The organism is Burkholderia sp. NFPP32 (genome assembly GCF_900119325.1).
GTDB classification, from domain to species: domain Bacteria; phylum Pseudomonadota; class Gammaproteobacteria; order Burkholderiales; family Burkholderiaceae; genus Burkholderia; species Burkholderia pyrrocinia_C.
This window is the reverse complement of sequence record NZ_FPJP01000012.1, coordinates 1-56,501: the sequence shown is the minus strand read 5'-3', so window position 1 is coordinate 56,501 and position 56,501 is coordinate 1. Positions and strand designations below refer to the sequence as shown.

Here is a 56,501-nt window from a genome sequence, read left to right as displayed (position 1 = left end):
CGGCCGGGCCGAGCACGAAGCTCCAGGTCGTCACGCACGCGAACAGCGCGACCGTCACGGCCGCGCTGCCCAGGTCCTTCGCGCGCTTGGAGAGTTCGTGGCGTTCGAGCGAAATGCGGTCGATCGCGGCCTCGACGCTCGAGTTCAGCAGTTCGACGATCAGCACCAGCAGCACCGAGGCGATCAGCAGCGCGCGCGATGCGGCCGGCACCGGCGCGAACGCGCCGATCGGGAGCATCAGCGCGGCGAGCGTGAGCTCCTGGCGAAACGCGCTCTCCTCGCGGATCGCGACACGAAAGCCGTTCAGCGAATGCTTGAGTGCGTACCATGCGCGCGTGATGCCGCGGTGGCGCTTGTACGGATTCGGCGGCAGCGGCGTCAGTTGATCGTCGGGGCCGAGCGGCTCGGACGCGTGCGCGTCCGTGTCGCCATGCGGCTCCTCCTCGTCGAACGGGCGGTGCCGTTGCTGCGTTGCGGCGGGGGGCGGGGTCTTGTCGTTCAGGTCTCGTTTCAAACGGCGGCACCTTCGGCTGGCGAGTACGCGGTTTTCGGCAGCGGCTTCAGATGCGATGCGAACTGCTCGGACGCCGCGCGCCACGAGAAGCGTTCCGCCCACGCGCGCGCGGTCGTGCGTTCGATCTTCAGCGCTTCGAGGCAGGCTTCCTGCAGGTCCTCGTGCATCGCGCCGGCGTCGCCGCCGCTGAGCACGTCGATCGGGCCCGTGACGGGATACGCGGCAACCGGCGTGCCGCACGCGAGCGCCTCGAGCAGCACGAGGCCGAACGTGTCGGTGCGACTCGGGAACACGAACACGTCGGCCGCAGCATACACCTTCGCGAGTTCGGCCTGTGACAGCACGCCGAGATAGTTCGCCTCCGGATAGCGCGACTTCAGTTCCGCGAGCGCGGGGCCTTCGCCCGCGACCCACTTCGAGCCGGGCAGGTCGAGACGCAGGAACGCCTCGACGTTCTTTTCGATCGCGACACGGCCCACGTACAGGAAGATCGGCCGCGCGGTGTTGAGCACCTTCGACTCCATCGGGCGGAAGATGTCGAGATCAACGCCGCGGGTCCACAGCACGACGTTCGTGAAGCCGAACTTCTCGAGGTCTTCCTTGACGACCGGCGTCGGCGCCATCACCGCGAGCGACGGGCCGTGGAACCAGTGCAGGAAGCGGTAGGTCGCGGCCAGCGGAATGCCGAAGCGCGCCTGCACGTATTCCGGAAAGCGCGTGTGATACGCGGTCGTGTACGGCAGTTTGCGCGAACGCGCATAGCGTCGCGCGGCGAGGCCGAGCGGGCCTTCGGTCGCGATGTGCAGCGCGTCGGGCGCGAACGCGTCGATCCGTGCGCGCAGCTTGCGGTACGGCAGGATCGACAGGCGGATCTCGGGGTAGGTCGGGCAGGGTACCGTGCGGAATTCCAGCGGCGTCAGCAGTTCGACGCGGTGGCCGAGCGCAGTGAGTTCGCGCGAGGTGCTCTTCAGCGTGCGCACGACGCCGTTGACCTGCGGTTCCCACGCGTCGGTGACGATCATGATCTTCATCGCGGCATTGTCCTGTAAGTAGGGTTGTGTCAGGCAGTGGCCTTGGCCTTGCGCGACGTGGTCTCCGACGGTGCGGTGCGCATCACCGTCCAGTAGACGATCTTCAGTTCGCCTTCCATCGTTTCGACGAGCGCGGACAGGCTTTCGACCCAGTCGCCGTCGTTGCAGTACAGCACGCCGTCGATGTCGCGGATCTCCGCCTTGTGGATGTGACCGCACACGACGCCGTCGCAGCCGCGGCGGCGCGCCTCGTCGGTCATCACGGTCTCGAATTGCGAGATGAAGTTGACCGCGTTCTTGACCTGGTGCTTCAGATACTGCGACAGCGACCAGTACTGGAATCCGAGCCGGCTGCGGATCCGGTTGAACCAGCGGTTCAGCACGAGGATCAGCGTGTAGAGCGTGTCGCCGAGATACGCGAGCCATTTCGCGTGCTGGATCACGCCGTCGAACAGGTCGCCGTGCACGATCCACAAACGTTTGCCCGCGAGCGTCGTGTGGAACGCCTCGCCGCGCACCTGGATATCGCCGAACGCGAGGTCGCAGAACTGCCGCGCGCCTTCGTCGTGGTTGCCGGGGATGTAGACGACCTGCGTGCCCTTGCGCGCCTTGCGCAGGATCTTCTGCACGACGTCGTTGTGCGCCTGCGGCCAGTACCAGCCTTTCTTCAACTGCCAGCCGTCGATGATGTCGCCGACGAGGTACAGGTATTCCGAATCGTTGTGACGCAGGAAGTCGAGCAGGTACGGCGCCTGGCACCCGCTCGAGCCGAGGTGGATGTCGGACAGCCAGATGGTGCGGTAGCGATGCGCGGACGGGTCGGGGTCGTCGTGCCGCGTGGCGTGTACGGCAGGTGGTTCTTGCGACGCCAGGCCATCGGTTGCGCCCGAGCCGGACAGGAAAGCGGTGGCGGCGCGAGCGCCGAGCGGGTGACGGAACAGGGAGGTCGCGGACGGTTTCTGGCCCATGCATGACTCGCGCCGGTTGACATTACCGGCATTCCGCCATGCGGGCGTGACTGTGCCGTGACAGTCACGAGACGTTCTTATTACGACCTATGCAGCGTGTTTAGCAGTGAATGAAAGCCGTTGTGTAATCTGCCGCACCGAACGATCGGTGGTTGTCCGGCAGGCGCGTCGGGCGACGCGGGAAAGGCTTGGGCGAACTGATTTCGTCTGGCGAATGCGGCGCGTCAGCGCGGCGTGGCGACGACGCGCGTGCGCGCGATCCGGTCGTGCGGAAACTGGCGGCCGGCATGCAGCCGGGCGGCGCCGGCCCACGCGACGATCCACGCGGCGGTGAGCGCCAGCGTGACCGGCACCGACAGGCCGAGGAGCGGATGCAGCGCGAGCGGCGGCAGGAACCACAGCCAGCCGAGCGCATAGCGCACGAGCGCATGGCCGGCACTCAGCGGCCGGCCGCTCGACGATACGAGCCGCAGCCGCCAGGTCTTCATCGGCAGCGTCTGGCCGCCGTGGGTCCAGAACCAGACGAAGTACGCGCCGACGACGAGCGCGATCCACGCGGCGAGCAGGTTGTGATGGACGAGGCCGTTGCGCTGCTGCGTCGCGAGACTGAACGCGAGCCCCGCGAAGAACACGACGCCGAACAGCAGCACGCCTTCGTAGAGCAGCGCGGCGAGGCGCCGCCGCACCGACGGCGCGGCGGCCGGAGTCTCGGGTGCGCGGGCGTTCGCCACGGCCGCTCAGGAGCCCCTGAACAGCGAAGGCGCGTCGGCGGGCGACACCGGTGCCGCCGCAGCGGGCACCGACGCGGCGCCGGCCGTCGACGACGCGGGCACCGGCGGCACGGAGGCGCTGGCCGAGGCGGGCGCCGGTGCGGGGGCTGCACCGCTTGCCGGGTGCTCGTGCGAATTGACGAGGCGGCGAACGTCACGGTCGGCGACGGTCGGCGGCGCGCTGACGACGCTCGGCCGGCGGCGGCGCTCGGCGGCCGCGAGACGTTCCTTCTGTTCCTCGGGGAGTTGCTGGTAGGCCTTCCACGCGCGCTCGCGCGCCTGCGCGGAAAGCTCCTTCGCGCTCTGGTAGTTCTCGCGCGCGACGCGGCGCTGCTCGGGCGTCATCCGCGCCCATTCGGACATCCGGTCCTGCAGGCGTTTTTGGTCATCCGGCGTCAATTTCGCGAAACGCGACGCGATCTTCAGCCATTTTCGCTTGCGGGCGTCGCTGAAGCCGTCCCACTGGTCGGCGAACGGTGCGAGTGCCGCGTGCTGCGCCGGCGTGAGGCGCGCCCACGACAGCGGACCGGTGGCGGCCGGCAGCGGCAGTGGCAGCGGCGGGAGGTCGGCGGTCAGCCCGGTCGCGGCCGATGCGGGCGCTGCAGGGCTGGTAGCCGCGACGGTAGTCGTCGCGGGGGGCGGGTGGAATCGCGAATACGTGGCGACGTAGGAAACGGCGATCGCGATCACGCATCCGAAAAATACGGCCAGGCCGCGCTTCTGACTCACCCGTGCGATCCCCTCGTTATTGTCTGTTAGCGAGCGTGCGAAAGATACGCGTTGAACCCGTGATCGAGATACGCGTTGAGCGGCAGGTCGTCGCTGAGCATCGCCGCGTCGATGTCGGCGAGTTCGGCGGTGCGCTGCATGTCTTCCCAGTAGGCGATGCCGATGAGCCCCGCGAGCAGCAGTGCGAGCGGCCACGCGCGCAGCAGGCGGCGCGCGAACGACGCGTACGGGCGGCCGGCCTGCGGGCGGCTCGTGGGCGCCGGGCCGTAGGCACCGGCCGCGCCGGCGAAGGCCGGCACGAACACCGGCGCGGTCGCGGGCTCGGGCTTCTTGCGCGCGAGCGCAGCCCGGCGGGCGACGGCCAGCCGATCGGTGGTCGCGGCAGGCAGTGCGGCCGCGCGCTCGTCCAGCGCGCGGCGCACCTTCAGCGCGAATTCGTGTTCTCGGTTTGCGGGAGCGGAGCTCATAGCGTGATTCCTTTGGCCTTGAGCGCTTGCGCCAGGGTGTGGGTGGCTCGTGAGCAGTGCGTCTTGACGCTGCCTTCGGAGCACCCCATTGCGGCGGCAGTCTCGGCGACATCCATATCTTCCCAATAACGCATCAGGAACGCTTCCCGTTGACGCGCCGGAAGTTTCTGGATTTCTTCGTCGATCAGGGCCAGAACCTGCTCTCTTTCGAGGCGGTGCTCGCTGCTCTCGACGCCCGCGTTGTCGTTCGCGGATTCGAGCGTTTCGAGGGGGTCGAAGTCTTCGTCGTCGGTGTTGTTCAGCGACGAGAAGAGCGTGACCCAGGTGTTGCGGACCTTCTGCCGGCGGAACCAGTCGTGGATCGCGTTCTGCAGGATCCGCTGAAAAAGCAGCGGCAGCTCGGCCGCCGGCCGGTCGCCGTATTTTTCGGTCAGCTTGATCATCGCGTCCTGCACGATGTCGAGCGACGCATCGTCGTCACGCACCGCGTACGCAGCCTGCTTGAACGCGCGCCTTTCGACGCCCGCCAGAAAGTCGGCGAGTTCCTTGTCTGATGCCATTCCGTGAAGGTATGCGCTGCGGGCCGCTGCGTGGTGTAAAAGGTCGAAAAATTTCGTAAAACCCGCGGATGCTAACAAATTTTCGCTCTGGTTGGCACCGGGTTGGGCGCCGCGCGTTGCGCGCGAGCCGCGGCGGTGGGGTGCCGGGCGGCGCGCATGATGCGGTGCGGGATATTTTGCTTGACGACCTAATCACGACCCGCTATCGTCAGCGATTCGCAACATGAAGTGATGGTCTCATTTGAGGCTGGCCCAAGAAGCCCGCCCTTCAAACTGGACGCGCCGCTTGAACCCGAGCCACAAGCCCGGCAGAGAGCACCCGATCAATTTTTTGCCGAAAATTCGAAAGGTCAAAATGAACATGCCCAGCGCGGAATTCTCCACGTCGGAACCCCTTTCCCCTCCCGATAGCGACTCCATCGGCGCCACCGTGCTCATGAAGGCACTGGCCGACGAGAACGTCGAATTCATCTGGGGCTACCCCGGCGGCTCGGTTCTCTATATCTACGACGAGCTTTACAAGCAGGACAAGATTCAGCACGTGCTGGTGCGCCATGAACAGGCGGCCGTGCACGCAGCCGATGCGTATGCGCGTTCCACCGGCAATGTCGGCGTCTGCCTCGTGACGTCGGGCCCGGGCGTCACCAACGCGGTGACCGGCATCGCGACGGCTTACATGGATTCGATCCCGATGGTCGTGATCAGCGGTCAGGTGCCGACTGCCGCGATCGGCCAGGACGCATTCCAGGAGTGCGACACGGTCGGCATCACGCGTCCGTGCGTGAAGCACAACTTCCTCGTGAAGGACGTGCGCGACCTCGCGGAAACCGTCAAGAAGGCGTTCTATATCGCCCGCACCGGCCGTCCGGGCCCGGTGCTGATCGACATTCCGAAGGACATCTCGAAGACGCCGTGCCAGTACGAGCCGGTCAAGAGCGTGTCGCTGCGTTCGTACAACCCCGTCACGAAAGGCCATTCGGGCCAGATCCGCAAGGCCGTGTCGCTGCTGCTGACGGCGAAGCGTCCCTATATCTACACGGGCGGCGGCATCATCCTCGCCGACGCGTCGCGCGAACTGAACCAGTTCGCGGACCTGCTCGGCTACCCGGTCACGAACACGCTGATGGGCCTCGGCGGCTATCGCGCGTCGGACAAGAAATTCCTCGGCATGCTCGGCATGCACGGCACCTACGAAGCGAACATGGCGATGCAGCACTGCGACGTGCTGATCGCGATCGGTGCCCGCTTCGACGACCGCGTGATCGGCGACCCGGCGCACTTCGCGTCGCGTCCGCGCAAGATCATCCACATCGACATCGACCCGTCGTCGATCTCGAAGCGCGTGAAGGTCGACATCCCGATCGTCGGCGACGTGAAGGAAGTGCTGAAGGAGCTGATCGAGCAACTGCAGACGGCCGAGCATGGCCCCGACACCGAGGCGCTCGCGCAATGGTGGAAGGACATCGAGGGCTGGCGCGCGAAGGACTGCCTGAAGTTCGACCGCGAAAGCGAGATCATCAAGCCGCAGTACGTGGTCGAGAAGGCGTGGGAGCTGACGGACGGCAATGCGTTCGTGTGCTCGGACGTCGGCCAGCACCAGATGTGGGCCGCGCAGTTCTACCGCTTCAACAAGCCGCGTCGCTGGATCAACTCCGGCGGCCTCGGCACGATGGGCTTCGGCCTGCCGGCAGCGATGGGCGTCAAGATGGCGCACCCGGACGACGACGTGCTGTGCATCACGGGCGAAGGCTCGATCCAGATGTGCATCCAGGAACTGTCGACCTGCCTGCAGTACGACACGCCCGTGAAGATCATTTCGCTGAACAACCGCTACCTCGGCATGGTTCGCCAGTGGCAGCAGATCGAATACAGCAAGCGCTATTCGCATTCGTACATGGATGCGCTGCCCGATTTCGTGAAGCTCGCCGAAGCGTACGGCCATGTCGGCATGCGGATCGAAAAGACCTCGGATGTGGAGCCGGCGCTGAAGGAAGCGCTGCGCCTGAAGGATCGCACCGTGTTTCTCGACTTCCAGACCGATCCGACCGAAAACGTCTGGCCGATGGTACAGGCCGGCAAGGGCATCACCGAGATGCTGCTCGGATCGGAAGATCTGTAACGGCGCGACGCGCGCTTGAGCCCGATGCGGCCGCCTTCACGAAGGGCGGTGCGGCACGCGGCGGCGCGCGGCGCGAGTGAATCGACACGGACACATTCTGGAAGAAGCGAACATGAGACACATCATTTCCGTCCTGCTGGAGAACGAACCGGGCGCGCTGTCGCGCGTGGTCGGTCTGTTTTCCGCACGCGGCTACAACATCGAAACCTTGACGGTGGCGCCGACCGAAGACCAATCGCTGTCGCGGCTCACCATCGTTTCCATTGGCTCCGACGACGTGATCGAACAGATCACGAAGCATCTGAACCGCCTGATCGAGGTGGTGAAAGTGGTGGACCTGACCGACGGTGCACACATCGAACGCGAGCTGATGCTGATCAAGGTACGTGCAGTGGGCAAGGAGCGCGAAGAAATGAAGCGGATGTCGGACATTTTCCGCGGCCGCATCATCGACGTGACCGAAAAGACCTACACGATCGAATTGACGGGCGCGAGCGACAAGCTCGACGCATTCATCCAGGGGCTGGACGCGAGCGCGATCCTCGAGACCGTGCGTACCGGCAGCTCCGGCATCGGACGCGGCGAGCGCATCCTGAAGGTTTGATGCCGAAAATGCCGAAGAGGCACGCCGGGTGCGCCGTCATGTCCCGGCTCGCAGTACTCCATCCGAACGAATTGTTGAATTTTTGAATTAGCGAAGGAACCATCATGAACGTTTTCTACGACAAAGACGCCGACCTCTCCCTCATCAAGGGCAAGCAAGTCACGATCATCGGCTACGGCTCGCAAGGCCATGCACACGCGCTGAACCTGAAGGAAAGCGGCGTGAACGTGACGGTCGGCCTGCGCAAGGGCGGCGCGTCGTGGAGCAAGGCCGAAAACGCCGGCCTGTCGGTCAAGGAAGTCGCGGAAGCGGTGAAGGGCGCGGACGTCGTCATGATGCTGCTGCCGGACGAGCAGATCGCCGACGTGTACGCGAAGGAAGTGCACGCGAACATCAAGCAGGGCGCGGCGCTCGCGTTCGCGCACGGTTTCAACGTCCACTACGGCCAGGTGATCCCGCGCGCCGACCTCGACGTGATCATGATCGCGCCGAAGGCACCGGGCCACACCGTGCGCGGCACGTACTCGCAAGGTGGCGGCGTGCCGCACCTGATCGCGGTTGCGCAGAACAAGTCGGGCGCGGCACGCGACATCGCGCTGTCGTACGCGGCGGCGAACGGCGGCGGCCGTGCAGGCATCATCGAGACGAACTTCCGTGAAGAAACCGAAACCGACCTGTTCGGCGAGCAGGCCGTGCTGTGCGGCGGTACCGTCGAGCTGATCAAGGCAGGGTTCGAGACGCTGGTCGAAGCAGGCTACGCGCCGGAAATGGCGTACTTCGAGTGCCTGCACGAACTGAAGCTGATCGTCGACCTGATCTACGAAGGCGGCATCGCGAACATGAACTACTCGATCTCGAACAACGCCGAGTACGGCGAGTACGTGACGGGCCCGCGCGTCGTCACGGAAGAGACGAAGAAGGCGATGAAGCAGTGCCTGACCGACATCCAGACGGGCGAGTACGCGAAGAGCTTCATTCTCGAGAACAAGGCAGGCGCTCCGACGCTGCAATCGCGCCGCCGCCTGACGGCCGAGCACCAGATCGAGCAGGTCGGCGCGAAGCTGCGCGCGATGATGCCGTGGATCGCGAAGAACAAGCTCGTCGACCAGACGAAGAACTAAGCACCGCGTGCTGTTCCGGCCCTTCGAGTGGAGGGTCGGCATCAAAAAGCCGTCCGAAGGCAGCAGTGCCCCGGGCGGCTTTTGTTATGCTACGGGCTTTGGTGCGACACGCACGCTCGTGTCCGGGCAGTCCCAACGTAAGGGACATCGACTAGCGGTGCTGAGTGGGGGGCGTCAGTAGGAGCCTTACCAGCCGCGAAAAGTGCAATGTGGGCCTCACGAAGCCCGGCAGTCTTTGCACTTCTTGTAACGAAACGAACCCGGTATGGGTATGCCAGGTATCGCCATAGGCGATGTCCGGTGTGCTGAACTACACCGGTCGTCGTATTGCATTGACCTGATTACCGTCAGGTTCCGCCCAGTCAGCGGCTTCACCTCCGCTGACCAAGCGGATTGGAGTATGTAAATCCCGCGCCCTCGGGCTACGGATTCGTTACGCGATACGAGCGATAGCTCGGTGTGTCATTGTTCGGTCTCACCAGCGGTAAGGGTGAGTAAAGGGAACCTGCTGTACGACCAGCAGTAGCCTAGGAAGACATGCGTCACTGGTAACGGTGGGGTGTGAAGCTCTTCTGACAACGTAGCCCCCGGATTTTCGGGCATGCACGTGCCGTGAGGTGCGGGCATGGAGACTCCTAGCAGCGATGGGGTCAAGGAGCCAGGCTGATCGACATGGTTAACGCAAGTGAACTGCTGATAAACCTCGTAAGTAGCGAAGTGCCTAAGCTGCTGTTAGGCATGAACCAAAAGGTGTGCGGTCGGATAACCCGTTCAAAGCTCGGGTTACGTCGTCGCTGGACCGCCGGGGAAGAGGCAGAACCTAAATCGGTCGTGTGACATGCCGGGAACGTGGTAAGCCCGTATTGCTGCCGACGCGTGAGCGTTGGCAGGCGAACCGTGAGGAACGCTGTTGGCAGTGCGGGTATGGGAGGACGGAGAAAGCGAACGCCGGGTTGTAATGGTCCGGATAGAGGTTGAGACATCACCTCACGCGAAAGTGGGCAGACTTCCGTCTGGTCTACCGTCGCAAGATGGCTGACTAACCCTCAAGCTGAAATAGTGATTGCTGGTGGCTTCTTAGCCATCAGTGTTGTTCTTTTCCCTTGTGGGAGCAAAACGCTCCCGCAAGGGGCGTGTTGCTTTCCGCAAAGGGATTCACTTCTTTGAGCAGGAGAGCAGCATGAAAGTATCTACCCGTAAGGGTGGGTCTGCGCTTTCCCATGCGCCGGACCACTGGCACGACGTCGATTGGCGTCGCGTGGAACGGAACGTGAGAGGGATGCAGATTCGAATTGCGAAGGCGACGCGGGAAGGTGACTGGCGCAGGATGAAAGCCCTGCAACGGATGCTGACCCGCACGTTGTCCGCAAAGTTGTACGCGGTACGACGTGTTACGCAAAACCAAGGTGCGCGAACGGCTGGAGTCGATCGCGAACTGTGGGACACGCCTGAGAGCCGATGGGAAGCTATCGGCAAGTTGAAGCGGCGCGGATACAAGCCTCTGCCATTACGGAGGGTCTTTATCCCCAAGGCCAATGGAAAGTTGCGCCCTCTGGGCATACCGACCATGCGGGACAGGGCGATGCAAGCCCTGTACTTGTTGGCTTTGGAGCCAGTGTCGGAATCGACGAGCGACCCGAACTCATATGGGTTTCGGATCAATCGCTCGACCGCCGACGCCATGTCCCAACTGTTTGTTTCTCTATCCAAGAAGGCCTCGGCTTACTGGGTACTGGAAGCCGACATCAAGGGATGCTTCGACTACATCAACCACGACTGGCTGGTGAACCATGTCCCGATGGACAAGGAGATCCTGCGGAAATGGTTGAAGGCTGGCCTGATTTACAAAGGGCAGCTACAGGCGACTGAGGCCGGTACGCCGCAGGGAGGCATCATTTCCCCAACGTTGGCCAATGTGACGCTGAACGGGTTGGAACGTGAACTGATCGAGCACTTGCGTGCGAGATTTGGGATCGCGAAGGCCAAGAAACTGAAAGTGAATGCAGTGCGGTACGCGGACGACTTCGTGATCACCGGGGACTCGCAAGAGATCCTGGCAAGCGAAGTCAAACCTTGGGTGGAGGCATTCCTTGCGCAGCGAGGATTGCAACTCTCCGAGGAAAAGACGCGCATCGTGCACATTGACGAAGGCTTCGATTTCCTTGGGTGGAACTTCCGGAAGTACTCGGGAACGCTACTCATCAGACCGAGCAAGAAGAACGTGCAGACGTTCTATCGCAAGGTTGCGGAGACGATCAGCGGCAACAAGGCGGTCAAGCAGGCGGATCTGATCCGACTGTTGAGCCCGATGCTACGCGGGTGGGCGCAGTATCACCGCCCCGTGGTGGCGAAGCAGGTGTACAGCCGCATGGAGTCGCTGGTCTTCCAGAGGCTCTGGCGGTGGTCAAGGAGGCGGCATCCGAAGAAGAGTGCCGATTGGGTGAGAAAGAAATATTTCCACACGGTCGGAACTCGACACTGGGTATTCGCTGTCCGAGCGGTTCGTGACGACGGCAGTCAGGGGCTGAATGAGCTGTACCACCTCAGTGGTACGGAGATCAAACGGCACAAGAAGATCAAGGGCGGCTACAACCCCTTTGATCTGGAATGGGAGCAGTACGGTGAGCAATTGCGGCAGGAGCGCATGGGGGACACCATGCGCTACCGAAAACAATGGGCGAGCCTGTACATGTCGCAGGGCGGGTTGTGTGCGCACTGCGGCTGTGCCCTAACGGATGAAACGGGTTGGCACGACCATCATCTGGAATACCGGATGCATGGCGGAACTGACGCCGTGTCCAATCGGGTTCTGCTTCACCCCGACTGCCACCGGCAGGTGCACGCCGGTAAAATTGCGGTAACTAAGCCGGTTCGACCCCAGGTCGGACTTTGATCTACATGTAGGCTCGAGCCGTATGCGGGGAAACTCGCACGTACGGTTCCTAGGGGGCCCCTTCTCCGCAAGGAGAAGGGGCTACCCTACCAATTCACCGAACACAGAACGAATCCATGAACTATCCTCATCCGATCATCGCGCGCGAAGGCTGGCCGTTCATCGCGATTGCTGCCGTCATCGCGCTGTTGATCCACGCCGTCGGGGGCTTCGGCTTCGCGTGGCCGTTCTGGCTGCTGCTCGCCTTCGTCGTCCAGTTCTTCCGCGATCCGCAGCGCCCGATCCCGGCGCAGCCGAACGCGGTGCTGTGCCCGGCGGACGGCCGCATCGTCGCGGTCGAGACCTCGCAGGATCCGTACGCGAACCGCGAAGCGCTGAAGATCAGTGTGTTCATGAATGTCTTCAACGTCCATTCGCAGCGTTCGCCGGTCGATGGCGCGATCACGAAGGTCGAGTACTTCCCGGGTGCGTTCCTGAACGCGGCGATCGACAAGGCGTCGACCGAGAACGAGCGCAACGCGGTCGTGATCCAGACGGCGAGCGGCAAGACCGTCACCGCCGTGCAGATCGCGGGTCTCGTCGCCCGCCGGATTCTCTGCTACGTGCGCGCCGGCGAGCCGCTGTCGCGCGGCCAGCGCTACGGTTTCATCCGCTTCGGTTCGCGCGTCGACGTGTACCTGCCGATCGGCAGCCGCGCGAAGGTGTCGATCGGCGAGAAGGTCTACGCGTCGTCGACGATCCTCGCCGAGCTCGAACAGTAAGCGGCGGGGCGCACGATGGCCGCATTCAAACCGCGCCGGCCGCGCAACGGCACCAGCCAGACGCCACGCCCGTTCCGCCGCAACAAGGGGATGGCGCCCGATCCGGTGCCCATCGAGAGCCGCCGCGCTTCGCGCCAGCGGTTCCTGAAGACGCGCGGCATCTACCTGCTGCCGAACGCGTTCACGACCGCCGCGCTGTTCTGCGGCTTCTTCGCGGTCGTGCAGGCGATGAACGTGCGTTTCGAGATCGCCGCGATCGCGATTTTCGTCGCGATGGTGCTCGACGGGATGGACGGGCGCGTCGCGCGCATGACGCATACGCAGAGCGCGTTCGGCGAGCAGTTCGACAGCCTGTCGGACATGGTGTCGTTCGGCGTCGCGCCCGCGCTCGTGATGTACGAGTGGGTGCTGAAGGATCTCGGCCGCTGGGGCTGGCTCGCCGCGTTCGTCTACTGCTCGGGCGCCGCGCTGCGCCTCGCCCGCTTCAATACGAACATCGGCGTCGTCGACAAGCGCTTCTTCCAGGGGCTGCCGAGCCCGGCCGCCGCCGCGCTGATCGCGGGCTTCGTATGGCTCGCGACCGACAATCGCGTGCCGATGAAGCTCGGCTGGCTGCCGTGGGTCGCGTTCGTGCTGACGATCTATGCGGGCGTGACGATGGTGTCGAACGCGCCGTTCTACAGCGGCAAGGCGCTCGACGTGCGGCACCGCGTGCCGTTCGCGGCGATCCTGCTCGTCGTCGTCGCGTTCGTGCTCGTGTCGTCCGACCCGCCGCTGATGCTGTTCTGCCTGTTCGTGCTGTACGGGTTGTCCGGCTACGTGTTCTGGGCCTACATGGCGATCCGCGGGCGCGCGAATCCGGCGCGCTCGTCGCAGCGCGATCACTGACGCACGATTTGCCCTAAAACGGCGGCCGCGAGGCCGCCGTTTTCATTTGCCCTTTTTTCAAGCCGGGCCGCCGGACCCCGGGGTGCCGTCCGATTGCGCGCCCAGCGGAATGTCGCTATAGTCTTCGGCATGACTGCATTTTCCCGCCTCTCCCTCCTTCTAGCCGGTGCGCCGCTACGCGCGCTAGCTTTGGCGCGCCTGCCGCGCTGACCGTTCCCGCCCTCCGTCAAGCCTCGTCTGTTGTTGAGCGTCGCCAGCGGTGGCGCGATCTCATTACGTTTGACTTCCGTATAAAAAGCCCTGGAGCCCCCTCATGACAGACAAGCTGATCATTTTCGATACGACGTTGCGTGACGGCGAGCAATCGCCCGGCGCGTCGATGACGAAGGAAGAGAAAATCCGCATCGCGAAGAACCTCGAGCGGATGAAGGTCGACGTGATCGAGGCCGGCTTCGCGGCCAGCTCGAACGGCGATTTCGACGCGATCCACACGATCGCCGGTCTCGTGAAGGACAGCACGATCTGTTCGCTGGCGCGGGCCAACGACAAGGACATCCAGCGCGCGGCCGACGCGCTGAAGCCGGCCAACAGCTTCCGGATCCATACGTTCATCGCGACGTCGCCGCTGCACATGGAGAAGAAGCTGCGGATGACGCCCGACCAGGTGTTCGAGCAGGCACGCCTCGCGGTGCGTTTCGCACGCAAGTTCACCGACAACATCGAATTCTCGCCGGAAGACGGCAGCCGCTCCGACCTGGATTTCCTGTGCCGCGTGCTGGAAGCCGTGATCGCCGAAGGCGCGACGACGATCAACATCGCCGATACGGTCGGCTACGGCGTGCCGGAGCTCTACGGCAACCTCGTGAAGACGCTGCGCGAGCGCATTCCGAACTCGGACAAGGCGATCTTCTCGGTGCACTGCCATAACGACCTCGGGATGGCCGTCGCGAACTCGCTCGCGGGCGTGAAGATCGGCGGCGCGCGTCAGGTCGAGTGCACGATCAACGGTCTCGGCGAGCGCGCGGGCAACACGTCGCTCGAAGAGATCGTGATGGCCGTGAAGACGCGCAAGGATTACTTCGGCCTCGACGTCGGCATCGACACAACGCAGATCGTGCCGACGTCGAAGCTCGTGTCGCAGATCACCGGTTTCGTCGTGCAGCCGAACAAGGCGGTGGTCGGCGCGAACGCATTCGCGCACGCGTCGGGCATCCACCAGGACGGCGTGCTGAAGGCACGCGACACTTACGAGATCATGCGCGCGGAAGACGTGGGCTGGTCCGCGAACAAGATCGTGCTCGGCAAGCTGTCGGGCCGCAACGCGTTCAAGCAGCGCCTGCAGGAGCTCGGCGTGTCGCTCGACAGCGAAGCGGAACTGAACGCCGCGTTCATGCGCTTCAAGGATCTGGCCGACCGCAAGGCCGAGATCTTCGACGAGGACATCATTGCGATCGTGTCCGAGGAATCGGCATTCGCGCACGAGCAGGAACACTTCAAGTTCGTGTCGCTGTCGCAGCGTTCGGAAACGGGCGAGCAGCCGCAGGCGAAGATCGTGTTCGCGGTCGAAGGCAAGGAAGTGACCGGCGAGGCGCGCGGCAACGGTCCGGTCGATGCGACGTTCAACGCGATCGAGGGCGAAGTCGGCAGCGGTTCCGAACTGCTGCTGTACTCGGTGAATGCAATCACGACCGGCACGCAGGCGCAGGGCGAAGTGACCGTCCGGCTGTCGAAGAGCGGGCGGATCGTCAACGGCGTCGGCACCGATCCGGACATCGTTGCCGCGTCCGCCAAGGCGTACATCTCCGCGCTGAACAAGCTGCATTCGAAGGACGACAAGCTCAACCCGCAGCGCTCGTAAGCGCCGCGCGCTGCGCATCACCGAAACGCCCCGTGCGGCCCTGCGCCGCCGGGGCGTTTTTTCATCTGCCGCTCATTCGGCGGCCGGTGCGCGGAACAGCCAGCGGCGCGCGGCCGGGCGGGGCGCCGGGCTGCGTCGGCGGAACTCGACCGCGATCCCGCGCCGCGGCGCATCGGCGACGAACGCGTCGAGCAGTTCGAGCACGTCGTGATCGATGTAGTCGGCGCGCGTCGCGTCGATGATGACCGCCGCCCGGTCCGGAATGTGCCGCAGGTGGTGTTTGACCTGCACCTTGCCGAGAAACGACACGTCCTTGCGGAACGACAGCAGGAAGTGATCGTCGTGTTGCGCGAGCGTGACGGGGCTCTTCAGGTTCGCGGCGGCGACCGCCAGCACGCTGCATGCGAGGCCGAGCGCGATGCCGAACAGCAGGTCGACCGCGAGCACGCCGGCGATCGTCGCGGCGAACGGCACGAACGCGGCCGGCCCCTGCTTCATCACCGAGCGGAACAGCGCCGGTTTCGCGAGCTTGAAACCCGTGTGGATCAGGATCGCGGCGAGGCTCGCGAGCGGGATCAGGTTGATCAGGCCGGTGAGTGCGAACACGCTCGCGAGCAGCAGCATCCCGTGGACGATTGCCGACATCCGGCTTTGCGCGCCTGCATTGACGTTGACCGAGCTGCGCACGATCACCGACGTGATCGGCAGGCCGCCGAACGCGCCCGCGACGAGATTGCCGACGCCCTGGGCCTTCAGTTCGCGGTCGGGCTGGGTCGGCCGGCGCTTCGGGTCGATCTGCTCGACCGCTTCGAGGCTCAGCAGCGTCTCGAGGCTCGCGACGACCGCGAGCGTGATCGCGACGCGCCACACGTCAGGATTGACGAGCTGCGCGAAGTTCGGGCCAAGCTCCGCGTGCTTGAGCGATGCCGCGAAAGCCGCGAACGATCCGAGCTCGGGCAGCGTCACGCGATGGGCGGCGCCCGGCGCGACCGACGGCGCGACGAGGCCCAGCACGAGCGTCGCGCCGATGCCCAGCACGACGACCGCGAGCGGTGCGGGCACCGAACGCACCAGCGCGAAGCGGCGCAGCGCGGGCGTGTCCCACGCGGCCAGCAGTGCGAGCGATACGAGCGCGATGGCCGTGGCGGCCCACGCGACCGGCAGGCTCGGCCAGTTCGCAAACGATTGCGCGCCCGAGCCGCCGATGCCGAACGCGAACGGAATCTGCTTCACGATCAGCAGCAGGCCGATTGCGGCGAGCATGCCCTTGATGACGGGCGACGGCACGTAGGCGGCGAAGCGGCCGGCGCGCAGCATGCCGAATCCGAACTGCAGCACGCCGGACAGCAGCACCGCGAGCAGGAATGCGGAGAAGCTGCCGAGTTGCGCGATCCCTTCGACGACGATCACGACGAGGCCGGCGGCCGGCCCGCTGACGGACAACGACGAGCCGCTCAGCAGTGCGACGACGATGCCGCCGACGATGCCGGATACGAGCCCGGCGAACGGCTCGACGCCGGATGCATTGGCGATGCCGAGACAGAGCGGCAGTGCGACGAGGAAAACGACGATGCCGGCGACGACGTCGCGCGGCAGGGTGGACAGGCGCTCGTTCAGTTTCATGATTGGGGCGATTTCGTTGGCATAGGGGACGGGGGAATCAGCCGAGCGCGGCGGCCGTAGCGGCCTGCGCGGGCTCGACATTGGCGGGCGGCGTCGCGTAGCCGGAATCGAGTTCCTGCAGGCGGCCGTCGGCGAGCGAAAAGATCCAGCCGTGCACGAGCGGCGGCCGTTCCCGGCCGCGCACGATCGGCGACGCGCGCAGCAGCCGTACTTGTTCGAGCACGTTCAGCTCGGCGAGGCGGTCGGCGGCGGCCGTGTCGTCGAGCCCGTCGAGCGTGTCGCGATGGCGCCGCGCGAGCGCGCAGAGCGGTGCGATGCGGCGCGCGACGTGCGGCAGCTCGGACGGCGGCGGCAGCAGAGACGCACGCACGCCGCCGCACCCGTAGTGCCCGCACACGATCACGTGGTCGACCTGCAGTACGCGCACCGCATACTCGAGCACGCTGGCGGAATTGTCGTCGTCGGGATGGAACAGGTTCGCGATGTTGCGATGGACGAACAGCTCGCCGGGTGCGCAGTGCGTGATGGTTTCGGCGGGCACGCGGCTGTCCGAGCATCCGATCCACAGCACGCGCGGATTCTGGCCGCGCGCGAGCGCGTCGAAAAAGCCGGGCGTGTGTTCGCGCGTCTCGCGGGCCCAGGCGATGTTGGCAACCAGCATGCTCTTGGGGCGGTTCATGAGGACTCCTTTATGACAAAGGCAAATAAATATCGGCCGAAATGGCGCAATAGGATTCTTTCTGAATTGAAAGGTTGAATTTCGACTGATATTAGGGGTATGCCCTAGCACTTCGGGTGTGTTGAAACAAATTGTTTCAAATTGGATTGGTGTAGTGCATTGCGTGCACCAACCCAACGCATGACATGCATTGCGCATGCCTGTTTCCGCGCAGAGGCCCTCATGACGGGGATTTCAGCTTATTGGCATCGGAATGTCATCGATCGGAAAAGATTTCCGTCGTATTTCCTGAATTAATCGGATGGCGGAAAAAAGGAATGGCCGTTCACGCAATAATTCGTGAATGGCCATTGTGAAAATTGCGCGTAAATGCGTAATCGGTCAGAACAGGTTGCGGCGATCGGGATCGTGCAGCGGGTCCGGCGTTTTCTGCGTGATGCGCAGGATGCCCTGCGGATCGAAGTAGAAGCTGTACATCATGTACCAGACGTTGTCCTCGAGATACCGGTACGTCCACACCTCGCGCTTCATCAGCGGGAAGTAGGACGTCTCGACGGGGCGCCCGAAATTGACGAGGACATCGGTCTTCGTCCACTTGCCGATCTCCGCACGATAGAACTCGCTCGGCTGCAGCACCTGGCGCACGTTGACGATCTTGTGGGACGCGTCGACGTCGGCCGCGATCGTGACCTCGCCCATCGGCTGGGTCGGCCACATCAGGCGCTTGCCGCCGCCGGGCAGGTCGTAGATCTCGCGCGGCGGACCCATGCGCGCGACGATCGCCGACTCGTCCTGGCCCGCCTGGTATTGCTGCCACGGTTGCGCACAACCGGCCAGCAGCGCGGCGGCACAGGCGAACAGCACCGGCAGGCGCGCGGGAATGCGTATGCGCATGGGGACTCTCCAGAATACGGAAACAGGTTCCGTTTTATCACGGACGGCGCGCGACGGCGCATCGCGTCGCAAAAAATCGGTACGGATCGCCGGCGCTGTCGCGCTTGCGGCCGGCAGGGGCGCCGGCCTATGATCCGCGCTTCTCGGGCAGATCGAAGGGCAGGTAGCCGATGCAGGGGTGGAAGCGGTGCGCGCTCGCGTTGAGTGTGGGGTGGATGCTGGTGTCGTCCGCGTTTGCCGGCGGCGAGCCGGTGCGGATCGCGCTGATCGAAGGGATGTCGGGCCCGTTCGCGAACGCCGGCGCGGCGGTCGAGCGCAACCTGCGCTTCGGCGTCGAGCAGGTCAACGCGTCGGGCGGCGTGAAGCTGCGCGACGGCGCGCATCCGCTCGAACTCGTCGTGCTCGACAGCAAGGGCAGCCCGGAGGAGGCGCTCGTGCAGTTGCGCGCGGCCGCGGACCGGCATATCGGTTTCGTCGCGCAGGGCAACAGTTCGGCCGTCGCGGCCGCACTCGTCGCGGCGCTCGACAAGCTGAACGCACGCGACCCGGACAACCGGATGCTGTTCCTCAACTATTCGGCCGACGATCCGGCGCTGACCGGCGCGCGCTGCAGTTTCTGGCATTTCCGCTTCGACGCGCACGCGGGGATGCGGATGGCCGCGCTCGCGGATGTGATGGCGCGCGACCGCGCGCTGCGCAAGGTCTATCTGCTGAACCAGGACTACAGTTTCGGCCGCGACGTCAGCACGCTCGCGCGGCAGACGCTGGCCGCGCGGCGCCCGGACGTGACGATCGCCGGCGACGAATTCCACCCGATCGGCCGGATCAAGGATTTCTCGCCGTATATCGCGAAGATCCGCGAGAGCGGCGCGGACGCCGTCGTGACCGGCAACTGGGGCAACGACCTCACGCTGCTCGTGAAGGCGGCGCGCGAGCAGGGGCTGAATGCGAAGTTCTACACGTTCTACGGCAACAGCCTCGGCGCGCCGGCCGCGCTCGGCGATGCGGGCGTCGGGCGGGTCGTCGCCGTGGCGGACTGGCACCCGAACGCGGGCGGCGCGAAATCCGACGCGTTCTACCGCGCGTTCCGGACCCGTTTCCCGGCCGCGCAGGACGACTATCCGGTACGGCGAATGAGCGTGATGGTCGAAATGCTGGCCGCCGCGATGAACCGCGCGGGGTCGGCCGATCCTGTCGCGGTCGCGCGTGCGCTCGAGGGCTTGTCGTTCGACGACGGCTTCCACACGTCGCGGATGCGCGCGCAGGATCACCAGTTGATCCAGCCCCTTTACGTGATGGAGATGGACAAGGCCGGCACGCCGGGCGTGCGCTTCGACAACGAGGGTTCCGGCTACGGTTTCCGGACGGTGCTGGCGGTACCGGCGCAGCGCACGGAAATGCCGTCTGCCTGTTCGATGACGCGCCCGTGACAGGGGCGGTGGGAACGGTGTGGAGTTGTGTTACAATGCCCGCCGGTTGTAAGTCACGGCACGGCCATTCTTCCGTGTCCGCCTGTTCAGTTAGAAAGGAAATCACATGTCTGTTGCAGATATCAAGAAGTCGGAAGTCGTTGCTCAGTTCGCCCGCGGTACCAACGACACGGGGTCGCCCGAAGTCCAGGTCGCACTGCTGACCGCACGTATCGTCGAACTGACGGGTCACTTCAAGACCCACGCGAAGGATCACCACAGCCGCCGCGGCCTGCTGCGCATGGTTAGCCGCCGCCGCAAGCTGCTCGACTACCTCAAGGGCAAGGATGCCGACCGTTACCGCGCACTGATCGAGAAGCTGGGTCTGCGTAAGTAATCGAGGCGATTGCCGCCAGCAAGATGCCTGTGTCAGTCCGCTGATACAGGCATTTTGTTTTTGCGCGGTGCGTAGCGTCACACGCACCGCAGGCTGTCAGGCACGTTGGTGCCGGGCTGCCGGAACGGCTGATACCGGGGTCGGGATTTGTGTCATTCCAGCGCGTCGCTGCCTGAGCGCCGCGCTGGAATGGCATAAAAAACACACCTTGCTCCGGGTGATTCGGTCGGGACGCCGCCGTGCGGGATGGCCCGTGCGGCGAATGAAATGCATGAATTCAAAGGAGCAACCATGTCCATGTTCAACAAGGTCGTGAAGGAATTCCAGTGGGGCCAGCACAAGGTGCGCCTCGAAACCGGTGAAGTCGCTCGCCAGGCAAGCGGCGCCGTGATCGTCGACGTCGAAGACACCGTCGTGCTGGCAACTGTCGTCGGCGCGAAGTCGGCGAAGCCGGGTCAGGATTTCTTCCCGCTGACCGTCGACTACCTCGAAAAGACCTACTCCGCCGGCAAGATCCCGGGCGGCTTCTTCCGCCGCGAAGGCCGTCCGTCGGAGCACGAGACGCTGACGTCGCGCCTGATCGACCGTCCGCTGCGCCCGCTGTTCCCGGAAGGCTTCTACAACGAAGTCCAGGTCGTGATCCACGTGCTGTCCGTGAACCCGGAAATCCCGGCGGACATCCCCGCGCTGATCGGCGCATCGGCTGCGCTCGCCGTGTCGGGCCTGCCGTTCAACGGCCCGGTCGGTGCCGCGCGCGTCGCGTACATCGACAACGCCTACGTGCTGAACCCGACGCGCGACCAGATCAAGGCGTCGAGCCTCGACCTCGTCGTTGCGGGTACGGAACGCGCGGTGCTGATGGTCGAATCGGAAGCCGACCAGCTGTCGGAAGACGTGATGCTGGGCGCCGTGGTGTTCGGCCACGAGCAGATGCAAGTGGCGATCGACGCGATCCACGAACTGGTGCGCGAAGGCGGCAAGCCCGAGTGGGACTGGCAGCCGGCGCCGAAGAACGAGGCGCTGATCGCGCGCGTGACCGAGTTGGCGCAGAACGACCTGCTCGCCGCTTACCAGCTCCGCGACAAGCAGGCTCGCTCGGCGAAGCTGAAGGAAGTCTATTCGGCGACTTCGGCGAAGCTCGAGGAAGACGCGCTGGCGGCCGGCACGGTTGCTGCCGACAAGGCCACCGTCGGCAACGTCCTGTTCGACATCGAGGCAAGGATCGTCCGTTCGCAGATCCTGAACGGCGAGCCGCGCATCGACGGCCGCGACACGCGCACCGTGCGCCCGATCGAGATCCGCACCGGCGTGCTGCCGCGCACCCACGGCTCGGCGCTGTTCACGCGCGGCGAGACGCAGGCGCTGGTCGTCGCGACGCTCGGCACGAAGGGTGACGAGCAGATCATCGACGCGCTCGAAGGCGAGTACCGCGAGCGCTTCATGCTCCACTACAACATGCCTCCGTTCGCGACCGGCGAAACGGGGCGCGTCGGCTCGCCGAAGCGCCGTGAAATCGGTCACGGCCGCCTCGCGAAGCGTGCGCTGGTCAAGTGCCTGCCGAGCGCCGACGAATTCGGCTACTCGATCCGCGTCGTGTCGGAAATCACCGAGTCGAACGGTTCGTCGTCGATGGCATCGGTGTGCGGCGGCTGCCTCGCGCTGATGGACGCCGGCGTGCCGATGAAGGCGCACGTCGCGGGCATCGCGATGGGCCTGATCCTCGAAGGCAACAAGTTCGCGGTGCTGACCGACATCCTCGGCGACGAAGATCACCTCGGCGACATGGACTTCAAGGTGGCCGGCACGGAGCAAGGCGTGACGGCGCTGCAGATGGACATCAAGATCCAGGGCATCACGAAGGAAATCATGCAGGTCGCGCTCGCGCAGGCGAAGGAAGGCCGCATGCACATCCTCGGCAAGATGACGTCGGCGGTCTCGGGCGCGAACACGCAACTGTCGGAATTCGCGCCGCGCATGATCACGATCAAGATCAACCCGGAAAAGATCCGCGACGTGATCGGCAAGGGCGGTTCGGTGATCCGCGCGCTGACGGAAGAAACGGGCACGACCATCGACATCTCGGACGACGGCGTCGTGACGATCGCGAGCACGAACAGCGACGGCATGGCCGAAGCGAAGAAGCGCATCGAGAACATCACGGCAGAGATCGAAGTCGGCCAGGTGTACGAAGGCACGGTGCTGAAGCTGCTCGATTTCGGCGCGATCGTGAACCTGCTGCCGGGCAAGGACGGCCTGCTGCACATCTCGGAAATCGTCAACGAGCGTGTGAAGGACATCAACGACTACCTGAAGGAAGGCCAGCCGGTCAAGGTCAAGGTGATCCAGACGGACGAGAAGGGTCGCGTGCGTCTGTCGGCAAAGGCGCTGCTGAATGAAGCAGCGGCAGCGTCGCAGTCGGACACGCCGCCGCAGCAGTAAGCGGGCAGGCGGACCAACGGCCGGCAGTGCGAAAGCGCGCCGGCCGTTTTTTCTGTAGCATCGTTGTGCGGCGCAACAGCGCCGGCGACGCGCCCGTGCCGCGCGCACGGGCGCGCCATCCGATTCCGATCCTGGAGCCACCGTCACCATGAAAGCCATCGAAATCACCGAATTCGGCGCCCCTGACGTGCTGAAGCTCGCGGAGCGTCCGCGCCCCGAACCGAAGCGCGGCGAAGTGCTGATCAAGGTGGCGGCTTCCGGCGTGAACCGGCCCGACGTATTCCAGCGCAAGGGCGCCTATGCGCCGCCGCCGGGCGCGTCGGATCTGCCGGGCCTCGAGGTCGCGGGCGAGATCGTCGGCGGCGACCTGTCCGATGCCGCGCTGAACCCGTTCGGCCTGAAGCTTGGTGATCGCGTGTGTGCGCTGCTCGCGGGCGGCGGTTATGCCGAGTATGCGGTTGCGCCGCTGCCGCAATGCCTGCCGGTGCCCGACGGGCTCACCGATATCGAGGCCGCGTCGCTACCCGAAACGTTCTTCACCGTATGGAGCAACGTGTTCGACCGCGCGCAGCTCGGCGCGGGCGAGGGGGGCGAGCAGGAAACGCTGCTCGTGCAGGGCGGCTCGAGCGGCATCGGCGTGACGGCGATCCAGATCGCGCATGCGCTCGGTTTTCGCGTGTTCGCGACGGCCGGCACTGCCGACAAGTGTCGTGCGTGCGAGGCGCTCGGCGCGGAGCGCGCAATCAACTACAAGACCGAAGACTTCGTCGAGGTCGTGAAGTCGCTGACGCACGATCGCGGCGTCGACGTGATCCTCGACATGGTGGCGGGCTCGTACGTGCCGCGCGAGCTGTCCGCGCTTGCGGACGGCGGCCGTCTCGTGCTGATCGCGCTGCTCGGCGGCGCGAAGGCCGACGTCAACCTGAGCGAGATCCTGCGGCGCCGGCTGACGGTCACGGGCTCCACGCTGCGGCCGCGCCCGGTCGAGTTCAAGGCGCGCATCGCCGCGCAACTGAAGGCGCGCGTGTGGCCGCTGATCGCAGACGGCCGCATCAAGCCGGTGATCTATCGTGTGCTGCCGGCCGCGGAAGCCGCGCAGGCGCACGCGCTGATGGAAAGCAGCGAGCACACCGGCAAGATCGTGCTCGATTGGGGTACGAACGCCTGACGACCCGTGCGGCCGGGCTTGACATGCGCGGTTTGACCGGTTCAAGCCGTGCGCAGTAAAATCGCGGGTTTGCTTCGCCAGATCAAACCTGACGGCCGGTTTCCGGCGCGTCAATGACACAGTGGTGACGAGACAGACACGATGTCGAAACAGAGAACTAAGCGGGTGATCGGCAACTGGAAGATGCACGGCCGGCTGGCCGGCAACCAGGCGTTGCTGAACGAAGTGGTGCAGGGTGCGGGCGCGGTGGCGGCCGAAACGTCGGTCGGCGTGTGCGTGCCGTTCCCCTATCTCGCGCAGGTTCAGGCGCAGCTCGACGGCGGCCGTGTCGCCTGGGGTGCACAGGACGTGTCCGCGCACGAGCAGGGCGCGTTCACCGGCGAAGTGGCGGCCGCGATGGTTGCGGAATTCGGCGCACGCTATGCGATCGTCGGCCACTCGGAGCGTCGCGCGTATCACGGCGAGCGCAACGAGACGGTCGCGGCGAAGACGCTGCGCGCGCTCGCGGCCGGTCTCACGCCGGTCGTGTGCGTCGGCGAGACGCTCGACGAGCGCGAGTCGGGCGCGACCGAGCAGGTCGTCGGTGCGCAGCTCGACGCGGTGCTGGCCGTGCTGACCGCCGACGAGGCTGCGCGCATCGTCGTCGCGTACGAGCCGGTCTGGGCGATCGGCACGGGCAAGAGCGCGACGTCGGCGCAGGCACAGGACGTGCACGCGTTCCTGCGTGCGCGTCTCGCGGCAAAGGGTGCGGTGGACGTGTCCGTGCTGTACGGCGGCAGCGTGAAGCCGGACAACGCGGAAGAGTTGTTCGCGCAGCCGGACATCGACGGCGGCCTGATCGGCGGCGCGTCGCTGAAGGCGGAAGATTTCCTGGCGATCTGCCGGGCCGCGCGTTGAGCGGTCCGCGATCGAATTGAACCATGACGGCGGCCGGTCGATCCGGTCGCCCGATCCAATCGGGTGGGTGTGATGCTGTTATTCAAGACGCTGATTATTGTGGTGCAGGTGCTGTCTGCACTCGGTGTGATTGGTCTCGTGCTGCTGCAGCACGGCAAGGGTGCCGACATGGGCGCTGCATTCGGCAGCGGCGCGTCGGGCAGCCTGTTCGGTGCGACGGGCTCGGCGAACTTCCTGTCGCGCACGACGGGCATTCTCGCGACGATCTTTTTTATCGCGACGCTCGCGCTGACGTACCTCGGCTCGTACAAGTCGACGCCGTCGGCAGGCGTGCTCGGCGCGGCTGCGACCGCGCCGGCATCGGCGCCTGCGGCGTCGGCGCCGGCCGTTGCGGCATCCGCTGCCGCGGGTTCGGCTGCAAGCGCGCCGGGCCAGGACGTCCCGAAATAAAGAGTTAAATTTTTTGCGTTTGTGCGTTGAACAATTCTAGAAGTCAGGTTAGAATTTAAGTCTTGAAGCGATTCGCGGGAAACAAGCAGCACAACCCGAGTTGCATGCAGTGCCGACGTGGTGAAATTGGTAGACACGCTATCTTGAGGGGGTAGTGGCGAAAGCTGTGCGAGTTCGAGTCTCGCCGTCGGCACCAAAGTTACTCAATGCCAGCCGCTTCCAGTGGCTGGCATTTTTCATTTCTGGAGTGTGCTTGCGGTTGTCTTGCGATCGCCTGCACTCCGAAATGATTCCTTCCGCCGGAAGTGGTATTCTCCGGACGCTCAGAACCAACCGATAGAGGATTGCCTTGAACCTCGCAGCCTATTACCCCGTCTTGTTGTTCCTCCTCGTGGGCACTGGTTTAGGTATAGCGCTGGTCAGCATCGGCAAGCTCCTTGGTCCCAACAAGCCGGACGTCGAGAAGAACGCACCGTATGAGTGCGGCTTCGAAGCCTTTGAAGACGCCCGGATGAAATTCGACGTCCGGTATTACCTCGTCGCCATCCTGTTCATCATCTTCGATCTCGAAACCGCATTCCTGTTTCCGTGGGGCGTCGCGCTCCGGGACATCGGCTGGCCGGGTTTCATCGCAATGATGATTTTTCTGCTCGAATTCCTGCTGGGCTTTGCCTATATCTGGAAGAAAGGCGGGCTCGACTGGGAGTGATGGGTTAATCGCCGGTTTGCATGGGCGGCCACGCTCGGTCGCTCGTCTGGAGTGGAAAGCAAATGAGTATCGAAGGGGTCTTGAAGGAAGGGTTTGTCACCACGACGGCTGACAAGCTGATCAACTGGACGCGTACCGGCTCGCTGTGGCCGATGACGTTCGGGCTCGCGTGTTGCGCCGTCGAGATGATGCATGCGGGCGCGGCCCGTTACGATCTGGACCGGTTCGGCGTCGTGTTTCGTCCGAGTCCGCGCCAGTCGGACGTGATGATCGTCGCCGGCACGCTCTGCAACAAGATGGCGCCCGCGCTGCGCCGCGTGTACGACCAGATGGCCGAGCCGCGCTGGGTGATCTCGATGGGGTCGTGCGCGAACGGCGGTGGTTACTACCACTACTCGTACTCGGTGGTCCGCGGCTGCGACCGGATCGTGCCGGTCGACGTCTATGTGCCGGGCTGCCCGCCCACGGCCGAGGCGCTGGTCTACGGCGTGATCCAGCTTCAGGCGAAGATCCGCCGCACCAATACCATCGCCCGTCAATAAAGCCCCGAGCGTCCCCTCAATATGGCAAGCAAAATCGAGACCCTCAAGGCAAACCTCGAAGCCGCGCTCGGCGCGCGCGTGGTGAGCCTCACCGAAGCGATCGGTGAACTGACGCTCGTCGTGAAGGCGAGCGATTACCTCGAAGTCGCAAAAACGCTGCGCGACGATCCGAAGCTCCGTTTCGAGCAACTGATCGACCTCTGCGGCGTCGACTACCAGACCTTCGGCGACGGCGCCTACGACGGCCCGCGCTTCGCGGCCGTGTCGCACCTGCTGTCGGTCACGAACAACTGGCGCCTGCGCCTGCGCGCGTTCGCGCCGGACGACGACCTGCCGATCGTGGCATCGCTGGTCGACATCTGGACCTCCGCGAACTGGTACGAGCGCGAAGCGTTCGACCTGTACGGCATCGTGTTCGAAGGCCACCCCGACCTGCGCCGCATCCTCACCGACTACGGCTTCATCGGCCACCCGTTCCGCAAGGACTTCCCGGTGTCGGGTTATGTCGAAATGCGTTACGACCCGGAAGAGAAGCGGGTCGTGTACCAGCCGGTGACGATCGAGCCGCGCGAAATCACGCCGCGCGTGATCCGCGAGGATCGCTATGGCGGTCTGAAACATTAAGGGGGCGTCATGGCAGAAATCAAGAACTACACGCTCAACTTCGGCCCGCAGCACCCGGCAGCGCACGGCGTGCTGCGCCTCGTGCTCGAGCTCGACGGCGAAGTCATCCAGCGTGCCGATCCGCACATCGGCCTGCTGCACCGCGCGACCGAAAAGCTCGCGGAATCCAAGACCTTCATCCAGTCCGTGCCGTACATGGACCGTCTCGACTACGTGTCGATGATGGTCAACGAGCACGGCTACGTGCTCGCGATCGAAAAGCTGCTCGGCATCGAAGTGCCGGAGCGCGCGCAGTACATCCGCGTGCTGTTCGACGAGATCACGCGCGTGCTGAACCACCTGATGTGGATCGGCGCGCACGCACTCGACGTCGGCGCGATGGCCGTGTTCCTGTATGCATTCCGCGAACGCGAAGACCTGATGGACGTGTACGAAGCGGTGTCCGGCGCGCGGATGCACGCGGCCTACTATCGTCCGGGCGGCGTCTACCGCGACCTGCCTGACGCAATGCCGCAATACAAGGCGTCGAAGATTCGCAACGAGAAGGCGCTCGCGAAGATGAACGAAGCGCGCAGCGGCTCGGTGCTCGACTTCATCGACGACTTCTTCACGCGCTTCCCGAAGTGCGTCGACGAATACGAAACGCTGCTCACCGACAACCGGATCTGGAAGCAGCGTCTGGTCGGGATCGGCGTGGTCAGCCCCGAACGTGCGCTGCAGATGGGCATGACGGGCCCGATGCTGCGCGGCTCGGGCATCGCGTGGGACCTGCGCAAGAAGCAGCCGTACGAAGTGTACGATCGCATGGATTTCGACGTGCCGGTCGGCGTGAACGGCGATTGCTACGACCGCTATCTGGTGCGCGTCGAAGAAATGCGCCAGTCGATCCGCATCGCGAAACAGTGTATTGAGTGGCTCCGCAAGAATCCGGGCCCGGTGATGACGGACAATCACAAGGTTGCACCGCCGTCGCGCGTCGGCATGAAGACCAACATGGAAGACTTGATTCACCACTTCAAGCTCTTCACCGAAGGTTTCCATGTGCCGGAAGGCGAAGCGTACGCGGCGGTCGAGCATCCGAAGGGCGAGTTCGGCATCTACCTCGTGTCGGACGGTGCCAACAAGCCGTATCGCCTCAAGATTCGCGCACCGGGTTTCGCGCACCTGGCGTCGCTCGACGAAATGGCGCGCGGTCACATGATCGCCGACGCCGTCACGATCATCGGTACGCAGGACATCGTGTTCGGCGAGATCGATCGCTAATGGTTGCGCCGCCCGTTTGCTCCGGGCGGCGAGCGGTAAGTCACACGCGATGCGCGCTGAACCGGCGCGACTTCGCAAGCTGTCAACAGAGTGAGCGCCAGGTCTGCCGTCCATGCACCCCAAGTGTGCGGCAGGTTCTTCGTTCGGTAGGAATTGAAAGAGTCGTGTCTGAAAATGATCTCAGCTGAAGGCCTGAAGGAAATCGATCGAGCGTTGACGAAGTATCCCGCCGATCAGAAACAGTCCGCCGTGATGTCGGCGTTGGCCGTTGCTCAGGAAGAGCACGGCTGGCTGTCGCCCGAACTGATGCAGTTCGTTGCGGACTATCTCGGCATGCCGGCCGTCGCCGTGCAGGAAGTCGCGACGTTCTACACGATGTACGAGCTCAACCCGGTCGGCAAGCACAAGATCACGCTCTGCACGAACCTGCCGTGCCAGCTTGGCCCGCACGGCGGCGCGGAAGCGACTGCCGACTACCTGAAACAGAAGCTGGGCATCGGCTTCGGCGAAACCACGCCCGACGGCAAGTTCACGCTGAAGGAAGGCGAATGCATGGGCTCGTGCGGCGATGCGCCGGTGCTGCTGGTGAACAATCACAGAATGTGCAGCTTCATGAGCCGCGAGAAGATCGACCAGCTGCTTGAGGAGCTCTCGAAATGACGTCCCTCCACGACCGTCACATCAAACCGCTGATCCTCGCTGGTCTGAACGGCGAGAACTGGCATCTCGAAGACTACGTCGCGCGCGGCGGCTACAAGCAACTGCGCCGCATTCTCGAAGAAAAGATTCCTCCCGAGCAGGTGATCGCCGACGTCAAGGCGTCGGGCCTGCGCGGCCGTGGCGGTGCGGGCTTCCCGACCGGCCTGAAGTGGAGCTTCATGCCGCGCCAGTTCCCGGGGCAGAAGTATCTCGTCTGCAACTCGGACGAAGGCGAGCCGGGCACGTTCAAGGATCGCGACATCCTGCGCTGGAACCCGCACGCGTTGATCGAAGGCATGGCCATCGGCGCATACGCGATGGGCATCACCGTCGGCTACAACTACATCCACGGCGAAATCTTCGAAGTGTATCGACGCTTCGAGGCCGCGCTCGATGAGGCGCGCGCCGCAGGCTTCCTCGGCGACCACATCATGGGCTCCGAATTCTCGTTCCAGCTGCACGCGCACCACGGTTACGGCGCGTACATCTGCGGCGAGGAAACGGCGCTGCTCGAGTCGCTCGAAGGCAAGAAGGGCCAGCCGCGCTTCAAGCCGCCGTTCCCGGCGAGCTTCGGCGTGTACGGCAAGCCGACCACGATCAACAACACCGAGACGTTCGCCGCGGTGCCGTTCCTGCTGTCCATCGGGCCGCAGAATTATCTCGAGATCGGCAAGCCGAACAACGGCGGCACGAAGATTTTCTCGGTGTCGGGCGACGTCGAGCGTCCGGGCAACTACGAAGTGCCGCTCGGCACGCCGTTCGCGACGCTGATGGAGCTCGCCGGCGGAATGCGCGGCGGCAAGAAGATCAAGGCCGTGATTCCGGGCGGTTCGTCGGCGCCGGTGATCCCGGGCGACATCATGATGCAGACCGATCTCGACTACGATTCGATCGCGAAGGCGGGCTCGATGCTCGGTTCCGGCGCGGTGATCGTGATGGACGAGACGCGCTGCATGGTGCGCTCGCTGCTGCGCCTGTCGTACTTCTACTACGAGGAATCGTGCGGCCAGTGCACGCCGTGCCGCGAAGGCACCGGCTGGCTGTATCGCGTCGTGAACCGTATCGAGCACGGCGAAGGCCGCCAGGAAGATCTGGACCTGCTGAACTCGGTTGCCGAGAACATCATGGGCCGCACGATCTGTGCGCTCGGCGATGCGGCGGCGATGCCGGTACGCGGGATGCTCAAGCACTACTGGGACGAATTCGCGTACCACGTCGAGCACAAGCACTGCATGGTCGGCGGCCACGCGCACGCGGCTGCGGCCTGAAGCGAACCGGTTGCGGAATTTGAGCGCACGGTCGGGCGAAGGCGCGAACGGGCGGAAATAGGTTAAGGACCATTCACCATCATGGTTGAACTTGAAATAGACGGCAAGAAGGTCGAGGTGCCCGAAGGCAGCATGGTGATCCAGGCTGCGCACAAGGCGGATACGTACATTCCTCACTTCTGCTATCACAAGAAACTGTCGGTAGCGGCCAACTGCCGGATGTGTCTCGTCGAAGTCGAGAAGATGCCGAAGGCCGTGCCTGCCTGCGCGACTCCCGTATCGGCCGGCATGATCGTCCACACGCAGTCCGACAAGGCCGTGAAGGCGCAGCAGTCGGTGATGGAATTCCTCCTCATCAATCACCCGCTCGATTGCCCGATCTGCGATCAGGGCGGCGAATGCCAGCTGCAGGATCTGGCGGTCGGCTACGGCAAGTCGTCGTCGCGCTATTCGGAAGAAAAGCGCGTGGTGTTCCACAAGAACGTGGGCCCGCTGATCTCGATGGAAGAAATGTCGCGCTGCATTCACTGCACGCGCTGCGTCCGCTTCGGCCAGGAAATCGCCGGCGTGATGGAGTTCGGCATGCTGGGCCGCGGCGAGCATTCGGAAATCACGACGTTCGTCGGCAAGACGGTCGACTCCGAGATGTCGGGCAACATGATCGACCTGTGCCCGGTCGGCGCGCTGACCAGCAAGCCGTTCCGCTACAGCGCCCGGACGTGGGAACTGTCGCGTCGCAAGTCGGTGAGCCCGCACGATTCCGTCGGCGCGAACCTCGTCGTGCAGGTGAAGAACAACCGCGTGATGCGCGTGCTGCCGTTCGAGAACGAAGCGATCAACGAATGCTGGATCTCGGACAAGGACCGCTTCTCGTACGAAGGCCTCAACAGCGAAGAGCGCCTGACGAAGCCGATGCTGAAGCAGGGCGGCCAGTGGATCGAAACCGACTGGCAGACCGCGCTCGAATATGTCGCGAAGGGCCTGAAGGGCATCGCCGCGGATCACGGCGCGAACGCGCTGGCGATGCTCGCGAGCGCGCACAGCACCGCCGAAGAGCTGTTCCTCGTGAAGCAGCTCGCACACGAACTGAAGACGCCGAACGTCGATTTTCGTCTGCGTCAGCAGGATTTCTCGGCGCCGGTCCAGGGCGCGCCGTGGCTCGGCATGCCGATCGCCGACCTGTCGAACGTGGACGCCGCGTTCGTCGTCGGTTCGTTCCTGCGCCGCGACCACCCGCTGTTCGCCGCGCGTCTGCGCCAGGCAGCGAAGAACGGCGCGAAGCTGCACTTCCTGCACGCGACCGGTGACGACGCACTGATCCCGACCGCGCAGCGCATCGTCGCCGCGCCGTCGGCATGGCTCGACGAGCTGGCCGGCATCGCCGCGGCCGTCGCGCAACTGCGCGGCGTCGCGCTGCCCGACACGCTCGCCGGCGTCACCGCATCGCCGGCCGCCCAGGCGGTCGCGCAGTCGCTCGCGAACGGCGAGCGCCGCGCGGTGCTGCTCGGCAACGTCGCGGTCCGCCATCCGGAATTCGCGAAGCTGCACGCGGTCGCCCAGTGGATCGCCGACAACACTGGCGCCACGTTCGGCTTCCTGACGGAAGCGGCGAACACGGTCGGCGCGCACGTCGTCGGCGCGCTGCCGGGCGAAGGCGGCTTGAATGCTCGCGAAGCGTTCGCGCAGCCGCGCAAGGGCTACGTGCTGCTGAACGTCGAACCGGAATTCGACACCGCCGACCCGGCGCAGGCGCTTGCCGCGCTGAACCAGGCGGAGATGGTCGTCGTGATGTCGCCGTTCAAGCACGGCCTCGACTACGCCGACGTGCTGCTGCCGGTTGCGCCGTTCACGGAAACGGCCGGCACGTTCGTCAACGCGGAAGGCACCGTGCAGAGCTTCAACGGCGTCGTGCGCCCGCTCGGCGACACGCGTCCGGCCTGGAAGGTGCTGCGCGTGCTCGGCAGCCTGCTCGGCCTGCCGAACTTCGAATACGAGACGGCGGAAGAGGTGCGTCTCGCGGCGCTCGGCGATGAAGGCGTCGCGGGCCGCCTGTCGAACCAGACGTCGGTCGCGCCGGCACGCGTCGCGGCGAATGCCGCGAACGGCGGCTTCGAGCGCCTGGCCGATGTGCCGATCTATCACGCCGACGCGCTCGTGCGCCGCGCAGGTGCACTGCACCTGACGGCCGCCGCGAAGGCGGCGAATGCCGCAGCCCTGCCGGCCGCGCTGTTCGACAAGCTGGGCTTGAAGGAAGGCGACGCCGTGCGCGTGCGCCAGGGCGAGCGTGCGGTGCAGTTGCCGGCCGTGCGCGACGCGAATCTTGCGGAGACGGTCGTTCGCGTGTCGGCGGCGACGCCTGCCGGCGCAGCGCTCGGCAGCCTGTCCGGTGAACTGGTGGTGGAGAAGGCGTAAATGAGCTTGTTCGATACGATCAACGCGGGCGGAGCCCAGCTTCTCGGCTTCGCGTGGCCGACGGTGTGGGCAATCGTGCGCATCCTCGTCGTCTCCGTCGTCATCCTGCTGTGCGTCGCGTACCTGATTCTGTGGGAACGCAAGCTGATCGGCTGGATGCACGTGCGTCTCGGCCCGAACCGCGTCGGCCCCGGCGGCCTGCTGCAGCCGATCGCCGACGTGCTGAAGCTGCTGCTGAAGGAAGTCATTCAGCCAAGCGCCGCCAGCCGCTGGCTGTACCTGATCGCGCCGGTCATGACCGTCGTGCCGGCATTCGCCGTGTGGGCCGTGATCCCGTTCCAGGCCCAGGCCGTGCTCGCGAACATCAACGCGGGCCTGCTGTACGCGATGGCGATCTCGTCGATCGGCGTGTACGCGGTGATTCTCGCGGGCTGGGCGTCGAACTCCAAGTACGCGTTCCTCGGCGCGATGCGCGCCGCGGCGCAGATGGTCTCGTACGAAATCTCGATGGGCTTCGCGCTGGTGCTCGTGCTGATGACGGCCGGCAGCCTGAACATGTCGGAAATCGTCGGTTCGCAACAGCACGGCTTCTTCGCGGGCCACGGCGTGAACTTCCTGTCGTGGAACTGGCTGCCGCTCCTGCCGGCGTTCGTCGTCTACTTCATCTCGGGCATCGCCGAAACGAACCGTCACCCGTTCGACGTGGTGGAAGGTGAGTCGGAAATCGTTGCCGGTCACATGATCGATTACTCGGGCATGGCGTTCGCGCTGTTCTTCCTCGCCGAGTACATCAACATGATCGTGATCTCGGCGCTGGCTGCGACGCTGTTCCTCGGCGGCTGGGATGCACCGTTCGAGTTCCTGTCGTTCATTCCGGGCATCTTCTGGCTGGTGCTGAAGGTCTTCGCACTGCTGTCGGTGTTCATCTGGGTTCGCGCAACGTTCCCGCGCTACCGTTACGACCAGATCATGCGTCTGGGCTGGAAGGTGTTCCTGCCCGTCACGGTGATCTGGGTGGTCGTGGTCGGCTTCTGGATGATGTCGCCGCTCAACATCTGGGTGAAGTAATCGGACGAAATCATGACGGCAATCCAACACTTCTTTAAGACCTTCTTCCTGACCGAGCTGCTGAAGGGGCTCGCGCTGACCGGTCGTTACACGTTCAAGCGCAAGTTCACCGTGCAGTTCCCGGAAGAGAAGACCCCGATCTCGCCGCGTTTTCGCGGGCTGCATGCACTGCGCCGCTACGAGAACGGCGAAGAGCGCTGCATCGCGTGCAAGCTGTGCGAGGCCGTGTGCCCCGCCTTGGCGATCACGATCGAATCGGAAACGCGCGCGGACAACACGCGCCGCACGACGCGCTACGACATCGACCTGACGAAGTGCATCTTCTGCGGTTTCTGCGAAGAGAGCTGCCCGGTCGATTCGATCGTCGAGACGCAGATTCTCGAGTACCACGGCGAGAAGCGCGGCGACCTGTATTTCACGAAGGAAATGCTGCTCGCGGTGGGCGATCGCTACGAGAAGGACATCGCCGCGGCGAAGGCTGCCGACGCGCCGTATCGTTGATTGTGTTTGCAGTGCCGGCCCGCAGCACGGGCCGAGCCGCCGCGACGGGTGCGGGCGTCCCGCAAGCCGCGCCTGACTATGGCCTAACGATGAACCGGTAATCATGGAATTCACGACCGTACTGTTCTACATCTTCGCGCTGCTCCTGGTGGTATCAGGGCTGAAGGTGATCACTTCGCGCAACCCGGTGGCGTCTGCGCTTTTCCTTGTGCTGGCGTTCTTCAACGCCGCCGCGATCTGGATGCTGCTGGAAGCGGAGTTCCTCGCGATCCTGCTGGTGCTGGTCTACGTGGGCGCCGTGATGGTGCTGTTCCTGTTCGTCGTGATGATGCTGGACATCAACATCGACTACCTGCGCCGCGACTTCAAGCGCTTCGTACCGATGGCGACCGTGGTCGGCGCGATCATCGTGATCGAGACCGCGCTGATCCTGTGGCGCGGCTACGGCGACACGCATACGGTGCACGCGATGGCGACGGGCGAGATGGCCAACTGGTCGAACACGCGACTGATCGGCAAGGTGATCTACACCGACTACATCTTCGCGTTTGAAATCGCCGGCCTCGTGCTGCTGGTCGCGATCATTGCCGCGATCGGGCTGACCGAGCGCAAGGGCAAGGACAGCAAGCGCCAGCGCGTGTCGGATCAGGTCAAGGTGCGCCGCAGCGACCGCGTGCGCCTCGTGAAGATGGAAGCGGACAAGCCGGAGCCGGAAACGGCGCAAAGCGAAGCCGGTACGAGCACCAACGGCTAAGCGGAGGAAAGAAAACCATGTTGACTCTTGCTCACTACCTCGTGCTCGGCGCGATCCTGTTTGCGATCGCGATCGTCGGGATCTTCCTGAACCGCCGCAACATCATCATCATCCTGATGGCGATCGAACTGATGCTGCTGGCGGTGAATACCAACTTCGTCGCGTTCTCGCACTACCTCGGCGATGTGCACGGCCAGATCTTCGTGTTCTTCGTGCTGACGGTCGCCGCAGCGGAAGCCGCGATCGGCCTCGCGATTCTGGTGACCCTGTTCCGTAAGCTCGACACGATCAATGTCGAGGATCTCGATCAGCTCAAAGGTTAATTTCAGGCAACGCTGTTATGTCAACGACACTCAATGAAAACCTGCTGCTGGCGATTCCGCTCGCTCCGCTGGCCGGCTCGCTGATTGCGGGGCTGTTCGGGAACGCAGTCGGGCGCAAGGGCGCACACCGGATCACGATCCTCGGCGTGATGATCGCGTTCCTCCTGTCGGCGAAAGTCTTCGTCGACGTGATGGGCGGCGCGAGCTTCAACGCGACCATCTACGAATGGATGCGGGTCGGCTCGCTGAAGCTCGAAGTCGGCTTCCTGGTCGATTCGATGACCGCGATGATGATGGTCGTCGTGACCTTCGTGTCGCTGATGGTGCACATCTACACGATCGGCTACATGTCGGAAGAAGACGGCTACCAGCGCTTCTTCTCGTACATCTCGCTGTTCACGTTCTCGATGCTGATGCTCGTGATGAGCAACAACTTCCTGCAGCTGTTCTTCGGCTGGGAAGCGGTGGGTCTCGTGTCGTACCTGCTGATCGGCTTCTACTTCACGCGTGAGAGCGCGATCTACGCGAACATGAAGGCGTTCCTCGTGAACCGCGTGGGCGACTTCGGCTTCCTGCTCGGCATCGGCCTGCTGCTCGCATTCGCCGGCTCGATGAACTACGGCGAAGTGTTCGCGAAGCGCGCGGAGCTCGCGAGCCTGCACTTCCCGGGCACCGACTGGGGCCTGCTGACCGTCGCCTGCATCTGCCTGTTCATCGGCGCGATGGGTAAATCGGCGCAGTTCCCGCTGCACGTGTGGCTGCCGGACTCGATGGAAGGCCCGACCCCGATCTCGGCGCTGATTCACGCGGCGACGATGGTGACGGCGGGCATCTTCATGGTGTCGCGCATGTCGCCGCTGTTCGAGCTGTCGGACACCGCGCTGTCGTTCGTCACGGTGATCGGCGCGATCACCGCGCTGTTCATGGGCTTCCTCGGCATCATCCAGAACGACATCAAGCGCGTGGTCGCGTATTCGACGCTGTCGCAGCTCGGCTACATGACGGTCGCGCTCGGCGTGTCCGCGTACCCGGTCGCGCTGTTCCACCTGATGACGCACGCGTTCTTCAAGGCGCTGCTGTTCCTCGGCGCGGGCTCGGTGATCATCGGCATGCACCACGACCAGGACATCCGCAACATGGGCGGCCTGCGCAAGTACATGCCGATCACGTGGATCACGTCGCTGATCGGCTCGCTCGCACTGATCGGCACGCCGTTCTTCTCGGGCTTCTACTCGAAGGATTCGATCATCGAGGCCGTGAAGGAATCGCATCTCGCGGGTTCGGGCTTCGCGTACTTCGCGGTGGTCGCGAGCGTGTTCGTGACGGCGCTGTACTCGTTCCGCATGTACTTCCTCGTGTTCCATGGCGAAGAGCGCTTCCGCAACCCGAAGCATCCTGAATCGCCGATGGGCATGGCGGCCGCGCACGGTCACGACGATCACGGCCACGGCCACGGTCACGACGACCACGCGCACGAACCGCACGAGACCCCGTGGGTCGTGTGGCTGCCGCTCGTGCTGCTCGCGATTCCGTCGGTGATCGTCGGTGCGATCGCGATCGGCCCGATGCTGTACGGCAGCTTCTTCGAACATGGCGTGGCATTCGACAAGGTGATCTTCATCGGCGAAAACCACCCGGGCCTCGAAGAGCTGGGCAAGGAATTCCACGGCTGGGCCGCGATGGGCCTGCACTCGCTGACGACGCTGCCGTTGTGGCTCGCGATTGCCGGCGTCGTGGTTGCGTGGTTCCTGTACCTGAAGCGTCCTGAGCTGCCTGCCGTGATCCGCCGCGCGTTCGGCCCGATCTACACGCTGCTCGACAACAAGTACTACATGGACAAGATCAACGAGGTGGTGTTTGCCAAGGGCTCGGTCGCGATCGGCCGCGGCCTGTGGAAAGAGGGCGATGTCGTGGTGATCGACGGCCTCGTCAACGGCAGCGCCCGGTTCATCGGCTGGTTCGCCGGCGTGATCCGCTTCCTCCAATCCGGTTACATCTATCACTACGCGTTCGCCATGATCATCGGCATGCTGGGGCTCTTGACCCTGTTTGTAACGCTCGGCGGCAAATAAGGCGAGGGGACAAGAACAATGCACGCTTTTCCGATTCTCAGTACCGCGATCTGGCTGCCGATCGTTTTCGGCCTCCTCGTGCTCGCGGTGGGTAACGACAAAAATCCGGGGACGGCCCGCTGGCTCGCGCTGATCGGCTCGCTGCTCGGCCTCGCGGTCACGATTCCGCTGATCACGGGCTTCGACGCGAGCACGGCCGCGCTGCAGTTCGTCGAGCAGTCGACGTGGATCGAGCGCTTCAACATCTCGTATCACCTCGGCGTCGACGGCATCTCGATGTGGTTCGTCGTGCTGACCGCGCTGATCACGGTGATCGTCGTGATCGCCGCGTGGGAAGTGATCACCGAGAACGTCGCGCAGTACCTCGCGGCCTTCCTGATCCTGTCCGGGATCATGATCGGCGTGTTCTCGGCGGCCGATGGCCTGCTGTTCTACGTGTTCTTCGAGGCGACCCTGATCCCGATGTACATCATCATCGGCGTGTGGGGTGGCCCGAACCGCGTGTATGCGGCGTTCAAGTTCTTCCTGTACACGCTGGCCGGCTCGCTGCTGATGCTGGTCGCGCTGATCTACCTGTACACGGAAACGCATTCGTTCGACCTCGCGACGTGGCAGAACGCGAAGATCGCGATGACGCCGCAGATACTGCTGTTCATCGCGTTCTTCCTTGCGTTCGCGGTGAAGGTGCCGATGTGGCCGGTGCACACCTGGCTGCCGGACGCGCACGTGGAAGCGCCGACGGGCGGTTCGGTCGTGCTGGCCGCGATCATGCTGAAGCTCGGCGCGTACGGTTTCCTGCGCTTCTCGCTGCCGATTACGCCTGACGCGAGCCACTTCCTGGCACCCGTCGTGATCACGCTGTCGCTGATCGCGGTGATCTACATCGGCCTCGTCGCGATGGTGCAGGCCGACATGAAGAAGCTGGTCGCGTATTCGTCGATCGCGCACATGGGCTTCGTCACGCTCGGCTTCTTCATCTTCAACCAGCTCGGCGTCGAAGGCGCGATCGTCCAGATGATCTCGCACGGCTTCGTGTCGGGTGCGATGTTCCTCTGCATCGGCGTGCTGTACGATCGCGTGCACTCGCGCCAGATCGCCGACTACGGCGGCGTCGTCAACGTGATGCCGAAGTTCGCGGCATTCGCGATGCTGTTCTCGATGGCCAACTGCGGCCTGCCGGGTACGTCGGGTTTCGTCGGCGAGTTCATGGTGATTCTCGCGGCCGTCCAGTACAACTTCTGGATCGCATTCGGCGCGGCATTCACGCTGATCCTCGGCGCCGCATACACGCTGTGGATGTACAAGCGCGTGTACTTCGGCGCGGTGGCGAACGATCACGTCGCCAAGCTGAAGGACATCGGCCGTCGCGAATTCCTGATGCTGGCCGTGCTGGCCGCGTTCACGATGCTGATGGGCCTGTATCCGAAGCCCTTTACCGACGTGATGCACGTTTCCGTCGAAAACCTCCTCTCCCACGTCGCGCAGTCCAAGCTGCCGCTGGCCCAGTAATCGCGAGCGGAGGAAATCAAGATCATGCAAAACGCTCCTATGAATGTCCTGTTGCCTGACGCGCTGGTGATGGCCGCCATCGTCGTCGCATGGCTGAACGACACCTTTACCGGTGCTTCCGGCCGCCGGCTGACCTATCTGATCGCGGTCGTATCGTCGGTCGTTGCCGGCGTGTGGTTTGCGGTGCAGGCGCTCGACCCGCAGCAGTACTACTTCTTCTCGAAGATGGTCGTCGTCGACTCGTTCGCGAGCATGATGAAGGCCGTCGTGTCGTTCGGTTTCGCGGTCTCGCTCGTCTATTCGCGCAAGTACCTCGAAGATCGCGACATGTTCCGCGGCGACGTGTTCCTGCTCGGCATGTTCTCGCTGCTCGGCCAGCTGGTCATGGTGTCGGGCAACAACTTCCTGACGCTGTACCTCGGTCTCGAACTGATGTCGCTGTCGCTGTACGCGGTCATCGCGCTGCGCCGCGATGCCCCGCAGTCGAGCGAAGCCGCGATGAAGTACTACGTGCTGGGCGCGCTTGCGTCGGGCTTCGTGCTGTACGGCATCTCGATGCTCTACGGTGCGACCGGCTCGCTCGAGCTGGGCGAGGTGTACAAGGCGGTCGGCGGCAACACCGACGCAGCCGTGCTGATGTTCGGCGTGGTCTTCATCGTCGCCGGTATCGCGTTCAAGCTCGGCGCCGTGCCGTTCCACATGTGGGTGCCGGACGTCTACCAGGGCGCACCGACCGCGATGACGCTGTTCGTCGGCGGCGGCCCGAAGGTTGCCGCGTTCGCGTGGGGCCTGCGGTTCCTGGTGATGGGCCTGCTGCCGCTCGCGCAGAACTGGCAGACCGCGCTCGTGATCCTCGCCGCGCTGTCGCTGATCGTCGGCAACATCACGGGTATCGTCCAGCGCAACATCAAGCGGATGCTCGCCTACTCGGCGATCTCGAACATGGGCTTCGTGCTGCTCGGCCTGCTCGCGGGCATCGTGAAGGGCGACGCGGCGGCACCGGCGAACGCATACAGCTCGGCGATGTTCTACGCGATCGTCTACCTGATCACGACGCTCGGCTCGTTCGGCGTGGTGATGCTGCTCGCGCGCCGCGATTTCGAAGCGGAAACGATCGACGACTTCAAGGGCCTCAACAAGCGCAGCCCGGTGTTCGCGTTCGTGATGATGGTCATGATGTTCTCGCTGGCAGGCATCCCGCCGACCGTCGGTTTCTACGCGAAGCTCGCCGTGCTCGAGGCAACCGTCAACGCGGGCCTGACGTGGCTGGCCGTGCTGGCCGTGATCACGTCGCTGTTCGGCGCGTTCTACTACCTGCGCATCGTGAAGCTGATGTACTTCGATGCACCGCAGGATTCGACGCCGATCTCGGGCGATATCTGCAAGCGCACGATCCTCGTGCTGAACGGCCTCGCGGTCGTCGTGCTCGGCCTGATCCCGAGCCCGCTGCTGACGGCCTGCCTGCAGGCGATTCGTCACACGCTGCCGCTGTAATGTCGGCAGCCGGCTGGTTTATCGTGCTGTTGGCGCTCGTGTGCGCCAACCTGCCGTTCCTGAACCAACGCCTCTTCGCCGTTGTGCCGTTCGGCGCGGCGAAGAAGAGTGCGTGGGTGCGGATCGGCGAGCTGATCGTGCTGTATTTCGTGGTCGGCGCGCTCGGCTTCTGGCTCGAGTCGCGCGCCGGCAACCGCTTCGAACAGGGCTGGCAGTTTTACGCGATCACGTTCAGTCTCTTCATCGTGTTCGCGTTTCCCGGCTTCACGTTCCAGTATCTCGTCAAACGACGCTGACGGCTTCGGCCGTCCGTCGTGCTCAATCTTGGAGCCGCCGATGGCCGAACTACCCAATCACGACGCCGCACTGACCGAAACCTGCCTCGAAAGCGAGGCGATCTTCGACGGCTCGTTCCTCAAGCTCAAGCGCGATACCGTCCGTTTGCCGGACGGCAAGAAGGCCACGCGCGAATACGTCCAGCACCCGGGCGCGGTGATGGTGATCCCGCTGTTCGACGACGGCCGCGTGCTGATGGAAAGCCAGTATCGCTACCCGATCGGCAAGGTGATGGCCGAATTCCCGGCCGGCAAGCTCGATCCGGACGAAGGCGCGCTTGCGTGCGCGGTGCGCGAACTGCGCGAGGAAACGGGTTACACGGCGCGCGAATACGTGTTCCTGAGCCGCATTCACCCGATCATTTCCTATTCGACCGAATTCATCGACCTGTATCTCGCGCGCGGGCTGACGGCCGGCGAGCGCAAGCTCGACGAAGGCGAATTCCTCGAAACCTTCACTGCCACGCAAGCCGACCTGCAGGAATGGGTGCGCACCGGGCAGATCACCGACGTGAAGACGATCATCGGCACGATGTGGCTCGACAAGGTGCTGTCCGGCACCTGGCCGCTCGGGCCGGTCCTGACGCCCTGAGCGCGGCGTCGGCGGCGGGTGGGGCGCCGCGTTACAATCCGATTACGCGGCATTTTCGCGTCGCGCGATCGGGATTTAGCACGATCGTTCACAAAACCGCTTTTTGCGCTACACTCGTCACACGCCCTGATTCAGCATGAAGGTCCTCGATTTACAGTGCCCGCACGGTCATCGGTTCGAAGGCTGGTTCGCTTCCGCCGATGAATTCGAAGCGCAGTTGTCCCGCAAGCTGGTCGAATGTCCGGTGTGCGGGACGACCGAGGTCAACCGTTTGCCGTCGGCGCCGCGCCTGAATCTGTCAGGCGCGACGCAGGCCCAGCCGGCCGATCCGCGTGCGCTGCAGGCGCAGGTGATGCGCGCGCTGCGCGAGGTGCTGGAGAAGACCGAGAACGTGGGCGAACGCTTCGCCGAGGAAGCGCGGCGCATCCATTACAACGAGGCGCCGGCACGCAGCATCCGTGGCGTCACGACGCCGGAAGATGCGCAATCCCTGGCCGAAGAAGGCATCGACGTGATGCCGCTACCGATTCCTGCCGCGCTGAAAGAACCGCTGCAATGACGTACGCAGTGGGTCCTTGCCGGGCCGGAAGGTCGCGGCAAGCCTTGCATGGAGCCTGAGTAAGCGCTGAAGCGCCAACTCTGGTCGACCGCGAAGCATGGGACCAGAGTAAGTGCTAAAGCACTAACTCTGGTCGACAGGAGACACTGCGCATGGATCTGGATTATTCCCCCGCCGACGACGCGTTCCGCGTCGACGTCCGCGCCTGGCTCGAGGCCAACCTGCCTCACGCACTGCGCGCCAAAGTACTCGATCACAAACGACTCGACCGCGAGGATTTCGCGAGCTGGCACCGGATTCTCGGTCAGCGCGGCTGGTCCGCGCCTGCGTGGCCGGCCGAATACGGCGGCCCGGGCTGGAACGCGACGCAGCGGCACATCTGGGATGAGGAGTGCGCGCGGATCGGCGCGCCGACCGTGCTGCCGTTCGGCGTGTCAATGGTTGCGCCGGTGCTGATGAAATACGGCAGCGAAGCGCAGAAACGCCATTATCTGCCGCGCATTCTCGACGGCTCCGACTGGTGGTGCCAGGGCTACTCGGAGCCGGGTTCCGGGTCCGACCTCGCGTCGTTGCGCACGCGCGCCGAGCGTCAGGGCGACCACTACGTCGTCAACGGCCAGAAGACCTGGACGACGCTCGGCCAGTACGCGGACATGATGTTCTGCCTCGTGCGCACCGATCCGGCCGCGAAGAAGCAGGAGGGCATCTCGTTCCTGTTGATCGACATGAAGACGCCCGGCATCACGGTGCGGCCGATCATCACGCTCGACGAAGACCACGAGGTCAACGAGGTGTTCTTCGAGGACGTGAAGGTGCCGGTCGAGAATCTCGTCGGCGACGAGAACCGCGGCTGGACCTACGCGAAATACCTGCTTGGCCATGAGCGCACCGGCATCGCGCGTGTCGGCGCGTCGAAGCGCGAACTCGCGTTCCTGAAGCGCGTGGCGTCGAACCAGCGCAAGAACGGCAAGCCGTTGCTCGCCGACCCCGTGTTCGCCGCGAAGGTCGCGGCGCTCGAAGTCGAGCTGATGGCGCTCGAGGTGACGGTGCTGCGCGTCGTCAGCCGCGAGACGAGCGGCAAGGGGCCGGGCCCCGAGGCGTCGATGCTGAAGATCAAGGGTACCGAAGTGCAGCAGGCGCTCACCGAGCTGATGTTCGACGCGATCGGCCCGCTCGCCGCACCGTTCGACGTGCCGTTCCTCAATGGCGAACGCGAGCACAGCATCGCGGGCGACGACGATGCGGCGCCGCTAGCCGCGTACTACTTCAATTACCGGAAGACGTCGATCTACGGCGGTTCGAACGAGATCCAGAAAAACATCATCGCGCAGATGATTCTGGGTCTGTGAACAGGGACGGGAGCGGAGACAACCATGGATTTCAGCTTTACCGATGAGCAGCAGCAGTTCGCCGACGCGCTGCACCGTTATCTCGGCGAGCAATACGGCTTCAATGCGCGCCAGGCGATCGTGCGCAGCGACACGGGCGTGTCGGACACGCAATGGAGCGCGTTCGCCGAACTGGGGCTGACCGCGCTGCCCGTGCCGGACGCGCAGGGCGGATTCGGCGGTAGCCCGGTCGACATGCTGGTTGCGATGCAGGAGCTCGGCCGCGCGCTCGTGATCGAGCCGTACTGGGCAACGGCGGTCGGCGTCGAGGCATTGCGCATCGCCGGCTCCGGCGCAGGCGACGATGCCGCACTGCTGGAGGCGGTTGCGCAGGGGCAGAAGAGGCTGGCGGTCGCATTCCACGAACCGCATGCGCGCTATGACCTGTTCGAGCTCGACACGCACGCACGCGAGCAGGGCGGCACGCATCGGCTGACCGGCACCAAGTCGGTCGTTCAGCATGGTGCGCAGGCGCACGCGTGGATCGTGCCTGCGCGCGTCGACGACGGCGGCATCGGCCTCTTCGTCGTCGAACGCGATGCGGCGAACGCGACGGTGGTCGACTACCGGACCATCGACGGCCAGCGTGCGGCAACGATCGAGTTCGACGAAACGCCGGCCCGACTGCTGACGGGCGGCGCACGCGACGCGGCGGCGCTCGAGCAGATTGCCGATTACGCGACGTTCCTGCTGTGCGCGGAGGCGGTCGGCGCGCTTGACGAACTGAATCGCGCGACGGTCGAATACACGAAAACGCGCGAGCAGTTCGGCGTGCCGATTGCGCGTTTCCAGGCACTGCAGCACCGGATGGTCGAGATGCTGATCCATGCCGAGCAGGCGCGTTCGCTGACCTACCTGGCAGCGGTGCGCTATGCGGGCGGCGATGCCGATGCGCGACGCAAGGCCGTGTCGGCCGCGAAGGCGCGCGTCGGCGCGGCCGCGCGCTTCGTCGGCCAGCAGGCCGTCCAGTTGCACGGCGGGATGGGCGTGACCAACGAGGTTGCCGCCGCACATCTGTTCAAGCGGCTGTCGATCATCGAGACGACGCTCGGCGACACCGATCATCATCTTGCCCGCATCGCGGCGCTGCCCGATTTCGTGCAGGCCGACGCGGCATGACGGCGACGCGCGAGCGCGTCAGACAAGGGGACACACAGTGGGTATCAGTTACGAAGATCTGGTGGTCGGCAGCACCATCGAAGTGGGCAGCTACACGTTCGAGCCCGACGACATCAAGGCGTTCGCGCAGCGCTACGACCCGCAGCCGTTCCACCTCGACGAGGAGGCCGCGAAGGCGTCGCCGTTCGGCGGACTGGTCGCGAGCGGCTGGCACACGTGCTCGGTGTTCATGAGCCTGCTGATCAAGAAGCTCGGGCCGGACTCGACCAGCATGGGCTCGCCCGGCATCGACTCGATCCGCTGGCTGAAGCCGGTGCGCGCCGGCGACACGATCACGATGCACCAGAAGATCCACGACAAGCGCGTCTCGGAGAGCAAGCCCGATCGCGGCATCGTGTCGACGGAGTGGATCGGCATCAACGGTAGCGGCGAGACGGTGATCACCGTGCATAGCAAGGTGATTTTCGGGTTGCGCGATCCGCGAGGCACGAACGCATGACCGACGTGACATTGCCGTTGATCGCGTCGGCGCAGGCGTTGCAGGCGCGTGTCGGCGCAGAGCCGCTCGCGAGCGGCTGGGTCGCGATCGACCAGCATCGCGTCGATGGCTTCGCCGACGCGACCGGCGATCATCAATGGATTCACGTCGATCCCGAACGCGCGCGGCGCGAGTCGCCGTTCGGCGGGCCGATCGCGCACGGGTTCCTGACGCTGTCGCTGATTCCCGCGTTGATGACCGATGCGATGCGCTTCGAGCAGAAGATGGGCGTGAACTACGGACTGAACCGCGTGCGGTTCCTGAAGCCGGTGCCGGTCGGTGTGCGCGTGCGCGCGCTGTTCGCGGTGAAGGAAACCGCCGAGGTCGCGCGGGGCGGCGTGCAGGCGACATGGTCGGTGTCGATCCAGGCCGAGCGTCCCGACGCCCCGTTGCTTGTTTGCGCGGCGGAATTCATCACGCTGCATTACTTCTGACGGGCGGGGCGGCATGCACGGATGCCGCTCCGCCCGTCATGCACGGGTCAATGCTTCGCGTATTGCGTCGCGCCGAACAGCACCTCGCGTGCCTTGTCGTCCTGCAGCGCCTTGCGCATCGACGCGAGTACTTCGACGCCGCGCTGCACGGCCGGTCGCGCGGCGATTGCCTCGTGCCAGCGCTTCACGTTCGGCAACTCGTCGAGCACGATGCCCTGGTTCTGCCACGAGCGCGTCCACGGGAACGTCGCAATGTCCGCGATCGTGTACGCGTCGCCCGCGAGATATTCGGATTCGCCGAGGCGCTTTTCCATCACGTTGTACAGGCGCTTCGCTTCGTTCGTATAGCGGTTGACCGCGTATTCGATCTTTTCCGGCGCGTACAGCCGGAAATGGTGCGCCTGCCCCAGCATCGGGCCGATACCGCCCATCTGGAACATCAGCCACTCGAGCGTCGCATAGCGGGCGGCCGGATCGGTCGGCAGGAACTTGCCGGTCTTCTCCGCGAGGTAGATCAGGATCGCACCCGATTCGAACAGAGAGATCGGCTTGCCGCCGGGGCCGTCAGGATCGACGATCGCCGGAATCTTGTTGTTCGGGCTGATCTTCAGGAACTCGGGCTTGAACTGGTCGCCTGCGCCGATATCGACCGGAAGTGCACGGTAGGCGAGGCCCGTTTCCTCGAGCATGATGTGTACCTTGTGGCCGTTCGGGGTCGCCCAGCTGTAGACGTCGATCATCGTCAACTCCTTGGTTGCATGCGCGAAAACGGCGCCGGCAGCGCGCCGCGACAGGCGGTCATTAGAGCATGGTTCGGCACGGATTGCTGGCGACGGAAACATGCCCGCCGATGCGTACGTGCAGGCGAACGGGAGATGATTGCCGACGTGCCGACAGTTCCCGGTCGAGCACGGCGGGCGCGCACGGTTCGTGCGGATGGAAGATCCGGTTGTCGAGCCGGTAGTCGCCGTGCACGATCGTCGTCGGCCGACGCGGATCAGCGCTTGTAGCGGGGCTGGCGTTTCTCGAGAAAGGCGGTGATGCCTTCGAGCCCGTCCGCGTGATGCAGCGAGGCGACGAAATGATCGCGCTCGGTACCGAGATGCGGTTCTAGCGGCTGAGTCGTCGCAACGTCGAGGAGCGACTTGATGCGCGTGAGTGCGTTCGGCGAGATGCCGGCGAGTGCGTCGGCCCATGCAAGCGCGTCGTTCAGCGCTGCGCCGGGAACGGCGAGCCGGTTGACCACGCCGAGCGCATGCAGGCGTTCGGCCGCGACCGGCTTGCCTTCGAACAGGATCTCGGCCGCGATCGCACGCGGCAGCGCGCGCGCGAGGAACCACGAGCCGCCGCCGTCGGGCGTCAGGCCCACACGCGCGTACGACATCACGAACTTCGCATCGTGCGCGGCGACGATCAGGTCGCACGCTAGCGCGAGCGAGAAGCCCGCGCCGGCCGCCGCGCCTTCGACCGCCGCGATCACCGGCTTCGTCGACTCTCGAATCGCCGTCACCCATGCGCCGAGCTGATCGATGCTGTCGGCCTGGCAGGACGGATCCTTCGAGCGGTTGTCGAGCAGCCGGTTCAGGTTGCCGCCTGCGCAGAAGAAGCGGTCGGCACCCGTCAGCACGACCGCGCGAATCCCGGGATCGCGTTCGGCAGTGGCGAGCGCTTCGACGCCGGCCGCGTACATGTCGGGATGCAGCGCGTTGCGCGCACCGGGATTGGATAGCGTGAGGACGAGCGTCGAATCGCTCTCGGGCGGACGCGAGGCCAGCAGTTCAGCACTCATGCGAGTGTGTCTCCATCGGATGGCGAGGCTGCGGCGCTGCGCGCGTTGCGCGGACTGGCGGCGCTGCCGCCGCAGCGGATGTAATGTTGTCGTGACGGACGTGAAACTGTTTTAGACTAGCACGAACGTGCTTTTCAGCGCGATGAATCCCGACGCGGCCGGCATTGTTGCGGCCGCGCTCCCGCAAGGAAGGAGACTCCGATGCTACAGCTGTGCGGTATTCCGTTGTCCAACTATTACAACAAGGTGAAGTTCGTCCTGCTCGAGCACGACATTCCGTTCGAGGAGTTGGTGTGCGGTTTGCCGATCAGCGATCCGGCCCAGCTCGCCGATTCGCCGCTCGGCAAGATCCCGTTCCTGAAGACCGAAGAGGGCGCGCTGTTCGAGTCGCAGGTGATCATCGAGTACCTGGCGGCGCGCTATCCCGAGAAAGCCATTTTTCCGTCGGGGCCGTTTGCGGCTGCGAAGGTGCGCGAGCTGGTCGAGACGCTCGAGCTGTATCTCGAATGGATGGCGCGCGAGATCTATACGGAAGCGTTTTTCGGCGGCAAGGTCAGCGACGGGATGAAGGCGCACGTCGAGAAGCGCCTGCCGCGCGCGATCGATGCGTTCAAGCAGATGACGCAGTTTTCGCCGTATGTGCTCGGCGAATCGTTCAGCCTTGCGGACATCGCGGCATCGATCCATCTGCCGGTCATCGGGATGGCGACGAAGGCCGTGTTCGGACACGACTTCCTGCTCGATGCGGGCATCGACTGGAAGGCTCACGCGAAGAAGGTCGGTGAGCGTGCCGCCGCGCAGCGCGTGGCAGCCGATCGCAAGGCGTATGTCGAGGCGACGAGCGGCGCGCGTTCGTAAGCGCGATTCTCCGGCTTCTCCGGCGGGGCGGCGCGTGGCCGCCCGCGCGGGACTTACAGTCGGACGAGCCGTTCGAGTGCGGATGCGAGCGTGCTTTCCTGCTTCGCGAAGCAGAAACGCACGACACCCGATTCGTGCGGCTCGTGATAGAACGCCGACACCGGAATCGCAGCCACGCCGATCTCCGACGTGAGCCACTTCGAGAATTCCGCTTCGGGCAGGTCGCTGATCGCCGAGTAATCGACGCACTGGAAGTACGTGCCCGTGCATGGCAGCAGCTTGAAGCGCGTGCGCTCGAGGCCTGTGCGGAAGAAGTCGCGCTTCTCCTGATAGAAGCCGGCGAGTGTCAGGTACGGTGCCGGGTCGCGCAGGTAATCGGCGAGCCCGATCTGCATCGGCGTATTTACCGTGAATACGTTGAACTGGTGGACCTTGCGGAATTCCGCGGTCAGCGCGGCAGGCGCCGCGACATAGCCGACCTTCCAGCCCGTCACGTGATAGGTCTTGCCGAAGCTCGACACGATGAAGCTGCGTGCGGCGAGTTCCGGATAGCGCGCGACGCTCTCGTGGCGCGCGCCGTCGTAGACCATGTGCTCGTAGACCTCGTCCGACAGGATCAGTACGTTGGTGCCGCGTACGATCTCCTCGAGCTTGCGCATGTCCGCCTCGCGCCACACGGTACCCGTCGGGTTATGCGGCGTGTTGATCAGGATCATGCGCGTTTTCGGCGTGATCGCGGCCGCGAGACGGTCGAACGGGATCGCGTAGTCGGGCGCCTCCAGCGTGACGAATACCGGCTTGCCTCCTGCGAGTTCGATCGACGGCAGGTAGCTGTCATAGGTCGGTTCGACGACGATCACTTCGTCGCCCGGATGCACCGCGCACAGGATTGCCGTCAGCAGTGCCTGCGTCGCGCCGGCCGTCACCGTGATCTCGGTGGCCGGATCGTAGCGCCGGCCGTAGACGTGCGCGATCTTGTCGGCGATCGCGTCGCGCAGCGGTGCGACGCCGGCCATCGGCGGATACTGGTTGTGCCCGTTGCGCATCGCGGTCGCGACCGCATCGACGATGCGCGGATCGCAATCGAAATCCGGGAAGCCCTGGCCGAGGTTCACGGCGCCTTTTTCGGCGGCAAGCGCGCTCATGACCGTGAAGATCGTCGTGCCGACGTTCGGCAGGCGCGAGGGGAAAACGGGAGTCGTTGGCATGTCTGAAGGAGCGTTCATCGATACGGTCGAAATCGGGTGCCGCCGCGTGCGTCAGGCCGGCGTGGCAGAAGTGGTCGGTGCGGCGTCGAGCGCGCAGGCTTCGGCAAACGGCGCGGGTTGCGCGATCCGGAAACCGAAGTCGCGTGCGGTGCGCTTCGCGAGCTTCAGCAGCGCACGGTCTTTCGACACGAGCCAATCGGCCCGCGCGGCGCGGGCGAGTTCGAGAAACTTCTGGTCGTCGCGGTCCTTGCACTTCGGCAGCGGCGGCGCGTCGGCGTCGACGGGCGGCGGCTCGACGAGGCTCGCGAGGCGGGCGACGGTCGCGAGCGCGGCGGCCTTGTCGATCGCACGCGCCTGGAACTGCGGATAATCGAGCACGTACTCGAGTTCGGTCAGGCAGCGGCCGTCGATCACGGCGGCAAGCGCGCCGCGTTCCAGCGCGGTCCGAATCGGGCGCGTAGCGGGGTCGTCGAATACGAGGATGTCGATCCAGACGTTCGAGTCGAGCACGACGCGGTGCGCGACGTGCGGGGCGAGGGAGCTGGTCATTCGTTACAATCGGTGGTTTTCGTCTGACCGCAAGGCACGGCGTGCCAGCGAGCCTCTATGATAATCGTTCTCTCTCCCGCCAAATCCCTCGACTACGATACGCCCGCGCACGTCCAGTCTTACACGAAGCCTGCATTTGTCGACGACGCGTCCGAGCTGATCGACGGCCTGCGCAAGCTTTCGCCGCAGGACATCGCAACGCTGATGGATATCTCCGATCCGCTCGCGCGCCTGAACTTCCAGCGCTACGCGGACTGGTCGCCGACCTTTACGCCGGCCAATGCGAAGCAGGCCGTGCTCGCGTTCAACGGCGACGTCTACGAAGGATTCGATGCGAAATCGCTGTCGTCCGCCGATCTCGACTATGCGCAGCAACACGTGCGCGTCCTGTCGGGCCTGTACGGGCTGCTGCGCCCGCTCGACCTGCTGCAGCCGTACCGGCTCGAAATGGGTACGCGCTTCGCGAACGCGCGCGGCAAGGATCTGTACGCGTTCTGGGGCGACCGCATCACGCGGGCGCTGAACGAGCAGCTCGAGACGCGCAGCGGCTCGGCGCGCGTGCTGGTCAACTGCGCGTCGACCGAATACTTCAAGTCGGTCAAGCCGAAACTGCTGGCCGCGCCTGTCATCACGCCGGTGTTCGAGGACTGGAAGGGCGGCCGCTACAAGATCATCAGCTTCCATGCGAAGCGCGCGCGCGGCCTGATGGCGCGTTTTATCGTCGAGAACCGTATTACCGAGCCGAAGGCGCTGAAGGAGTTCGCCACGGAAGGCTATGCGTTCGACGCGGCTGCGTCGAACGATTCGACTTACGTATATCGCCGGCGAGTCGGCGAGTGACCATGCCGGCCGTTCACGAGATGGCCGGCGCATGCATGAGGCCGGGCAAGCGGTACACCGCCTGTTCCGGTCGACAGCTTTGCATGGGACCGGAGCAAGTGCTGAAGCACTAACTCAGGTCGACACTGGAGAAACAGATGACCCTTTCGATCACCAGCAATTTCGACGCAGGCGCAATCGACGTCGTGTCGTGCGACAGCCCCGCTGCGATTCGGCTGCGCGTGCGCGGCGACAGCCGCTCGGAATTCGCGCAATGGTTTTACTACCGCTTGACGGGCGCGCGCGGCGAGCGGTGCGTGATGACGTTCGAGAATGCCGCCGAATGCGCGTATCCGTCCGGCTGGCGCAACTACTGCGCGGTGGCGAGCTACGACCGGGTCGACTGGTTCCGCGTGCCGACGACGTTTGACGGCAAGACGATGACCATCGACCATACGCCGGAGTTCGACAGCATCTACTACGCGTATTTCGAACCGTACTCGGAAGAGCGTCACGCGGCATTTCTCGGCGCCGTCCAGCAGTTGCCGCAGGCGAGCGTCGTCGAGCTCGGCCGCACGGTCGAAGGCCGCCCGATGTCGCTGCTGACGCTCGGCACGCCGGAAACCGACGGCGCGCCGAAGAAGAAAGTGTGGATCATCGCGCGTCAGCATCCGGGCGAGACGATGGCCGAGTGGTTTGTCGAAGGCCTCGTCAAGCGGCTGGCCGGATGGGGCGACTGGGCCGGCGATCCGGTCGCGCGCAAGCTCTACGATCGCGCGACGTTCTACGTCGTCCCGAACATGAATCCGGACGGCAGCGTGCATGGCAACCTGCGCACCAATGCGGCAGGTGCGAACCTGAACCGCGAATGGATGATGCCCGATGCCGAGCGCAGCCCCGAGGTGCTGGCCGTGCGCGACGCGATCCACGCGATCGGCTGCGACATGTTCTTCGACATTCACGGCGACGAGGATCTGCCGTACGTGTTCGTCGCCGGTTCGGAGATGCTGCCGAGCTTTACCGAGCAGCAGGGCAAGGAGCAGGCCGCGTTCATCGACGCGTTCAAGGTCGCGAGCCCCGACTTCCAGACCGAGCATGGTTATGCGGCGAGCAAGTACAAGGAGGACGCGCTCAAGCTCGCGTCGAAGTACATCGGCCATCAGTTCGGCTGCCTGTCGCTGACGCTCGAGATGCCGTTCAAGGACAACGCGAACCTGCCCGACGAGCGTGTCGGCTGGAACGGTGAGCGCAGCGCGGCGCTTGGCGCCGCGATGCTGGCCGCGATCCTGGTACACGTCGACACGTTCGCGTAAGCGTATCGTCGTCGCATAAAAAAAGCCGGGGCATCCTGAGATGCCCCGGCTTTTTTGCTTCTGTCGTTGCCGCTCCGTCGTATCAGGACTTCTTCGCGGTTTTCTTCTTCACGGCTTTCTTTTGGCCGCCTGATTTCTTCGTTGCGACGGCCGTCTTGCCGGTGCGGCCCGATGCCTTCGCCTTTGCATTACCCCGGTGCGATTTGCCCTTGAACTTCTTCGTCGAGGACGTGGGGCGCTCGACGCGCGGCTTCAGCGGCGGAACGGGGTCGTTCCAGCTGAACGCGAGCATTTGCTGGCCGACGTAGCCGCAACGGAATTTCAACGGCGTCGGGTCGCTGCCGTCGCTGTGGACGCCGAGTCCGTCGACCGTGACCATGTTGTCGACCTTCACGCGCTGCTTGCCCTGGTCGAACGAGTCGTTCCACGGCGTGATCGTCGCGTTGCCGCTGTCGAATGCGTTCGGCGCGAAGTCGACGCGGTCGAAGGCCGACGACGTGCTGGCGATGAAGCTGCCGTGCGCCGCACAATCGGCCGCGAGCGGATCGGCATGCATTTCGTTGACGAATTTGTTGATCAGTTCGGAGCGCTGATCGAGCAGGTCGGCGAATACCGGTGTCGGAAGCGCAAGCGACAGGCCCGCGACACAGGCTGCCAGCTTGCCGAGCGCCCGGAGAATCCGGAGCGAGGCAGGTGAGCTGTCCATCTGGTTATTGGTGAGGAGCGAAGGAGACATCGGGCACGTATAGATGCCCGATGGAGAACAGGAGTTCAATCTTAGCGTAAAAAAGTTGTGCGGCAGTAGATGGCCTATTCTCCCGCGCTGCGGAAAATGTCGCCGGCACGTGCTGACGGTGCCCCGATCCGAAGGAGTTTCAGGCGCGCGGGCCGCCGAGGCGATAGCGCCGGACGTCGAAGGTCGTGACCCACGCAGGGCGATAGACGGCGATGAGCGCAGTCGCCATGCCGGTGAACCACGCTTCGCCGAGCGCGAGCAGTGCAGTGTTCAACAGATAACCGGCAGGAATCACGACAGGCACGCCGTCCGCGAGGGCGAGCTGAACGCCCGCTGCTGCGGCGGCGACCGCGATGATCGCGATGGCCGGCGACAGGAATCCCTGGCCGGTGATGAACGACGCGAGGTTGTGCGGCAGCCATGCGAGCGCGGCGCGCTGCAGCAACGCCGACACGGCGACAGGCAGCGCGCCGTAGATCAGATAGGTCAGGCCAATGCCCTGCCACGGCGCGTCGAAGATGATCGCGGCCACCGCCGTGACGGCGCCCATTGCAATCAGCGCGAGCGTCCAGTCGAACAGCGTGACGAGTAGCGTTGCGCCCAGCAGATGCATGACGATGCCATCATCGAGCCACGCATTCGAGGCCCAGAGGACCGCGATTGCGGTGACGAGCGCAAGCCACACGTGCTGGAGCGTGGCGTCCTGAAGGCGCACGAAGGGGCGATTCCAGATCGCGAGCGCGAGCAGGGCCACGGCGGCGATCCAGCCACCGATGCCAACCCAGAGCGGAAGCGGTGTGAAAAGAAAACCCATGCGTTCATATTACTCGTTGAGCATCAAAGGTGGGAATCCGCACATGTCGACCGTCGCAATATCGAGACTGTCTGCTAGCGCTCGCGCCGGAACCGTGCCCGCGGCTCGGCGGCGAGCGGCAGGTCCTGCGTGCCGGCATGCGCGGCTGGCAACGGGTACCGATGATCGTTCCGTGGCGTGCGTAGTGGAACGGTGCCGCGTTCGCCGATGGCCGGCTTGCGCGTGCGGTTGCGATTCGCCAGCAGCACTTCGAGGTGCGGCGACAGCCAGCCGTTGTAGATCGCGACCGCGGCGGCGCGGTTGACGGCGCCAAGTTGCTGGAAGATGCTGGCAAGGTGGATTTTCACGGTGCCTTCGCTGATACCGAGCGTGCGGGCAATCATCTTGTTCGTGCTGCCCATGTGGACGAAGCGCATGATCTGCGCTTGCCTGGGCGACAACAGGCCGCTCGGCGCGCGGCGGGGCAGCGATCCGGCGAGCGTCTGGAAATGGGCCTCGTGGCGCGCTCCGGCGGCGGAGGGCAGCAGGCGGAGGGCGATCGGCGGGATGTAGTGTCCGCCCAGCAGCACCATCTCGAGCGCACGCACGATCAGGTGCGGCCGCGTGGAATGCGGGATCACGCCTGCTACGCCATAGTTGAAGAAGCGCTGGATGGCCTCCGGCGAGGCTTCGTCGATCATTACGGCCGCGGGCGTCGGCGAGCAGGCGCTGCAGAGTGCCTGCAGCTCGCTTAGCCGGCCGACGTCCAGCCAGTCGATCGCGACGAGGTCGAAACGCTGGGTGCGCAGCAGCCGGCGCGCCTGGAAGCTGTCGGGTGCATCGTTGATGCTGGCGTGGCGGTCGATCTGTCGCAACAGGGCCTTCAGTCCGTCACGCCGTTCGGCGTCTGAGTAAAGCACCAGGAACCGCATATTCAACCTCCGTAAGGGTGGGTCATTGATCTGCTGTCGGGCATGCGTTGGCCCCGATAATGACAAAGACCTTACACGATGTCTGCTTGGCTGAAAGGCTTAGGAAAAGTCTGAAATTTTGAGCGACGGAATATAGGACAAGAAAAAAGCCGCTCCGGCGGGAACCGGGAGCGGCTTCGGGAGGGCAGGCCGTTCGGGCCTGCTGCGAGAGATTAGTGGAAGTGCGGCTGGGCGGGCGAGGCGTCTTCCGGCATTTCCGCATGGACGATTTCGCCGAGCGGATCTGCGTAAAGCGGCACGCCGCAGTCGTCGCAGTATTCGGGTTCGAAGCGGCCCGCGTGCCGTCGGACGTCGGTTACACCGCATTCCTTCAACAGGCTCACGATTTCCTCGAGCGGCCCTTCGATCGGCGCCTCGCCTTCGAGCGTCGCGCTGTCGATCGACACGTCGCCGTTTTCACGGCCGTAGAGCGGCCACACGACGCCGTAGATTACGTCGTTGCTCGCACGCCGAGTGAAGCCGACACGATATTCGTCGATACGGCGTTCGCCGAAGCCGGCGACCACTGCGCGCAGCTCCTGCGGCGCCGTACCAAGTGTGTCGAAAAGATAACGAATGGCGGTTCGCACCGTGTGTGGACGAATGCGTTCGTCCGCGTCGCGGCAGGCCGAGTAGTACGCGTCCGGAAGTAGGCACTCGAACTCGCATCCGGGCAGTGCGATCGACAGATTCGGGCCGCCTTGGGCCGTCCATTGTTCGAGGCACTGACCGCGCTCGATCCGGCTACCGCCTTCTTCTTCCTGCCAGCGGAACAGCGGCGCCCCGGCGGGCGCGGCGACGACGGCGAGCAGGAAGCGCGGGTCGGCCAGGATCGGCGAGGTCTCGGGCAGGTCGCCGAAGCTGAGCTTGGGTGTGTGCTGGCCGATCGCCGCATGCGCGAGCTGCTGGGCAAGACGGTAGGTCTCGACGTGATGCCGCGGCAACTGGTCGATGCTGTAGAGGAACGGGGCAAGCCCGACGAGCGTGCCGTTCGCAAGGACATGAGCCTGCAGGTGCGTTCGCAGCGCGTCGGCCACGTCGCCCTTGAGCGGGCCCGATGGAATCATGTAGCGCGTCCATGCGAGAACCGGGACGGCGACCAGCAGCGCATCGTACGGCTGGCCGTCGTGCTCGATCACCATCGACTCGCTGTGGGTCTCGGCCATGTCGGCGAGTGCGCCGTAGGCGTCGGGATGATTCTGCTGCAGATGGTCGAGGGCTGCGTCGAGCGTGGTCTGGTTGCCGTTGCGGACTATCTTGGCGAGCAGCGCGTCGAGCTTCGCTTCCCAGAAGCGATCCTCGATGCGGCTGCCCGAGGCGAAGAGCGCAAGCGACAGACCGACCAGTTTGTCGGCATCGGGGGGGAGGCGTTTGGCGATTCGCTGGCGCATATTAAAGACGTATATAGAAAGAGGCGAAGAACCTCACATTCTAGTCCGTTCTTTGCACCATAAGCGGTCTTGTGCCCTGGCATGGCCGGACGGCCGAATTGCGGCTTTTGTAAAAAAGTTGCATCGAACCCCTTGCGCGATCGACGCGGGGTGCATAGAATCACGCCTCTTTCGCGCTAACGGCAACGCGGCGCGGGAGAGGGGAAGCGAAATCGGTGGTGTGCAGCGGGTTGGGCGCACGGCTGGCGCAGGAAGATGGGCCCCGCAGTCGCAACGAAGTGGTTAAAAAGTTGTTGACGAGCTGCGAAACACGGTTCATAATCTCGCTTCTCTGCTGCTGAAAACGCAGCGCTGCTGAGAAACACGAAGTTTCTCGCAGAAATGCTCTTTAAAAATTAACAGCCGATAAGTGTGGGCGCTTGATGAAAGCGAGCTGATCTTCGGATCAGAAAGCGAAAGTATCAAGAGTCTCACACTAAAGTAAGTCAGGTTTATGAAGTGATTCATATTCCTGTCAGCTTTGAGTGAGCGACCGGTTCTTAACTGAACCGAAAACAGTAACAGGTTTAAACTGAAGAGTTTGATCCTGGCTCAGATTGAACGCTGGCGGCATGCCTTACACATGCAAGTCG

General features: G+C 64.4%; 55 protein-coding genes, 1 tRNA gene and 1 rRNA gene (1 of these 57 running past the window's edge). 39 read left to right on the top strand and 18 right to left on the bottom strand.

What is annotated here, in order from left to right; all coding sequences use genetic code 11:
• The 7 genes from BT264_RS21950 to BT264_RS21920 form a co-directional block, all read right to left on the bottom strand.
• A protein-coding gene (locus tag BT264_RS21950) for a diacylglycerol kinase (RefSeq protein WP_072440728.1) crosses the window boundary here: on the bottom strand, positions 1-514 show its 5' portion. Its footprint begins 23 nt before the window's first position; the window shows 514 of its 537 coding nt (coding positions 1-514); its start codon is at positions 512-514; the stop codon falls past the left edge of the window.
• Positions 511-1,545 carry a glycosyltransferase family 4 protein gene (locus BT264_RS21945; RefSeq protein WP_072440726.1) on the bottom strand — a complete coding sequence of 345 codons (1,035 nt, stop codon included), beginning with the start codon at positions 1,543-1,545 and terminating at the stop codon, positions 511-513. The genes BT264_RS21950 and BT264_RS21945 overlap by 4 nt, the downstream gene beginning before the upstream one ends.
• Positions 1,546-1,574: 29 nt before the next feature.
• Positions 1,575-2,513 carry a UDP-2,3-diacylglucosamine diphosphatase gene (locus BT264_RS21940; RefSeq protein WP_072440724.1) on the bottom strand — a complete coding sequence of 313 codons (939 nt, stop codon included), beginning with the start codon at positions 2,511-2,513 and terminating at the stop codon, positions 1,575-1,577.
• A gap of 224 nt (positions 2,514-2,737) precedes the next feature.
• Positions 2,738-3,244, bottom strand: a complete 507-nt coding sequence (locus BT264_RS21935) for an RDD family protein (RefSeq protein WP_072440722.1) — start codon at positions 3,242-3,244, stop codon at positions 2,738-2,740.
• Between the two features lie 6 nt (positions 3,245-3,250).
• Positions 3,251-4,012, bottom strand: a complete 762-nt coding sequence (locus tag BT264_RS21930) for a DUF3106 domain-containing protein (protein ID WP_072440720.1) — start codon at positions 4,010-4,012, stop codon at positions 3,251-3,253.
• Positions 4,013-4,038: 26 nt separating this feature from the next.
• Positions 4,039-4,479 carry a DUF3619 family protein gene (locus tag BT264_RS21925; RefSeq protein ID WP_072440718.1) on the bottom strand — a complete coding sequence of 147 codons (441 nt, stop codon included), beginning with the start codon at positions 4,477-4,479 and terminating at the stop codon, positions 4,039-4,041.
• Complete coding sequence (locus tag BT264_RS21920) at positions 4,476-5,039, bottom strand: RNA polymerase sigma factor (RefSeq protein ID WP_072440716.1); 564 nt, start codon at positions 5,037-5,039, stop codon at positions 4,476-4,478. The genes BT264_RS21925 and BT264_RS21920 overlap by 4 nt, the downstream gene beginning before the upstream one ends.
• Before the next feature lie 355 nt (positions 5,040-5,394).
• Between BT264_RS21920 and BT264_RS21915 the strand changes: the two genes are divergently transcribed.
• From BT264_RS21915 to BT264_RS21875, 7 genes are all read left to right on the top strand, one after another.
• Positions 5,395-7,158: an acetolactate synthase 3 catalytic subunit gene (locus tag BT264_RS21915; protein WP_072440714.1), complete on the top strand. Its 1,764-nt coding sequence runs from the start codon at positions 5,395-5,397 to the stop codon at positions 7,156-7,158.
• Positions 7,159-7,270: 112 nt separating this feature from the next.
• Positions 7,271-7,762, top strand: coding sequence for an acetolactate synthase small subunit (ilvN, locus tag BT264_RS21910; protein WP_006750445.1), 492 nt, complete (start codon positions 7,271-7,273; stop codon positions 7,760-7,762).
• Between the two features lie 104 nt (positions 7,763-7,866).
• Positions 7,867-8,883, top strand: coding sequence for a ketol-acid reductoisomerase (ilvC, locus tag BT264_RS21905; protein ID WP_047898620.1), 1,017 nt, complete (start codon positions 7,867-7,869; stop codon positions 8,881-8,883).
• Between the two features lie 1,180 nt (positions 8,884-10,063).
• Positions 10,064-11,776 (top strand): group II intron reverse transcriptase/maturase, encoded by a 1,713-nt coding sequence (gene ltrA, locus BT264_RS21895; RefSeq protein WP_072440712.1) that lies wholly within the window; start codon positions 10,064-10,066, stop codon positions 11,774-11,776.
• 116 nt (positions 11,777-11,892) lie between these two features.
• Positions 11,893-12,537: a phosphatidylserine decarboxylase gene (locus tag BT264_RS21890; protein WP_034184876.1), complete on the top strand. Its 645-nt coding sequence runs from the start codon at positions 11,893-11,895 to the stop codon at positions 12,535-12,537.
• 15 nt (positions 12,538-12,552) lie between these two features.
• Positions 12,553-13,425, top strand: coding sequence for a CDP-diacylglycerol--serine O-phosphatidyltransferase (pssA, locus tag BT264_RS21885; RefSeq protein ID WP_072440710.1), 873 nt, complete (start codon positions 12,553-12,555; stop codon positions 13,423-13,425).
• Positions 13,426-13,738: 313 nt separating this feature from the next.
• Complete coding sequence (locus BT264_RS21875; RefSeq protein ID WP_034184878.1) at positions 13,739-15,283, top strand: 2-isopropylmalate synthase; 1,545 nt, start codon at positions 13,739-13,741, stop codon at positions 15,281-15,283.
• A 72-nt stretch (positions 15,284-15,355) separates the two neighbouring features.
• Here the strand turns inward: BT264_RS21875 and BT264_RS21870 are convergent, their stop codons facing one another.
• The 3 genes from BT264_RS21870 to BT264_RS21860 all read right to left on the bottom strand — a co-directional run bounded on the left by BT264_RS21870 (position 15,356) and on the right by BT264_RS21860 (position 18,479).
• On the bottom strand, positions 15,356-16,906 hold the full coding sequence (locus tag BT264_RS21870; RefSeq protein ID WP_072440708.1) for a SulP family inorganic anion transporter: 1,551 nt from the start codon (positions 16,904-16,906) through the stop codon (positions 15,356-15,358).
• 37 nt (positions 16,907-16,943) lie between these two features.
• Positions 16,944-17,585 (bottom strand): carbonic anhydrase, encoded by a 642-nt coding sequence (locus BT264_RS21865; protein ID WP_072440706.1) that lies wholly within the window; start codon positions 17,583-17,585, stop codon positions 16,944-16,946.
• Positions 17,586-17,966: 381 nt separating this feature from the next.
• The gene (locus BT264_RS21860) at positions 17,967-18,479 is read right to left on the bottom strand and encodes a hypothetical protein (protein WP_072440704.1); all 513 of its coding nucleotides are present in this window, start codon (positions 18,477-18,479) and stop codon (positions 17,967-17,969) included.
• A 170-nt stretch (positions 18,480-18,649) separates the two neighbouring features.
• Here BT264_RS21860 and BT264_RS21855 point away from each other — a divergent pair, with 170 nt between their 5' ends.
• The 28 genes from BT264_RS21855 to BT264_RS21710 all read left to right on the top strand — a co-directional run bounded on the left by BT264_RS21855 (position 18,650) and on the right by BT264_RS21710 (position 45,442).
• Positions 18,650-19,909, top strand: coding sequence for a branched-chain amino acid ABC transporter substrate-binding protein (locus BT264_RS21855; RefSeq protein ID WP_072440702.1), 1,260 nt, complete (start codon positions 18,650-18,652; stop codon positions 19,907-19,909).
• Positions 19,910-20,015: 106 nt separating this feature from the next.
• On the top strand, positions 20,016-20,285 hold the full coding sequence (rpsO, locus tag BT264_RS21850) for a 30S ribosomal protein S15 (protein WP_006398792.1): 270 nt from the start codon (positions 20,016-20,018) through the stop codon (positions 20,283-20,285).
• A 291-nt stretch (positions 20,286-20,576) separates the two neighbouring features.
• Positions 20,577-22,724, top strand: a complete 2,148-nt coding sequence (gene pnp / locus BT264_RS21840) for a polyribonucleotide nucleotidyltransferase (protein ID WP_072440700.1) — start codon at positions 20,577-20,579, stop codon at positions 22,722-22,724.
• Between the two features lie 148 nt (positions 22,725-22,872).
• A complete protein-coding gene (locus BT264_RS21835; RefSeq protein ID WP_047898612.1) occupies positions 22,873-23,892 on the top strand; it encodes an NAD(P)H-quinone oxidoreductase in 1,020 nt (339 codons plus the stop codon).
• Positions 23,893-24,033: 141 nt separating this feature from the next.
• Positions 24,034-24,789 (top strand): triose-phosphate isomerase, encoded by a 756-nt coding sequence (gene tpiA / locus BT264_RS21830; RefSeq protein WP_072440698.1) that lies wholly within the window; start codon positions 24,034-24,036, stop codon positions 24,787-24,789.
• Positions 24,790-24,861: 72 nt separating this feature from the next.
• Positions 24,862-25,239: a preprotein translocase subunit SecG gene (gene secG / locus BT264_RS21825; RefSeq protein WP_034184886.1), complete on the top strand. Its 378-nt coding sequence runs from the start codon at positions 24,862-24,864 to the stop codon at positions 25,237-25,239.
• A gap of 111 nt (positions 25,240-25,350) precedes the next feature.
• Positions 25,351-25,435: transfer RNA gene (locus tag BT264_RS21820), tRNA-Leu, on the top strand.
• 153 nt (positions 25,436-25,588) lie between these two features.
• Positions 25,589-25,948 carry an NADH-quinone oxidoreductase subunit A gene (locus BT264_RS21815; RefSeq protein WP_006398798.1) on the top strand — a complete coding sequence of 120 codons (360 nt, stop codon included), beginning with the start codon at positions 25,589-25,591 and terminating at the stop codon, positions 25,946-25,948.
• Positions 25,949-26,010: 62 nt separating this feature from the next.
• A complete protein-coding gene (locus tag BT264_RS21810) occupies positions 26,011-26,490 on the top strand; it encodes a NuoB/complex I 20 kDa subunit family protein (protein WP_006398799.1) in 480 nt (159 codons plus the stop codon).
• Positions 26,491-26,511: 21 nt separating this feature from the next.
• Positions 26,512-27,114, top strand: coding sequence for an NADH-quinone oxidoreductase subunit C (locus BT264_RS21805; protein WP_006478264.1), 603 nt, complete (start codon positions 26,512-26,514; stop codon positions 27,112-27,114).
• 9 nt (positions 27,115-27,123) lie between these two features.
• Complete coding sequence (locus tag BT264_RS21800) at positions 27,124-28,377, top strand: NADH-quinone oxidoreductase subunit D (protein WP_072440696.1); 1,254 nt, start codon at positions 27,124-27,126, stop codon at positions 28,375-28,377.
• Positions 28,378-28,551: 174 nt separating this feature from the next.
• The gene (gene nuoE, locus BT264_RS21795) at positions 28,552-29,037 is read left to right on the top strand and encodes an NADH-quinone oxidoreductase subunit NuoE (protein ID WP_006756903.1); all 486 of its coding nucleotides are present in this window, start codon (positions 28,552-28,554) and stop codon (positions 29,035-29,037) included.
• Complete coding sequence (gene nuoF, locus BT264_RS21790; RefSeq protein ID WP_034184889.1) at positions 29,034-30,344, top strand: NADH-quinone oxidoreductase subunit NuoF; 1,311 nt, start codon at positions 29,034-29,036, stop codon at positions 30,342-30,344. Before nuoE ends, nuoF begins: the two co-directional genes overlap by 4 nt.
• 81 nt (positions 30,345-30,425) lie before the next feature.
• Entirely contained in the window at positions 30,426-32,756 is a 2,331-nt protein-coding gene (gene nuoG, locus BT264_RS21785; protein ID WP_034184890.1) for an NADH-quinone oxidoreductase subunit NuoG, read from the top strand.
• Positions 32,757-33,824 (top strand): NADH-quinone oxidoreductase subunit NuoH, encoded by a 1,068-nt coding sequence (nuoH, locus tag BT264_RS21780; protein ID WP_072440695.1) that lies wholly within the window; start codon positions 32,757-32,759, stop codon positions 33,822-33,824.
• 12 nt (positions 33,825-33,836) lie between these two features.
• A complete protein-coding gene (gene nuoI, locus BT264_RS21775) occupies positions 33,837-34,325 on the top strand; it encodes an NADH-quinone oxidoreductase subunit NuoI (protein ID WP_006478270.1) in 489 nt (162 codons plus the stop codon).
• A 103-nt stretch (positions 34,326-34,428) separates the two neighbouring features.
• Entirely contained in the window at positions 34,429-35,079 is a 651-nt protein-coding gene (locus tag BT264_RS21770; protein WP_072440693.1) for an NADH-quinone oxidoreductase subunit J, read from the top strand.
• Positions 35,080-35,096: 17 nt separating this feature from the next.
• On the top strand, positions 35,097-35,402 hold the full coding sequence (gene nuoK, locus BT264_RS21765; protein WP_004185739.1) for an NADH-quinone oxidoreductase subunit NuoK: 306 nt from the start codon (positions 35,097-35,099) through the stop codon (positions 35,400-35,402).
• A 17-nt stretch (positions 35,403-35,419) separates the two neighbouring features.
• Entirely contained in the window at positions 35,420-37,474 is a 2,055-nt protein-coding gene (gene nuoL / locus BT264_RS21760) for an NADH-quinone oxidoreductase subunit L (protein WP_072440691.1), read from the top strand.
• 18 nt (positions 37,475-37,492) lie between these two features.
• Entirely contained in the window at positions 37,493-38,983 is a 1,491-nt protein-coding gene (locus BT264_RS21755; protein WP_072440689.1) for an NADH-quinone oxidoreductase subunit M, read from the top strand.
• A 39-nt stretch (positions 38,984-39,022) separates the two neighbouring features.
• Complete coding sequence (nuoN, locus tag BT264_RS21750; RefSeq protein WP_072440687.1) at positions 39,023-40,477, top strand: NADH-quinone oxidoreductase subunit NuoN; 1,455 nt, start codon at positions 39,023-39,025, stop codon at positions 40,475-40,477.
• The gene (locus BT264_RS21745; RefSeq protein WP_034184896.1) at positions 40,477-40,773 is read left to right on the top strand and encodes a DUF2818 family protein; all 297 of its coding nucleotides are present in this window, start codon (positions 40,477-40,479) and stop codon (positions 40,771-40,773) included. The genes nuoN and BT264_RS21745 overlap by 1 nt, the downstream gene beginning before the upstream one ends.
• A 40-nt stretch (positions 40,774-40,813) precedes the next feature.
• Positions 40,814-41,404 carry an NUDIX domain-containing protein gene (locus tag BT264_RS21740; protein ID WP_072440685.1) on the top strand — a complete coding sequence of 197 codons (591 nt, stop codon included), beginning with the start codon at positions 40,814-40,816 and terminating at the stop codon, positions 41,402-41,404.
• A 136-nt stretch (positions 41,405-41,540) separates the two neighbouring features.
• A complete protein-coding gene (locus tag BT264_RS21735) occupies positions 41,541-41,963 on the top strand; it encodes a DUF1178 family protein (protein ID WP_043188814.1) in 423 nt (140 codons plus the stop codon).
• 152 nt (positions 41,964-42,115) lie between these two features.
• A complete protein-coding gene (locus BT264_RS21725) occupies positions 42,116-43,312 on the top strand; it encodes an acyl-CoA dehydrogenase family protein (protein WP_034184899.1) in 1,197 nt (398 codons plus the stop codon).
• Between the two features lie 24 nt (positions 43,313-43,336).
• Complete coding sequence (locus BT264_RS21720; RefSeq protein WP_072440684.1) at positions 43,337-44,470, top strand: acyl-CoA dehydrogenase family protein; 1,134 nt, start codon at positions 43,337-43,339, stop codon at positions 44,468-44,470.
• Between the two features lie 37 nt (positions 44,471-44,507).
• Complete coding sequence (locus BT264_RS21715; protein ID WP_034184920.1) at positions 44,508-44,969, top strand: MaoC family dehydratase; 462 nt, start codon at positions 44,508-44,510, stop codon at positions 44,967-44,969.
• Positions 44,966-45,442 (top strand): MaoC family dehydratase, encoded by a 477-nt coding sequence (locus tag BT264_RS21710; protein WP_072440683.1) that lies wholly within the window; start codon positions 44,966-44,968, stop codon positions 45,440-45,442. Before BT264_RS21715 ends, BT264_RS21710 begins: the two co-directional genes overlap by 4 nt.
• Before the next feature lie 47 nt (positions 45,443-45,489).
• On the opposite strand, the gene BT264_RS21705 is transcribed toward BT264_RS21710, so the two are convergent.
• A complete protein-coding gene (locus tag BT264_RS21705) occupies positions 45,490-46,182 on the bottom strand; it encodes a glutathione binding-like protein (protein WP_072440936.1) in 693 nt (230 codons plus the stop codon).
• 257 nt (positions 46,183-46,439) lie between these two features.
• The gene (locus tag BT264_RS21700) at positions 46,440-47,231 is read right to left on the bottom strand and encodes an oxepin-CoA hydrolase, alternative type (RefSeq protein WP_072440682.1); all 792 of its coding nucleotides are present in this window, start codon (positions 47,229-47,231) and stop codon (positions 46,440-46,442) included.
• Positions 47,232-47,432: 201 nt separating this feature from the next.
• On the opposite strand from BT264_RS21700, the gene BT264_RS21695 reads away from it, so the two are divergent.
• On the top strand, positions 47,433-48,089 hold the full coding sequence (locus tag BT264_RS21695; RefSeq protein ID WP_072440681.1) for a glutathione S-transferase family protein: 657 nt from the start codon (positions 47,433-47,435) through the stop codon (positions 48,087-48,089).
• 53 nt (positions 48,090-48,142) lie between these two features.
• Here BT264_RS21695 and BT264_RS21690 read toward each other — a convergent pair whose 3' ends face one another.
• Positions 48,143-49,315 (bottom strand): pyridoxal phosphate-dependent aminotransferase, encoded by a 1,173-nt coding sequence (locus BT264_RS21690; RefSeq protein ID WP_072440680.1) that lies wholly within the window; start codon positions 49,313-49,315, stop codon positions 48,143-48,145.
• Positions 49,316-49,348: 33 nt separating this feature from the next.
• Positions 49,349-49,846, bottom strand: coding sequence for a putative toxin-antitoxin system toxin component, PIN family (locus tag BT264_RS21685; protein ID WP_072440679.1), 498 nt, complete (start codon positions 49,844-49,846; stop codon positions 49,349-49,351).
• Positions 49,847-49,903: 57 nt separating this feature from the next.
• Between BT264_RS21685 and yaaA the strand changes: the two genes are divergently transcribed.
• Both yaaA and BT264_RS21675 read left to right on the top strand, forming a co-directional pair.
• Positions 49,904-50,686 carry a peroxide stress protein YaaA gene (gene yaaA, locus BT264_RS21680; protein ID WP_072440678.1) on the top strand — a complete coding sequence of 261 codons (783 nt, stop codon included), beginning with the start codon at positions 49,904-49,906 and terminating at the stop codon, positions 50,684-50,686.
• A 137-nt stretch (positions 50,687-50,823) separates the two neighbouring features.
• Positions 50,824-51,978 (top strand): M14 family metallopeptidase, encoded by a 1,155-nt coding sequence (locus BT264_RS21675; RefSeq protein ID WP_072440677.1) that lies wholly within the window; start codon positions 50,824-50,826, stop codon positions 51,976-51,978.
• An 82-nt stretch (positions 51,979-52,060) separates the two neighbouring features.
• On the opposite strand, the gene BT264_RS21670 is transcribed toward BT264_RS21675, so the two are convergent.
• The 4 genes from BT264_RS21670 to BT264_RS21655 all read right to left on the bottom strand — a co-directional run bounded on the left by BT264_RS21670 (position 52,061) and on the right by BT264_RS21655 (position 55,869).
• A complete protein-coding gene (locus BT264_RS21670) occupies positions 52,061-52,714 on the bottom strand; it encodes a BspC domain-containing protein (protein WP_072440676.1) in 654 nt (217 codons plus the stop codon).
• A gap of 139 nt (positions 52,715-52,853) precedes the next feature.
• On the bottom strand, positions 52,854-53,528 hold the full coding sequence (locus tag BT264_RS21665; protein WP_072440675.1) for an energy-coupling factor ABC transporter permease: 675 nt from the start codon (positions 53,526-53,528) through the stop codon (positions 52,854-52,856).
• 74 nt (positions 53,529-53,602) lie between these two features.
• Positions 53,603-54,439 (bottom strand): response regulator transcription factor, encoded by an 837-nt coding sequence (locus BT264_RS21660; RefSeq protein ID WP_072440674.1) that lies wholly within the window; start codon positions 54,437-54,439, stop codon positions 53,603-53,605.
• A gap of 212 nt (positions 54,440-54,651) precedes the next feature.
• Positions 54,652-55,869: a DUF2863 family protein gene (locus BT264_RS21655; RefSeq protein ID WP_072440672.1), complete on the bottom strand. Its 1,218-nt coding sequence runs from the start codon at positions 55,867-55,869 to the stop codon at positions 54,652-54,654.
• 568 nt (positions 55,870-56,437) lie between these two features.
• Here BT264_RS21655 and BT264_RS21645 point away from each other — a divergent pair.
• Positions 56,438-56,501, top strand: a 16S ribosomal RNA gene (locus BT264_RS21645); the annotation flags it as partial.

Bases quoted from the DNA above. Each gene is read 5' to 3' on its own strand.
- nuoI (WP_006478270.1), top strand. From the start codon at position 33,837: ATGACGGCAATCCAACACTTCTTTAAGACCTTCTTCCTGACCGAGCTG.
- BT264_RS21925 (WP_072440718.1), bottom strand. From the start codon at position 4,479: ATGAGCTCCGCTCCCGCAAACCGAGAACACGAATTCGCGCTGAAGGTG.
- BT264_RS21745 (WP_034184896.1), top strand. From the start codon at position 40,477: ATGTCGGCAGCCGGCTGGTTTATCGTGCTGTTGGCGCTCGTGTGCGCC.
- secG (WP_034184886.1), top strand. From the start codon at position 24,862: ATGCTGTTATTCAAGACGCTGATTATTGTGGTGCAGGTGCTGTCTGCA.
- nuoH (WP_072440695.1), top strand. From the start codon at position 32,757: ATGAGCTTGTTCGATACGATCAACGCGGGCGGAGCCCAGCTTCTCGGC.
- BT264_RS21670 (WP_072440676.1), bottom strand. From the start codon at position 52,714: ATGTCTCCTTCGCTCCTCACCAATAACCAGATGGACAGCTCACCTGCC.
- BT264_RS21945 (WP_072440726.1), bottom strand. From the start codon at position 1,545: ATGAAGATCATGATCGTCACCGACGCGTGGGAACCGCAGGTCAACGGC.
- rpsO (WP_006398792.1), top strand. From the start codon at position 20,016: ATGTCTGTTGCAGATATCAAGAAGTCGGAAGTCGTTGCTCAGTTCGCC.
- BT264_RS21740 (WP_072440685.1), top strand. From the start codon at position 40,814: ATGGCCGAACTACCCAATCACGACGCCGCACTGACCGAAACCTGCCTC.
- nuoN (WP_072440687.1), top strand. From the start codon at position 39,023: ATGAATGTCCTGTTGCCTGACGCGCTGGTGATGGCCGCCATCGTCGTC.
- BT264_RS21810 (WP_006398799.1), top strand. From the start codon at position 26,011: ATGAGTATCGAAGGGGTCTTGAAGGAAGGGTTTGTCACCACGACGGCT.
- BT264_RS21805 (WP_006478264.1), top strand. From the start codon at position 26,512: ATGGCAAGCAAAATCGAGACCCTCAAGGCAAACCTCGAAGCCGCGCTC.
- BT264_RS21860 (WP_072440704.1), bottom strand. From the start codon at position 18,479: ATGCGCATACGCATTCCCGCGCGCCTGCCGGTGCTGTTCGCCTGTGCC.
- BT264_RS21835 (WP_047898612.1), top strand. From the start codon at position 22,873: ATGAAAGCCATCGAAATCACCGAATTCGGCGCCCCTGACGTGCTGAAG.
- BT264_RS21890 (WP_034184876.1), top strand. From the start codon at position 11,893: ATGAACTATCCTCATCCGATCATCGCGCGCGAAGGCTGGCCGTTCATC.
- nuoG (WP_034184890.1), top strand. From the start codon at position 30,426: ATGGTTGAACTTGAAATAGACGGCAAGAAGGTCGAGGTGCCCGAAGGC.
- BT264_RS21870 (WP_072440708.1), bottom strand. From the start codon at position 16,906: ATGAAACTGAACGAGCGCCTGTCCACCCTGCCGCGCGACGTCGTCGCC.
- ltrA (WP_072440712.1), top strand. From the start codon at position 10,064: ATGAAAGTATCTACCCGTAAGGGTGGGTCTGCGCTTTCCCATGCGCCG.
- nuoL (WP_072440691.1), top strand. From the start codon at position 35,420: ATGTCAACGACACTCAATGAAAACCTGCTGCTGGCGATTCCGCTCGCT.
- BT264_RS21920 (WP_072440716.1), bottom strand. From the start codon at position 5,039: ATGGCATCAGACAAGGAACTCGCCGACTTTCTGGCGGGCGTCGAAAGG.
- nuoK (WP_004185739.1), top strand. From the start codon at position 35,097: ATGTTGACTCTTGCTCACTACCTCGTGCTCGGCGCGATCCTGTTTGCG.
- BT264_RS21665 (WP_072440675.1), bottom strand. From the start codon at position 53,528: ATGGGTTTTCTTTTCACACCGCTTCCGCTCTGGGTTGGCATCGGTGGC.
- BT264_RS21940 (WP_072440724.1), bottom strand. From the start codon at position 2,513: ATGGGCCAGAAACCGTCCGCGACCTCCCTGTTCCGTCACCCGCTCGGC.
- BT264_RS21915 (WP_072440714.1), top strand. From the start codon at position 5,395: ATGAACATGCCCAGCGCGGAATTCTCCACGTCGGAACCCCTTTCCCCT.
- BT264_RS21655 (WP_072440672.1), bottom strand. From the start codon at position 55,869: ATGCGCCAGCGAATCGCCAAACGCCTCCCCCCCGATGCCGACAAACTG.
- tpiA (WP_072440698.1), top strand. From the start codon at position 24,034: ATGTCGAAACAGAGAACTAAGCGGGTGATCGGCAACTGGAAGATGCAC.
- nuoF (WP_034184889.1), top strand. From the start codon at position 29,034: ATGACGTCCCTCCACGACCGTCACATCAAACCGCTGATCCTCGCTGGT.
- BT264_RS21865 (WP_072440706.1), bottom strand. From the start codon at position 17,585: ATGAACCGCCCCAAGAGCATGCTGGTTGCCAACATCGCCTGGGCCCGC.
- ilvC (WP_047898620.1), top strand. From the start codon at position 7,867: ATGAACGTTTTCTACGACAAAGACGCCGACCTCTCCCTCATCAAGGGC.
- BT264_RS21720 (WP_072440684.1), top strand. From the start codon at position 43,337: ATGGATTTCAGCTTTACCGATGAGCAGCAGCAGTTCGCCGACGCGCTG.
- BT264_RS21690 (WP_072440680.1), bottom strand. From the start codon at position 49,315: ATGAACGCTCCTTCAGACATGCCAACGACTCCCGTTTTCCCCTCGCGC.
- BT264_RS21755 (WP_072440689.1), top strand. From the start codon at position 37,493: ATGCACGCTTTTCCGATTCTCAGTACCGCGATCTGGCTGCCGATCGTT.
- BT264_RS21710 (WP_072440683.1), top strand. From the start codon at position 44,966: ATGACCGACGTGACATTGCCGTTGATCGCGTCGGCGCAGGCGTTGCAG.
- pnp (WP_072440700.1), top strand. From the start codon at position 20,577: ATGTCCATGTTCAACAAGGTCGTGAAGGAATTCCAGTGGGGCCAGCAC.
- yaaA (WP_072440678.1), top strand. From the start codon at position 49,904: ATGATAATCGTTCTCTCTCCCGCCAAATCCCTCGACTACGATACGCCC.
- BT264_RS21685 (WP_072440679.1), bottom strand. From the start codon at position 49,846: ATGACCAGCTCCCTCGCCCCGCACGTCGCGCACCGCGTCGTGCTCGAC.
- BT264_RS21875 (WP_034184878.1), top strand. From the start codon at position 13,739: ATGACAGACAAGCTGATCATTTTCGATACGACGTTGCGTGACGGCGAG.
- BT264_RS21700 (WP_072440682.1), bottom strand. From the start codon at position 47,231: ATGAGTGCTGAACTGCTGGCCTCGCGTCCGCCCGAGAGCGATTCGACG.
- nuoE (WP_006756903.1), top strand. From the start codon at position 28,552: ATGATCTCAGCTGAAGGCCTGAAGGAAATCGATCGAGCGTTGACGAAG.
- BT264_RS21770 (WP_072440693.1), top strand. From the start codon at position 34,429: ATGGAATTCACGACCGTACTGTTCTACATCTTCGCGCTGCTCCTGGTG.
- ilvN (WP_006750445.1), top strand. From the start codon at position 7,271: ATGAGACACATCATTTCCGTCCTGCTGGAGAACGAACCGGGCGCGCTG.
- BT264_RS21695 (WP_072440681.1), top strand. From the start codon at position 47,433: ATGCTACAGCTGTGCGGTATTCCGTTGTCCAACTATTACAACAAGGTG.
- BT264_RS21705 (WP_072440936.1), bottom strand. From the start codon at position 46,182: ATGATCGACGTCTACAGCTGGGCGACCCCGAACGGCCACAAGGTACAC.
- BT264_RS21735 (WP_043188814.1), top strand. From the start codon at position 41,541: ATGAAGGTCCTCGATTTACAGTGCCCGCACGGTCATCGGTTCGAAGGC.
- BT264_RS21725 (WP_034184899.1), top strand. From the start codon at position 42,116: ATGGATCTGGATTATTCCCCCGCCGACGACGCGTTCCGCGTCGACGTC.
- pssA (WP_072440710.1), top strand. From the start codon at position 12,553: ATGGCCGCATTCAAACCGCGCCGGCCGCGCAACGGCACCAGCCAGACG.
- BT264_RS21675 (WP_072440677.1), top strand. From the start codon at position 50,824: ATGACCCTTTCGATCACCAGCAATTTCGACGCAGGCGCAATCGACGTC.
- BT264_RS21855 (WP_072440702.1), top strand. From the start codon at position 18,650: ATGCAGGGGTGGAAGCGGTGCGCGCTCGCGTTGAGTGTGGGGTGGATG.
- BT264_RS21800 (WP_072440696.1), top strand. From the start codon at position 27,124: ATGGCAGAAATCAAGAACTACACGCTCAACTTCGGCCCGCAGCACCCG.
- BT264_RS21660 (WP_072440674.1), bottom strand. From the start codon at position 54,439: ATGCGGTTCCTGGTGCTTTACTCAGACGCCGAACGGCGTGACGGACTG.